Annotated in this window: 55 protein-coding genes, 1 tRNA gene and 2 riboswitches (2 of these 58 cut by a window edge); of the genes, 19 read left to right on the forward strand and 37 right to left on the reverse strand. The window is 64.0% G+C overall.

Annotated features, from left to right (window positions below; genetic code table 11):
• Both NKH17_RS07855 and NKH17_RS07860 read left to right on the forward strand, forming a co-directional pair.
• On the forward strand, positions 1-111 hold the 3' portion of the coding sequence (locus NKH17_RS07855) for a RidA family protein (protein WP_254818141.1). 273 nt of this gene lie to the left of the window's left edge; the window shows 111 of its 384 coding nt (coding positions 274-384); its start codon lies beyond the left edge, outside the window; it ends in the stop codon at positions 109-111.
• Between the two features lie 222 nt (positions 112-333).
• The gene (locus tag NKH17_RS07860) at positions 334-1,137 is read left to right on the forward strand and encodes a creatininase family protein (RefSeq protein WP_352897187.1); all 804 of its coding nucleotides are present in this window, start codon (positions 334-336) and stop codon (positions 1,135-1,137) included.
• 64 nt (positions 1,138-1,201) lie between these two features.
• Here the strand turns inward: NKH17_RS07860 and NKH17_RS07865 are convergent, their stop codons facing one another.
• From NKH17_RS07865 to cobD, 3 genes are read right to left on the reverse strand one after another with little or no spacing between them, the layout of a single operon-like run.
• Positions 1,202-2,416 carry a serine hydrolase domain-containing protein gene (locus NKH17_RS07865; RefSeq protein WP_352970518.1) on the reverse strand — a complete coding sequence of 405 codons (1,215 nt, stop codon included), beginning with the start codon at positions 2,414-2,416 and terminating at the stop codon, positions 1,202-1,204.
• A gap of 59 nt (positions 2,417-2,475) precedes the next feature.
• Positions 2,476-2,979: a tyrosine phosphatase family protein gene (locus tag NKH17_RS07870; RefSeq protein WP_352897183.1), complete on the reverse strand. Its 504-nt coding sequence runs from the start codon at positions 2,977-2,979 to the stop codon at positions 2,476-2,478.
• Positions 2,976-4,034 carry a threonine-phosphate decarboxylase CobD gene (gene cobD / locus NKH17_RS07875; protein ID WP_352897181.1) on the reverse strand — a complete coding sequence of 353 codons (1,059 nt, stop codon included), beginning with the start codon at positions 4,032-4,034 and terminating at the stop codon, positions 2,976-2,978. The genes NKH17_RS07870 and cobD overlap by 4 nt, the downstream gene beginning before the upstream one ends.
• On the opposite strand from cobD, the gene cbiB reads away from it, so the two are divergent.
• Entirely contained in the window at positions 4,033-5,004 is a 972-nt protein-coding gene (cbiB, locus tag NKH17_RS07880; RefSeq protein WP_352897179.1) for an adenosylcobinamide-phosphate synthase CbiB, read from the forward strand. The two genes, cobD and cbiB, sit on opposite strands and share 2 nt — an antisense overlap.
• 298 nt (positions 5,005-5,302) lie before the next feature.
• Here cbiB and cobO read toward each other — a convergent pair whose 3' ends face one another.
• From cobO to NKH17_RS07905, 5 genes are all read right to left on the reverse strand, one after another.
• On the reverse strand, positions 5,303-5,935 hold the full coding sequence (gene cobO, locus NKH17_RS07885; RefSeq protein WP_352897177.1) for a cob(I)yrinic acid a,c-diamide adenosyltransferase: 633 nt from the start codon (positions 5,933-5,935) through the stop codon (positions 5,303-5,305).
• A 1-nt stretch (position 5,936) separates the two neighbouring features.
• Positions 5,937-6,458, reverse strand: a complete 522-nt coding sequence (gene cobU / locus NKH17_RS07890) for a bifunctional adenosylcobinamide kinase/adenosylcobinamide-phosphate guanylyltransferase (protein ID WP_352897175.1) — start codon at positions 6,456-6,458, stop codon at positions 5,937-5,939.
• On the reverse strand, positions 6,451-7,233 hold the full coding sequence (locus NKH17_RS07895) for a CbtA family protein (RefSeq protein WP_352897173.1): 783 nt from the start codon (positions 7,231-7,233) through the stop codon (positions 6,451-6,453). Before NKH17_RS07895 ends, cobU begins: the two co-directional genes overlap by 8 nt.
• Positions 7,234-7,248: 15 nt before the next feature.
• Positions 7,249-7,428, reverse strand: a complete 180-nt coding sequence (locus tag NKH17_RS07900; RefSeq protein WP_352821478.1) for a CbtB domain-containing protein — start codon at positions 7,426-7,428, stop codon at positions 7,249-7,251.
• 36 nt (positions 7,429-7,464) lie between these two features.
• Positions 7,465-7,663, reverse strand: a riboswitch (cobalamin riboswitch).
• A 188-nt stretch (positions 7,664-7,851) separates the two neighbouring features.
• A complete protein-coding gene (locus NKH17_RS07905; RefSeq protein WP_352897171.1) occupies positions 7,852-9,051 on the reverse strand; it encodes an MFS transporter in 1,200 nt (399 codons plus the stop codon).
• Between the two features lie 246 nt (positions 9,052-9,297).
• On the opposite strand from NKH17_RS07905, the gene NKH17_RS07910 reads away from it, so the two are divergent.
• Both NKH17_RS07910 and NKH17_RS07915 read left to right on the forward strand, forming a co-directional pair.
• On the forward strand, positions 9,298-10,296 hold the full coding sequence (locus tag NKH17_RS07910) for a heparan-alpha-glucosaminide N-acetyltransferase (RefSeq protein ID WP_352897169.1): 999 nt from the start codon (positions 9,298-9,300) through the stop codon (positions 10,294-10,296).
• A 16-nt stretch (positions 10,297-10,312) separates the two neighbouring features.
• A complete protein-coding gene (locus tag NKH17_RS07915; RefSeq protein WP_352897167.1) occupies positions 10,313-10,819 on the forward strand; it encodes a methyltransferase family protein in 507 nt (168 codons plus the stop codon).
• Between the two features lie 17 nt (positions 10,820-10,836).
• On the opposite strand, the gene NKH17_RS07920 is transcribed toward NKH17_RS07915, so the two are convergent.
• The 4 genes from NKH17_RS07920 to NKH17_RS07935 all read right to left on the reverse strand — a co-directional run bounded on the left by NKH17_RS07920 (position 10,837) and on the right by NKH17_RS07935 (position 13,905).
• Positions 10,837-11,223 (reverse strand): MerR family transcriptional regulator, encoded by a 387-nt coding sequence (locus NKH17_RS07920; RefSeq protein ID WP_254818129.1) that lies wholly within the window; start codon positions 11,221-11,223, stop codon positions 10,837-10,839.
• A gap of 138 nt (positions 11,224-11,361) precedes the next feature.
• A complete protein-coding gene (gene mgtE / locus NKH17_RS07925; protein WP_302895619.1) occupies positions 11,362-12,759 on the reverse strand; it encodes a magnesium transporter in 1,398 nt (465 codons plus the stop codon).
• A 349-nt stretch (positions 12,760-13,108) separates the two neighbouring features.
• Complete coding sequence (locus NKH17_RS07930; protein ID WP_352646991.1) at positions 13,109-13,591, reverse strand: SRPBCC family protein; 483 nt, start codon at positions 13,589-13,591, stop codon at positions 13,109-13,111.
• A complete protein-coding gene (locus NKH17_RS07935; RefSeq protein WP_352477563.1) occupies positions 13,588-13,905 on the reverse strand; it encodes an ArsR/SmtB family transcription factor in 318 nt (105 codons plus the stop codon). The genes NKH17_RS07930 and NKH17_RS07935 overlap by 4 nt, the downstream gene beginning before the upstream one ends.
• 272 nt (positions 13,906-14,177) lie before the next feature.
• On the opposite strand from NKH17_RS07935, the gene NKH17_RS07940 reads away from it, so the two are divergent.
• Positions 14,178-15,158 (forward strand): phosphatase PAP2 family protein, encoded by a 981-nt coding sequence (locus NKH17_RS07940; RefSeq protein ID WP_352970527.1) that lies wholly within the window; start codon positions 14,178-14,180, stop codon positions 15,156-15,158.
• A gap of 345 nt (positions 15,159-15,503) precedes the next feature.
• Here the strand turns inward: NKH17_RS07940 and NKH17_RS07945 are convergent, their stop codons facing one another.
• Both NKH17_RS07945 and NKH17_RS07950 read right to left on the reverse strand, forming a co-directional pair.
• On the reverse strand, positions 15,504-16,571 hold the full coding sequence (locus NKH17_RS07945) for a cyclic nucleotide-gated potassium channel (protein WP_352897164.1): 1,068 nt from the start codon (positions 16,569-16,571) through the stop codon (positions 15,504-15,506).
• 238 nt (positions 16,572-16,809) lie between these two features.
• Positions 16,810-16,894: transfer RNA gene (locus NKH17_RS07950), tRNA-Leu, on the reverse strand.
• Between the two features lie 176 nt (positions 16,895-17,070).
• Here NKH17_RS07950 and lipB point away from each other — a divergent pair.
• Entirely contained in the window at positions 17,071-17,814 is a 744-nt protein-coding gene (gene lipB, locus NKH17_RS07955) for a lipoyl(octanoyl) transferase LipB (RefSeq protein WP_352897162.1), read from the forward strand.
• 388 nt (positions 17,815-18,202) lie between these two features.
• Here lipB and NKH17_RS07960 read toward each other — a convergent pair whose 3' ends face one another.
• The 22 genes from NKH17_RS07960 to NKH17_RS08065 all read right to left on the reverse strand — a co-directional run bounded on the left by NKH17_RS07960 (position 18,203) and on the right by NKH17_RS08065 (position 41,170).
• Positions 18,203-18,886, reverse strand: coding sequence for an ABC transporter ATP-binding protein (locus tag NKH17_RS07960; RefSeq protein WP_254818120.1), 684 nt, complete (start codon positions 18,884-18,886; stop codon positions 18,203-18,205).
• The gene (locus NKH17_RS07965) at positions 18,883-20,169 is read right to left on the reverse strand and encodes a lipoprotein-releasing ABC transporter permease subunit (protein ID WP_352897160.1); all 1,287 of its coding nucleotides are present in this window, start codon (positions 20,167-20,169) and stop codon (positions 18,883-18,885) included. Before NKH17_RS07965 ends, NKH17_RS07960 begins: the two co-directional genes overlap by 4 nt.
• Entirely contained in the window at positions 20,166-21,494 is a 1,329-nt protein-coding gene (gene proS / locus NKH17_RS07970; protein ID WP_352897158.1) for a proline--tRNA ligase, read from the reverse strand. The genes NKH17_RS07965 and proS overlap by 4 nt, the downstream gene beginning before the upstream one ends.
• Positions 21,495-22,053: 559 nt before the next feature.
• Positions 22,054-22,338 carry a DUF1467 family protein gene (locus NKH17_RS07975; protein ID WP_254818117.1) on the reverse strand — a complete coding sequence of 95 codons (285 nt, stop codon included), beginning with the start codon at positions 22,336-22,338 and terminating at the stop codon, positions 22,054-22,056.
• The gene (mce, locus tag NKH17_RS07980) at positions 22,335-22,739 is read right to left on the reverse strand and encodes a methylmalonyl-CoA epimerase (protein ID WP_352477558.1); all 405 of its coding nucleotides are present in this window, start codon (positions 22,737-22,739) and stop codon (positions 22,335-22,337) included. The genes NKH17_RS07975 and mce overlap by 4 nt, the downstream gene beginning before the upstream one ends.
• Positions 22,740-22,859: 120 nt before the next feature.
• On the reverse strand, positions 22,860-24,530 hold the full coding sequence (locus NKH17_RS07985) for a ribonuclease J (protein WP_352647009.1): 1,671 nt from the start codon (positions 24,528-24,530) through the stop codon (positions 22,860-22,862).
• Between the two features lie 118 nt (positions 24,531-24,648).
• On the reverse strand, positions 24,649-25,470 hold the full coding sequence (locus NKH17_RS07990; RefSeq protein ID WP_352477556.1) for a biotin--[acetyl-CoA-carboxylase] ligase: 822 nt from the start codon (positions 25,468-25,470) through the stop codon (positions 24,649-24,651).
• A gap of 4 nt (positions 25,471-25,474) precedes the next feature.
• Entirely contained in the window at positions 25,475-26,911 is a 1,437-nt protein-coding gene (gene nuoN, locus NKH17_RS07995; protein ID WP_352897155.1) for an NADH-quinone oxidoreductase subunit NuoN, read from the reverse strand.
• Between the two features lie 17 nt (positions 26,912-26,928).
• Positions 26,929-28,434 carry an NADH-quinone oxidoreductase subunit M gene (locus tag NKH17_RS08000; RefSeq protein WP_352450009.1) on the reverse strand — a complete coding sequence of 502 codons (1,506 nt, stop codon included), beginning with the start codon at positions 28,432-28,434 and terminating at the stop codon, positions 26,929-26,931.
• Entirely contained in the window at positions 28,434-30,407 is a 1,974-nt protein-coding gene (nuoL, locus tag NKH17_RS08005; RefSeq protein ID WP_352897153.1) for an NADH-quinone oxidoreductase subunit L, read from the reverse strand. Before nuoL ends, NKH17_RS08000 begins: the two co-directional genes overlap by 1 nt.
• A gap of 10 nt (positions 30,408-30,417) precedes the next feature.
• Positions 30,418-30,726 (reverse strand): NADH-quinone oxidoreductase subunit NuoK, encoded by a 309-nt coding sequence (nuoK, locus tag NKH17_RS08010; RefSeq protein WP_023676620.1) that lies wholly within the window; start codon positions 30,724-30,726, stop codon positions 30,418-30,420.
• 1 nt (position 30,727) lies between these two features.
• Positions 30,728-31,348: an NADH-quinone oxidoreductase subunit J gene (locus tag NKH17_RS08015; RefSeq protein WP_254818110.1), complete on the reverse strand. Its 621-nt coding sequence runs from the start codon at positions 31,346-31,348 to the stop codon at positions 30,728-30,730.
• A 230-nt stretch (positions 31,349-31,578) separates the two neighbouring features.
• The gene (gene nuoI / locus NKH17_RS08020; protein WP_352897150.1) at positions 31,579-32,070 is read right to left on the reverse strand and encodes an NADH-quinone oxidoreductase subunit NuoI; all 492 of its coding nucleotides are present in this window, start codon (positions 32,068-32,070) and stop codon (positions 31,579-31,581) included.
• A complete protein-coding gene (gene nuoH, locus NKH17_RS08025; RefSeq protein ID WP_292663045.1) occupies positions 32,070-33,113 on the reverse strand; it encodes an NADH-quinone oxidoreductase subunit NuoH in 1,044 nt (347 codons plus the stop codon). The genes nuoI and nuoH overlap by 1 nt, the downstream gene beginning before the upstream one ends.
• A 2-nt stretch (positions 33,114-33,115) precedes the next feature.
• The gene (gene nuoG / locus NKH17_RS08030) at positions 33,116-35,197 is read right to left on the reverse strand and encodes an NADH-quinone oxidoreductase subunit NuoG (protein WP_352897148.1); all 2,082 of its coding nucleotides are present in this window, start codon (positions 35,195-35,197) and stop codon (positions 33,116-33,118) included.
• A gap of 74 nt (positions 35,198-35,271) precedes the next feature.
• Complete coding sequence (locus NKH17_RS08035) at positions 35,272-35,967, reverse strand: helix-hairpin-helix domain-containing protein (RefSeq protein ID WP_352897146.1); 696 nt, start codon at positions 35,965-35,967, stop codon at positions 35,272-35,274.
• Positions 35,968-36,046: 79 nt separating this feature from the next.
• Positions 36,047-37,351, reverse strand: coding sequence for an NADH-quinone oxidoreductase subunit NuoF (nuoF, locus tag NKH17_RS08040; RefSeq protein WP_254818105.1), 1,305 nt, complete (start codon positions 37,349-37,351; stop codon positions 36,047-36,049).
• An 11-nt stretch (positions 37,352-37,362) separates the two neighbouring features.
• Entirely contained in the window at positions 37,363-38,433 is a 1,071-nt protein-coding gene (nuoE, locus tag NKH17_RS08045) for an NADH-quinone oxidoreductase subunit NuoE (RefSeq protein WP_352897144.1), read from the reverse strand.
• The gene (locus NKH17_RS08050) at positions 38,434-39,624 is read right to left on the reverse strand and encodes an NADH-quinone oxidoreductase subunit D (protein WP_254818103.1); all 1,191 of its coding nucleotides are present in this window, start codon (positions 39,622-39,624) and stop codon (positions 38,434-38,436) included.
• The gene (locus NKH17_RS08055) at positions 39,625-40,227 is read right to left on the reverse strand and encodes an NADH-quinone oxidoreductase subunit C (protein WP_254818102.1); all 603 of its coding nucleotides are present in this window, start codon (positions 40,225-40,227) and stop codon (positions 39,625-39,627) included.
• Positions 40,228-40,232: 5 nt separating this feature from the next.
• Positions 40,233-40,814 (reverse strand): NuoB/complex I 20 kDa subunit family protein, encoded by a 582-nt coding sequence (locus NKH17_RS08060; RefSeq protein WP_023720749.1) that lies wholly within the window; start codon positions 40,812-40,814, stop codon positions 40,233-40,235.
• Positions 40,805-41,170, reverse strand: coding sequence for an NADH-quinone oxidoreductase subunit A (locus tag NKH17_RS08065; RefSeq protein ID WP_023720750.1), 366 nt, complete (start codon positions 41,168-41,170; stop codon positions 40,805-40,807). Before NKH17_RS08065 ends, NKH17_RS08060 begins: the two co-directional genes overlap by 10 nt.
• Positions 41,171-41,506: 336 nt before the next feature.
• Between NKH17_RS08065 and NKH17_RS08070 the strand changes: the two genes are divergently transcribed.
• From NKH17_RS08070 to NKH17_RS08105, 8 genes are all read left to right on the forward strand, one after another.
• Positions 41,507-42,706: a winged helix-turn-helix domain-containing protein gene (locus tag NKH17_RS08070; protein WP_352897141.1), complete on the forward strand. Its 1,200-nt coding sequence runs from the start codon at positions 41,507-41,509 to the stop codon at positions 42,704-42,706.
• 29 nt (positions 42,707-42,735) lie between these two features.
• Positions 42,736-42,939: riboswitch (cobalamin riboswitch) on the forward strand.
• A gap of 38 nt (positions 42,940-42,977) precedes the next feature.
• Positions 42,978-43,412, forward strand: coding sequence for a DUF1636 family protein (locus tag NKH17_RS08075; RefSeq protein ID WP_352477548.1), 435 nt, complete (start codon positions 42,978-42,980; stop codon positions 43,410-43,412).
• Complete coding sequence (gene cobW / locus NKH17_RS08080) at positions 43,409-44,449, forward strand: cobalamin biosynthesis protein CobW (RefSeq protein WP_352477547.1); 1,041 nt, start codon at positions 43,409-43,411, stop codon at positions 44,447-44,449. Before NKH17_RS08075 ends, cobW begins: the two co-directional genes overlap by 4 nt.
• Positions 44,450-44,467: 18 nt before the next feature.
• Positions 44,468-48,136 carry a cobaltochelatase subunit CobN gene (cobN, locus tag NKH17_RS08085; RefSeq protein WP_352970537.1) on the forward strand — a complete coding sequence of 1,223 codons (3,669 nt, stop codon included), beginning with the start codon at positions 44,468-44,470 and terminating at the stop codon, positions 48,134-48,136.
• Positions 48,133-49,623 carry a precorrin-3B synthase gene (cobG, locus tag NKH17_RS08090; RefSeq protein WP_502895571.1) on the forward strand — a complete coding sequence of 497 codons (1,491 nt, stop codon included), beginning with the start codon at positions 48,133-48,135 and terminating at the stop codon, positions 49,621-49,623. The genes cobN and cobG overlap by 4 nt, the downstream gene beginning before the upstream one ends.
• A 2-nt stretch (positions 49,624-49,625) precedes the next feature.
• Positions 49,626-50,258, forward strand: a complete 633-nt coding sequence (locus NKH17_RS08095; RefSeq protein ID WP_352477543.1) for a precorrin-8X methylmutase — start codon at positions 49,626-49,628, stop codon at positions 50,256-50,258.
• Entirely contained in the window at positions 50,255-51,013 is a 759-nt protein-coding gene (locus tag NKH17_RS08100; RefSeq protein WP_352477542.1) for a precorrin-2 C(20)-methyltransferase, read from the forward strand. The genes NKH17_RS08095 and NKH17_RS08100 overlap by 4 nt, the downstream gene beginning before the upstream one ends.
• Complete coding sequence (locus NKH17_RS08105) at positions 51,010-51,774, forward strand: precorrin-3B C(17)-methyltransferase (protein WP_352477541.1); 765 nt, start codon at positions 51,010-51,012, stop codon at positions 51,772-51,774. Before NKH17_RS08100 ends, NKH17_RS08105 begins: the two co-directional genes overlap by 4 nt.
• On the opposite strand, the gene NKH17_RS08110 is transcribed toward NKH17_RS08105, so the two are convergent.
• Complete coding sequence (locus NKH17_RS08110) at positions 51,738-52,520, reverse strand: cobalt-precorrin-6A reductase (protein ID WP_352477734.1); 783 nt, start codon at positions 52,518-52,520, stop codon at positions 51,738-51,740. The genes NKH17_RS08105 and NKH17_RS08110 overlap by 37 nt on opposite strands.
• A 1-nt stretch (position 52,521) precedes the next feature.
• On the opposite strand from NKH17_RS08110, the gene cbiE reads away from it, so the two are divergent.
• The 4 genes in view from cbiE to cobA are tightly spaced (each overlapping or abutting the next) and all read left to right on the forward strand, a layout consistent with a single transcriptional unit that may run on beyond the window.
• Entirely contained in the window at positions 52,522-53,763 is a 1,242-nt protein-coding gene (gene cbiE / locus NKH17_RS08115; protein ID WP_352477540.1) for a precorrin-6y C5,15-methyltransferase (decarboxylating) subunit CbiE, read from the forward strand.
• Complete coding sequence (locus NKH17_RS08120; protein ID WP_254818091.1) at positions 53,760-54,140, forward strand: cobalamin biosynthesis protein; 381 nt, start codon at positions 53,760-53,762, stop codon at positions 54,138-54,140. Before cbiE ends, NKH17_RS08120 begins: the two co-directional genes overlap by 4 nt.
• Positions 54,137-54,901 (forward strand): precorrin-4 C(11)-methyltransferase, encoded by a 765-nt coding sequence (cobM, locus tag NKH17_RS08125; protein WP_352477539.1) that lies wholly within the window; start codon positions 54,137-54,139, stop codon positions 54,899-54,901. Before NKH17_RS08120 ends, cobM begins: the two co-directional genes overlap by 4 nt.
• A protein-coding gene (gene cobA, locus NKH17_RS08130; protein WP_352477538.1) for a uroporphyrinogen-III C-methyltransferase crosses the window boundary here: on the forward strand, positions 54,898-55,646 show its 5' portion. It continues 58 nt past the right edge of the window; only the first 749 of its 807 coding nucleotides appear in the window; the start codon lies at positions 54,898-54,900; the stop codon falls past the right edge of the window. The genes cobM and cobA overlap by 4 nt, the downstream gene beginning before the upstream one ends.

Raw genomic sequence — 55,646 nt, forward strand, 5'->3', positions numbered from 1 at the left:
GTTCGCGACCGGCTGTTCGCCAGCCCTGCGCCGGCCTCGACGCTGATGATCGTTTCAGGTTTTGCCCGGCCGGAATTCAAGGTCGAGATCGAGGTCATCGCGGCGGGTTGAGCAGCGCTGGCCAGCGGCTGGAATCGACAGGCCGATGATCTCAAGTTACACGACAAAGGTTGGCGCTGCCCCTCATCCGCCAGCCGGCACCTTCTCCCCGTGTAGTGACGGGGAGAAGAGCGAGCCGGAACGCTGGCGATCCCCCTCTCCCCCGTCCTTCACGGGGAGAGGCTAAGGGTGAGGGGCAGCGCAAACGCCCATTCAGTCTCTTCGAGGTTCAAAATGGCCGGAACAAAAAAGCGCGTATGGTGGGGTGACTACCGGACCACCGAATACGCGACCATCGATCCTGAGGCGACCATTGCCGTTCTGCCGCTGGCAGCGATCGAGCAGCACGGGCCGCATCTGCCGGTTTCGACCGACACCTCGATCATGAACGGTATGCTGGAAACGGTGATCGCCCGCCTGCCCGGCGATCTCGACATCCGCATCCTGCCGGTGCAGGCGGTAGGCAAGTCGAACGAGCACCTGCATGCGCCCGGCACCCTCACCCTGCCGGCGACGACCTTGGTCGAGGCATGGACCGAACTCGGCCTGTCGGTCGCGCGCGCCGGCGTCCGAAAACTGATTGTCGTCAACTCGCATGGCGGCAATGAAGAGATCATGGGCATCGTCACCCGCGAATTGCGTGTGCGGGCAAAGATGCTCGCGGTAAAGACCAGCTGGCAGCGCTTTGGCCGGCCGGCCGGTATGTACACCGATCTCGAAGACCGCCACGGCATTCATGGCGGCGACGTCGAGACCTCGCTGATGCTGCATTTCCGGTCCGACCTCGTCGATATGGCCAAGGCCGACAATTTCGTGTCCAAGGTTGCCCGCGCCGAAAAGGAATTTTCGCTGCTGCGCCACACCGGAACGCACGCCTTCGCCTGGATCGCCAGCGATCTCAACCCGAATGGCGTGGTCGGCGACGCCAGCATTGCCACCGCCGAAAAAGGCCAGCTCACCGCCGAACATCAGGCCGACGGCTTCATCGGCTTGGTTAGGGACATGCGCAAGGCCAAGCTGGCGGATTGGCTGGCGTAGGTGTTTGATCCCACCAGCTTAGGCCTCGCTCACGAGGGGCGATTCCATTCGCGCGCGAGGATCCTCACTTCCCCTCTTGAAGCGGCGACACCGTGTAGATTTCGTCCAGTATCTTCACCATCAAGGTGTTGGCGGTCGCCTGGCCGTCGAGCGCGAGAGTCAGGTTGGTCCATATGACCAGGGTGACGTCATTGGCCGGATCGTAGCCCATGAAGGACTGGTAACCGGGCATCTCGCCTTCGTGATAGTAGATTTCGTTAGGCCCGAAGGTCAGCGTTAGGATGCCATAGCCGTATTTTTGCATGGCGTGTTCGCCCGGCTCCGGCGCCACAGGGCTTGCAAGCCACTGCCGCTGGAAGTCGGCATTGAAGAGCTTGCCCCCGACCAGTGCGCGCATCCAGGTCGCGAGGTCATCGGCGGTGGAGATGACTCCGCCAGCCGCAAAGTAGGCGGACGGGTTCTGCCATGTGTCGTCGTTGGGCTTGAGCGTTCCGGCCCTGGCCGCAGCCTGGAGGTCGTCCGGATAGGGCGCATCAGCCAGGGCGTACGAAGTACTGCCGTAGAGGTAACCGTTTGAGTATGGCTCGGGGATGGCGTTCGACGTGCTCGGCGGCAACGCCGTGTTCTTCATGCCGAGCGGCCCGAACAGGCGGTCCCGGAAGATGGTCGAGAGCGGCTTGCCGTCGATCTTCTCGGCAACAAGGCCGAGCAGATAGTAGTTGGTGTTGTTGTACTCGAATTCGGCACCCGGCGCGAAGTCCGGCGGCCGTTTGAACGCCATGCCGAGTACTTCATCGGCGGTCCATACCCTGTAAGGATACTTGTCCAGGCTTTCGGCAAGTTCCGGCGCATTTGTGAAGTTAGGGAGGCCGCTCCGCATTGTTATGAGCTGCCGAATGGTTATCTCGTCGCCGTTGGGAACGCGCTGGACGTATTTCGAGATCAGATCGGCAAAGCTCAGTTTCCCTTCCTGCACCAGTTGCACGATAACAGCGGCGGTCATCGTCTTGGTGTTCGAGGCCGCACGGAAGTGGGTATCGGCGCGCGGCGGGTTCGTGGCACCCAGTTCAGTCGTACCGTAGCCGAAGACGAGGTTGCCCCGCGGAGTCTTGAGCAAAACCATAGCACCGGGCAGCATAAGTTCCTTGGCCAAACCCTCGACAGTGGCTTGGAGCGCTGCCAGGTCGATCGACTTGAGAGCCGGCATGGAGGCGGCCATGGCGCTGCCTGTCGCGCAGACCACGCCGACAACGATTGCCAAAATTCTCCCGAACATCATTCGCCCCTTGGCCGTGTCCTAGAACTCCTGCGCACTTTCCCTGGAACTTGTTTTAAGGCTCAGATTTTCAATTCGAACGGTGTGCCTTCGAAAGCATCCGCGCCGCGCCCGATCGCCTGGATCGCTTCGATCATCCGGCCCCTGCGATCGAGCAGCGTGTCGGCGATCGCGATCAGCCGCGGATTGGGTGTCGCCGTCGGCGACAGCCTGCGCAGAGTCTCGGCCAACTCGGCCTCGTCGCGCTTCGGCGCCAGCGCTGCCGCGATGATATAGGCCGAGGCGGTCGAGCGGCTGATGCCGGCATAGCAATGCACCACCAGCGGCCGCGAGCGGTCCCATTGGCGGGCGAAATCGAGCAGGGTCAGAACGTGCTCCTCGCCCGGCATGGTCATGCCCTCCTGCGCCACCGCAATGTCGTGCATGACCAGATGCAGATGGTTTTCCCTGGTGATCGAGGCCGGTCGCACCACCTCCGTTCCGGCGGCGAGCAGCGAAAGCAGCCGCCCGGCGCCGGTCTTCGTCACCGTTTCCTCGACTTTGGACAGCGAGCAGACATGGATCATTGGGTCGTTTCTCCCTTGGCATCATCGTCGCGCCGCGAGGCCCAGCCGGCAAGCGCCGATTCGAGCCGCCGCCATTCTTCGTCGGCTCCCGGCAGGCCGGCGCGCAGCACATCCGGCCGGCCGGCGAAATGCCGAAGCAGGATGCCGCGCTGGCCAAGTGCCGAAAACAGGCCGGCAGCGTTCGCCAGCCTGAGATAGCGGAACAGCGTGGTGCCACCGGCGACAGGCACGCCGAAGCGGCCGAACAGCGTGTCGAGCCGTGCGGTATCCTCGGCCAGACGGCGCCGCATCCCGGCCTGCCAGCTGGTGTCGGCAAGCGCCCTTATGCCATATTCGAGCGCCGGCCCGGCAACCGCCCACGGCCCGAATTGCGCCTCCAGCCGCTCGACCATCAGCGCGTCGGCCAATGCAAACCCAAGCCGCAGGCCGGCCAGGCCGAAGAACTTGCCGAACGAGCGCAGCACGACGATGCCGCCCTGGTCGACGTCGCCGGCCAGGCTCTCGCTGCGCGGGCCGACATCCATGAAGGCCTCGTCGACGACCAGCAGCCCGCCTCTGGCGCGTAATGTCCCGGCAAGTCGAAGCAATCTTTCGCGCTCGACGACGCGCCCGTCCGGGTTGTTTGGATTGACGACGATCGCAAGGTTGGCCGCAGCCAGGGCTTCGAGATCATCGACTTCAGCCGCCGCGTGGCCGGCGATCGCTGCTGCCCGCCGATGCTCGGCATAAGTCGGCCCGAGCACCAGCGCCTTGCCCGGGCTGACCAGCGAAGCGACGCGCGGCAACAGGATCTGCGTGCCGGGCGCCGCCGCGACGTTCGCCGCCGACGGCGCGCCATAGGCGCTTGCCGCGAGTTCAGCCAAGTCGCGGCTGCGCGCCGTTTCCGGCAATCGCGACAGGGCGGTGGCGGGCAAATCGAAAAGCGGGTAGGAGTGCGGATTGATCCCGGTCGAGAGGTCGACGAAAGGCAGCGGCGCGTGAGGGAAAAGCGCCCTCGCCCGGCCAAGGCTTCCGCCGTGGTCCACTGCCGCCGTCACCCCATCAAGAGACTTCATGTCGATCCTGATCACTTTCCTGTCGCTGGCCATCGAACTTGTACTCGGCTACCCGGCCCGGCTCTTCGATGCCATTGGCCATCCCGTCACCTGGTTCGGCAGGCTGATATCCTTTCTCGACCGCAGGCTCAACCGCGCCACTGATTCCGACGCCGACCGTCGCCGCTGGGGCGTCGTCGCGCTGCTGGTGATCGTGCTGGTGCCGGCCGCCCTCGCCTTCTGGATCGAAGCCATGCTTTGGAGCATTCCCTTCGGCTTGTTGGTCACCGCAATCCTGGCGACGTCGCTGCTGTCGCAGAAGAGCCTAGCCGAGCATGTCGAAGCGGTGGCCGACGCACTCGACAGCGGCGGACTGGACATGGGCCGCATCGCCGTCTCCAGGATCGTCGGCCGCGATCCGGAAAAGCTCGACAGGGCCGCTGTCTGCCGCGCAGCGATCGAAAGTCTTGCCGAGAATTTCTCCGACGGCGTCGTCGCGCCGGCCTTCTGGATCGGTATTGGCGGGCTCGCCGGCGGCGTCGCCTACAAGGCCGCAAACACCGCCGATTCGATGATCGGCCACCGCACTCCGCGCCACGAAGCCTTCGGCTGGGCGGCTGCGCGCTTCGACGACTGGATCAACCTGCCGGCGTCGCGGCTGACGGCGCTGCTGATCGTGCTTGCGGCTTTCCTGGTAAAGGGCGCCGACGCCAAAGCCGCCTGGCACGCCGTGCGGCGCGATGCGAAAAAGCACCGCTCGCCCAATGCCGGCTGGCCGGAAGCAGCGATGGCCGGCGCGCTCGGCCTGGCGCTCGCCGGTCCCCGTTCCTATGACGGCGTGATGGTCGAAGACGCGTTGATGGGCGAAGGCGGCCGCCGCGACGATGTCGAGAGCACCGACATCCGACGGGCGCTGAAACTCTACCGGGTCGCCGACTTACTGCTGATCGGGCTGTTCGGGGTGGTCGCGGTGGTTGCTATCTTGGCGTGACCTGCGCTCGAGATCGAGCGCAAACAAAAAACCCGCCAAGCGGCGGGTCGTTGGAGCCAATTAGCACCATAGCGAAATTAGTAGCATAGCTGCCGGCACAAAGCAAGAACAAAATAGGGCAACGCCTCAAATAATCGGTTCAGGTCGGCGCTGCCCCTCAGCCTTACCTCCCCGTGAAAAGACAGGGAGACGGAGATCGCCAGCGTTGCGGCTAGCTCCTTCTCCCCGTCCTTCACGGGGAGAAGTCGCCGGCAGGCGATGAGGGGCAGCGCTGACCTCGACAAACCAGCAACACCCCTCAGAACTCAATCCCCTGCTGCGCCTTCACGCCGGCGGAGAAGTGGTGCTTGGTCACGCCCATCTCGGTGACCAGGTCGGCCGCCTCGACCAGTGCCGGCTTGGCGTTGCGGCCGGTGACGACGATATGCAGGCCTTGGCGGCGTGCCTTCAGCGCCGCGACCACCTTTTCGAGGTCGAGATAGTCGTAACGCAACGCGATATTCAACTCGTCGAGCACCACGAGGCTGATCGACGGCTCGGCCATCAGTTCGAGCGCTTTCGCCCAGGCGGCCTCGGCCGCCGCGATGTCGCGTTTCAGGTCCTGCGTCTCCCACGTAAAGCCCTCGCCCATGGCGTGCCAGACGACGCGATCGCCAAAACTGGAAAACGCGTCCTTCTCGCCGGTGTGCCATTTGCCCTTGATGAACTGGACGACGCCGACACGCTTGCCGTAGCCGAGCATCCTGAGCGCCAGACCGAGGGCGGCCGTGGTCTTGCCCTTGCCCGGCCCGGTGTTGACGATCAACAGCCCCTTCTCGACCGTCTTGGCTGCAACCTCGGCGTCCTGCACCGCCTTGCGCTTGGCCATCTTGGCGCGGTGGCGTTCCTCGTCCCCCTGTTCAATGGTCTTGGGATCGATAGTATCAGCCATGTCATTTCACCTTGAGCGGCAGCCCCGCCACCATCAAAAGCACGGTGCCGGCGACCGCCGCGACGTCCTGGTTCAGCCGGCCGGCGGCATCGCGAAACCGTCTTGCCAGCGCATTGTCCGGCACGATGCCCTGGCCGACCTCGTTGGACACCGCGAACCATGGGCCGCGCGGCCGCGACAGCACATCGGCCAGCCTTCGGCATTCGGCCTCGACATCATGGTCGGCCAGCATATGGTTGGTCAGCCACAGCGTCAGGCAGTCGATCAGCACCGGCTGGCCGTTGGGCAGTGCCTCGATCGCGCCGGCAAGGTCGAGCGGCGCCTCGATGGTCGTCCAGCCATCGCCTCGCCGCGAGCGGTGCAGCGCGATGCGCTGACGCATCTCCTCGTCATAGGCTTGCGCCGTGGCGATGTAGCTCCACGGCGCCGGACAGGCGCTCACCAGCCTCTCGGCAAGCGCGCTCTTGCCGGAGCGCGCACCGCCGATGACCAGGGTCAGCGCCCCGGCAGCGCGGTCAGGCAAAGCTGTCGCGCAGGCTGGTTGCCGCGCCGGTGAAGCGTCCGCGCACCAGCCCGACGACCGTACCGAGCACCAGCCAGAACACCAGATTGGTCAGCGTCACCGCCACCACGAACTGATGATGCAGGCCTTCCGGGATCGCCGTCTCGAAACTGTCGGGCTGCGGCGCGCCGACAATATGCGGCGCAACGATCAACGCCACGGCAAGGATCGCCAGCGGCAGCGATCTGCGGAAGGCGATAAGGCCGAGACCGGCCGCTGTCGCCACCACTGTTGCCCACCACCAGATCTGGCGTTGGACAAGGTCGGCCGCTGGCATCGCCGGCAGTTCCGGCGGCAGGCCGAGGCCGGGCGCCAGCGTGAACACGGCAAAGCCGGCAAGCCCCCAGAACAGGCCCTGGCGCCAATTGCCGATGCCGCCGGCGAATTCCGAAACCGCGACCAGGACCAGTGCGAAGCCAATGCCGGTGACAATATTGGCAACGACGCTGAAGCCAAAGCGCTCGAAGCCGTCGGCCGGCGCCCAGCCTTCGTCTTCAGCCGGAGCCATTGCTTCAGCCGGTGCCGGCGCGGCGCTGCTCATAGCCATCGTGCCGGCTGCGTTTTCGGCCGGTGCCGCAGGTGCCGCGGCATGGTCATGGCCGCCGCCGGCCTGTTCGTAGACTTCCGCCTTCAGGATGAGCGGCACGGTGGCGTAGGCCTGCATGCAGGCGAGAACGACGCCGGCCACAAGCCCTGCGATCGCCGCGATGAACACGACGTTGCGAAACAGTGTCATGATGTCAGCCCCTTGTCAGTGGCAGGGAAAGCCCATCGAGTGGCGATAGTCGTGCGCGGCATTGTGGACCGCATCGATATGCGAGAAGCCGACAAAGCCCATGACGAAAATGCCGAGGAATGCAGCAAGCGCCAGCTGCATGAAACGCGACTGCGAGGAGACGGAAGTGCCGAGCGAGACGGAAGCGGTATTCATGTCTTGTCCTTTCGCCCTCCACCCGAGGGCATAGAAGTCAGTTTCCTGTCGCCGGCAGGTCTCCTGGCTCGCGGATCAGCGCCCTTCCCCACCTTCCCGAAGGCGAACCTTCAGTGGCATATGGAGAGGACTACCGCACACAGTTGCGGGGGCAGCCACGGCATTGGGCAAACAATTTCGCCCGCACCGCATTCCCTCTTGGTTCCAAAACGGAACCGACGACATCAGCGACTATAGGCAGAATCGCCGCGCCCGGCAAACCAAATTCCGCCGGATCGTGTGGCGAATGCGCCGCCTCGCCAAACCGGAGAACTGGCGCCGCAGACGTCGCGATCTACGCGGTCGAACAGAACGGCCTGCGTTCGATGCGGCACTGCACCGCTTCCACAATTGGGTGCGCGAGCGCCATGCGGCGCTCGAACATCAAAGCGATTTGGGCAGATAGCGCCAGGTGACGAAGCCGCAGATCGCCGCCAGCAGGCCGAGTGTCGCGAAAACCGCGCCCAGGCCGAAGAACGCCAGCACCACGGAATAGACCAGCGGCGGCGTCAGCTCGGAAAAGTCGAGATAGGTGCGGTAGACCGCCGCCATCTGTGCCCGCTCATACGAGCGCACCGAGCGCATGAAGGCGGTCGAGCCCAGCGCATCGAGCGCGATGGTGAAGAAAGCACCGCAAAGCAGCAAGGCGCCGGTGATGAGCGGTGCGGCCTCGCCGACGGCGCCGGCCGCCAGCAGCGTTGCCGACATCGCGAAATAGGCGAACGTCATGGTGCGCCGGCCGCCGAAACGCTTTCCTGCCCTGCCCCAGAAGATGGCCATGAACAAAAGCGCATTGCCGGCCGAAACCAAGAGGCCGCCGGCGAGCTTGCCTTCGCCGGTGATCACCATGAACAGCGGCCCATAGACGAAGAACGTCGTCCAGAAGCAGGAGCGGCCGAAGGCGATCAGCCAGGCCAGCCTCAGCCTTGGCTGCGCGACGAAGCGGCCGATATTGGCCAGCGGATTGACCGGCCGCGTCTTGCCGGGGCGGATCGACGGGTTATCGCCAAGCCGGTAAGTCCAGAACAGCGCCAGCAAAGCCATGGCGAAGACGGCCACCGCGCCATGCGCGGCATAGATGCCGAAACGCGTGTAGAGGTAAATGCCGAGGGTCGGCCCGGCGGTCCAGGCAAGCATCGACCACGCCATGCGCAGCGACTCGGCCTGCATGAAATCGGTCTTGCGGATATGGTCCATGATGTAGAGGTTGAGCGTGATCGCCAGCGCGCCGGCGCCGACGACGCGGCAGAGCATGCCGACCACCTGGCCGGCCAGCGTTTGGGTGACGAAGAACAGCGAGCCGGCGGCCAGCAGGCAGGCGCCGGCGGTATAGACCCAGCGCCGGGCAAAGCGGGCGATCAGCATCGGCATGAACAGCGTCGCCGACAGGCCAAGCATCGCCACGATCGTGTAGAGGATCGAAACAATCTGCTCGTTGTGCAGTATCTCATAGGCCTGGATCGGGATGACGCTGGACACGGTGGCGCGCGCGAAGGATTCGACCGCATAGAGCGAGGCGAAGGTGCGGGCATCCGCCGGCCGCAAGGCCGCAAGCCAGATCGGATGGCGCACATGGGTAGCCATTGTGTTCCCCGAAGCCGAATCGCCCGAAGCAGGGTTGGAGCACAAATCTGCCGCGGCGATTCCTGGCCGGGTAACAGGAAACCGACGCCTTCACGGCAAAAAGCGAAGCCGGCCAAAGGCTTTCCGGCTCTGGCCTAAAGCAGCCCTGATGCCGACCGTCACCAACGCAACGCAAGGCCCTGCTTCTTTTGACGGTGGCAACCGTGATAGTCGTCTTGCCGGGGCTGAACCAAGACAGCGAGACCAATGAGCATCGACACGCCGAGCGCAGCCGTTCAGGATCAACCGAAGTCGAAGCGCATCGCCGCTATCGACATTGCACGCGGCATCGCATTGCTTGCCATGGCGAGCTATCATTTCACCTGGGACCTCGAATTCTTCGGCTACACCGATCCCGGCCTCACCGCCTTCGGCTGGTGGAAAATCTACGCGCGCTGCATCGCCTCGGGCTTCCTGTTCCTGGTCGGCATCAGCCTCTATCTCGCCCATGGCAAAAAAATCCGCTGGACCGGCTTCTGGAAGCGCTTCGCCATGGTTGCCGGGGCAGCGCTCGCAATATCGCTGGTCACCCGCATCGCCACGCCCGACGGCTTCATCTTCTTCGGCATATTGCACGAGATCGCGCTCGCCAGCTTGCTCGGCCTGGCGTTCCTGCGGCTGCCGGCGCTGCTGACGCTTTCCGTGGCGGCCCTCGTTATCGCCGCGCCTTTCTACTTGCGATCCGAGCTTTTCGATCCTCCGGCTTTGTGGTGGGTCGGCCTGTCGGCGACCAACCCGCGCTCCAATGACTACGTTCCGCTGCTGCCCTGGTTCGGCGCCGTACTTGCCGGCATCGCGGTTACCAAGCTCGCCGCCACCTCCGGCGCACTGACGCGGCTGTCGGCCTTGGCGCCGGGCCGCTGGGCAAACCCGCTGGTCTTCATCGGCCGGCACAGCCTTGCCTTCTATTTGATCCATCAGCCGGTGCTGATCGGCTCGGTCTGGCTGTTTTCGCAATTCATGCCGGCGCAGGCCGAAACCAGGGAGGTGAGTTTTCTGAAATCCTGCCAGATATCCTGCGAGCAGGCACGCGACACCGAGTTCTGCTCCAGCTATTGTGCCTGCATGCTGGACACTCTCCAGGGCGAAGCCTCGCTTGACCGGCTCTACAGCAACGACCAGTCCCTGGAGTGGAAGGCGCATATTGGCGAGCTCGCCGGCACCTGCACCGCCCAAACCGAGGCGGCGGAACCGGGAACGCGCTAGTCGAGGGAGGACAATAATGAGCGACAGTCACCCGAAACCCGTGCAGCAAAATCCTGGGCAGCCGAAGCTGGGGCACATCCCATGGCCGCCGCTGATCTATATCGCCGCCATCATCGTCAGCGTCGCGCTAGGGCTGTTCTATCCGCTGCCGTGGATCGACGATCTTCTCGGCGACATCCTGTTCGCCGCCGGCCTTGTGGGGTTGGTGGCGGTTGCCGCGCTCTGGTTCACGGCAATCCGCACCATGATCCGCGCCAAGACGACGCTCAACCCGAACGGCGTGCCTGACCATCTGGTGACCACCGGACCCTTCGCCGTCAGCCGCAACCCGATCTACCTCGCCAACACATTGCTGCTGGTCAGCCTCGCCTTTGCCACGGGGATCGCCTGGTTCCTGCCGCTGGCGGTCATCGCGGCGTTCCTGACGCAGAAGCTGACGATCGAGAGCGAGGAGAAGGTGCTGACGGCCAAATTCGGCAAGAAGTACCGGGACTACGCCAAAAGGGTGCGGCGCTGGATTTGAGCCGAGGCTGACAGCGCCTATGTGGTGACGCCGAGTTCCACCAGCCGCTCGACGCAGGATTCCTCGGCCTGGTCGAGTTCGGCCAGGGTCTCTTCGAGGTCGCGGCGTTTCTGGCGCAAATGCTCGCGCTTTTCCTCGATTCGCTTGATCATCAATTTGAGTTGGCCGACCTCGCCGGGCGGCTCCCTGTACATCTGGATGATTTCGCGGATCTCGTTGATCGAGAAGCCGAGCCTTTTTCCCCGCATGATCTGGCGGATCAGATGCCGGTCCGACGGACGGAACAGCCGGGTGCGGCCGCGCCGTACCGGCTGCACCAGCCCTTCATCCTCGTAGAAGCGCAACGTCCGCGTCGACACGTCGAATTCGCGGGTCAGTTCCGTGATCGAATAATATTCCCGCATCGTCACTCCAATGCCCCGACCACGCCGCGAGTTCCAACTGGCCGGCGCCGCCGGCGCCCAGGCGTTTACAGAATCGGCGGACAAGGCACCTTCCAAAGCCTCGCACGGCATTTACGTAAAAGTCAATTGAGGTGCCGTTCAGCGCACGCCGAACCACCATGTGGCGAGCCCGAGAAAGGCAAAGAAACCGACGACATCGGTGACCGTGGTGACGAAAACCGCCGAAGCCACAGCCGGGTCGATCTTGAAGCGGTCGAGCAGCAGCGGGATAAGGATGCCCGCCAGAGCCGCCACGAACATGTTGATGATCATCGCAGCCGCGATGATGCCGCCGAGATTGCGATCGTGGAACCAGGCAGCAGCCACGAGGCCGATCAGGATGGCGAAGATGATGCCGTTGATGAAACCCACCCCGATCTCGCGGCGGATGATGCGGCCGGCATTGTAGATGTCGAGGTCCCTGGTCGCCAGCGCCCGCACCGTGACGGTCATGGTCTGCGAGCCGGCATTGCCGCCCATGCCGGCGACGATCGGCATCAGCACCGCCAGCGCCACGATATGCTCGATGGTGCGGTCGAACAGGCCGATCACCGAAGCCGCCAGGAAAGCCGTCAAAAGATTGACCAGCAGCCAGGGCACGCGCGAGCGCGAGGTCGAAAAGATGCTGTCCGAGAGTTCTTCGTCGCCGACGCCGCCCATGCGCAGCAGATCTTCCTCGGCCTCCTGCTGGATGACGTCGACGACGTCGTCGATGGTCAGCACGCCGACCAGCCGCTCGTTCTCGTCGACGACGGCGGCGGACAGAAGATCGTATTGTTCGAATTCGCGCGCCGCCTCCTCCTGGTCCATGGTGGCCGGGATGGCATGCCTGGTCTCATGCATGACCTCTTCGACCTTGACCGAGCGTTTGGTGCGCAGGATCTGGTCGAGGTCGATGGCGCCAAGCAGTTTGAAGCTCGGATCGATGACGAAGATCTGGCTGAAACGGTCGGGAAGATTGTTGTCCTCGCGCATGTAGTCGATGGTCTGGCCGATCGTCCAGAAGGGCGGCACCGCGACGAACTCCGTCTGCATGCGGCGGCCGGCGGTCTCTTCGGGATAATCGAGCGAGCGCCGCAGCCTGATCCGCTCGGTGAACGGCAGCTGCGACAGGATCTCGTCCTGGTCCTCCTGGTCGAGGTCTTCGAGAATGTAGACGGCATCGTCGGAATCGAGATCCTGCACCGCCTGGGCGATCTGCGCATTGGGCAGACTGTCGACGATGTCGCGGCGGATCGCCTCGTCGACCTCGGTCAGCGCGGAAAAATCGAAATCCTTGCCCAGCAATTCGACCAGCGCGCGGCGCTGTTCGGGGTGCAGCGCCTCGAGCAGGTGGCCGAGTTCCGACTGGTGCAGATCGTCGACTTCACGCTTCAGCGTCAGCGTATCGCGATCGGCGATCGCGGCACCGATCTGGGCGAGGAACGACGACAGGATGACGCCGTCCTCGTCATAGATATCGGCGCGGCGCTCCTCGACGGCCCTGGCGCCGGTCATCTGTTCGTCCTGGCCTTCCACCAGCGCCTCCCGCCATCGGATTTCCGGATAAGGTGCCTGTCAGGTCTAACGCATGACCCTGACAATCGGAATCGATTTTGCGAAAGGACCATGCGCAACGGCAAATTGCTACAGCGCCGTTCGCGCGTCCAAACGACGCAACGCATACCGGATGGTAGGAGGAGAGGACGTTCTACAAACCTGCGGCGCTGCAAAACCTTCGCGGCGGCAGGTAAAGGGCAGCGTATCTCCCCGCCCCGGTCAACCAGATGGGCAGATCGACACTGATTCAAAACGGCGAGGCCGACAGTGCGAGGGCCTCGCTGTATTGGAATGGAAGGCTTCCCGATCAGGCGGCGTGGCGCTTCGCCTCAGCCGCATAGCGGTCCAGGAGACCGCTCCAGCCACCCTCGGATTCGAAGGCCTCGCGCATCGCCTCTGCGGTTTCGCCCATGTTCTCCAGAAGCCTGTGCTCGAGTTCCACACGCGTCGCGTTCTCACCGAGCGCGACAAAGCGGATCTCGACTTCGGTCAGCAGTGCCGGATCGTAGCGCCAGCCGGCTCCAATGCGCCAGGCGAGCGTCAGCCTGGACGGCGGATCCCAGGCGAGAACGTCGCCCCAATCGCATTGTGACCCATCCTCGCCAATCTCGTACCAGCGGCCGCCGGCTTTCGGTTCGATCACCGCGGTCGTCAGGGCGGATTTGCCGATCGAGTGCGAAGCCGGCCACCAGCGCCCGAATCCTGTGGTGAACACATCGAATGCCTTGTCGAGCGGCACTTCCACGGTCACCGACTTCCTGACCGGCGCGGGCTTGATCATGGTCGTCATTTCCTCTTCTCCTTGCTGTTGTCGACTTCCCGTTTGAAGGCGTCGAGCGCATCGCCCCACATGCGGTCGAGCCAGGCGCGCATCTCGCCAAGTCCATGCGGGTCGAGATGATAGATGTTGCTGGCACCTTTCGGCTCTGCGCGGACCAGCCGGGCTTCCTTCAAAACCTTGAGGTGCTGCGATACCGCCGGCTGCGAGACCGGAAGCACTCGCGTCAGATCGATGACCGAGCGTGGCCGATCGGCGATGAGCTCGAACACCTTGCGGCGCGTCGGATCGGCCAAGGCCATCATGCCTGCATAATCATAAACCATGACTTATGATAAGCTAAAACTTATGATACGTCAACGGGAGGCGGCAGGCTCGTTAAGCACCGGCCAGCCAGTTCGGTTTCCAGCCCCCGGGCAATCCCTTCACGCAGGGGCTTGGACAGCAAATGCGGATGCAAGATTACAGGGAAACAATCCGTCGCATGCGAGCCGGCGGCAAATGTCGACCACCGGGGAAAAGTAAACCTGGCGGCAAGGTTTTTACCTTATCGGTATATGTGTCTCTCCGGCGAAACGTTAAGAACGGGTAAATTGGTTTGGCCCTAACCACGGAAGCCTCTCGCTACCGGCCCTCCGCCATATGGCAATTGCGCCTCTCCTTGTTCATGGCGACATATGTTTTAGGCGCATCCGCACTATACCCAGAAGTATTCTATACGTCGGCCTTAATCTATTCTCACAAGTTTCTTGTTGGCATCCCGGTATTGTTTATCGGTGGCGTCTGCTGTGCCGCGCTAATCCATGGCCGGCGGCAACCGGTTCGCTACGCGCTGGATTTGGCTCAAGGGCGCTGGCGTGGTTGTCTGCTGGTGCTGCTGTTCTTCTTTGCCAGCTTGACCGCGTTCTCTACCTACAAGATCGCCATCCCGTCCGTCGTCCCATACTATGCCGACAACTGGTTGGCCGACGTTGATGAATGGCTGCACGGGATGCCGCCATGGGAGATCGTCCATAAGCTCGACAGCAACAATTGGTCGTCCGTCGTCTTCAACAGCTATGAAGTCATTTGGTTTTACCAGTGGTTCGGCACCATCCTTTTCGTGTCGCTCTGGTCGGACGAGATTGCCCGCATCCGCTATCTCTGCGCAGCAGCGCTGACGTTGTCCGTCCTCGGAACGGTCTTGGCCCTGGCGCTGGCATCGGTCGGACCGGTTTACTACCACCACTTCGTCGGCGTGGATCGCTTCCACGGATTGAATGCGGCCCTGGACAGGCTGGACCATAGTTACATGGTGAGGGAACCCGCGGCATATCTCCTGAAGGCTTACCAGAGCGGCCGGCCAAGTCTTGGCGGCGGCATCTCGGCCATGCCAAGCATGCATGTCGCCTTTGCCGTATTGAACGCCTATTTGCTGTCATCGATCAATCGCTGGCTTGGCGTTCTGGGTTGGACCTTTGCAGCCTTGATCCTGTACGGATCGGTGTTCACTGGCTGGCACTATGCCGTGGACGGCTACGCATCGATCGTTGTTGTATCGGTGATCTGGTGGACAACCGGACGCCTGGTGCGCGAATAGTTATGTGCGCTTGTCGATAGATGGCCAGTGCCCGCCGATGGCCACTTCGCATAAGCCAAACTCGCGACCGCAGTCAGGCAAAAAGCACGTGCCCCGACAAGGACGCTCCCTGCCGTGCTCGAATTCGACGAGCAAGAGATTCCGCTTTCGAATTTAATGGTGCGGTCGAGATGCAGCGCCGCAACGCCTGCCGCGTTGATTTTAAAGCATTTCTCTACGATTCCGCGGCGATTTGTATTGAGGGCGGTTCGGCAGCGGCAGAGCATGTAGTTCCAGCCAGCCACCGTCGGCGGGCAATTGGCCGCCCTGGCAGCGCATCCTCCTCCTGACGAACACCTAGTGCGGTCAACCCTTAGGCGCCGCGCCGCGCCGCTCGAGCGCGGTTTTGCGAATGATTTCTGCGATCTCCGGGCTGCTGCTGCACAGCATCTGGAAATCCGCCGAGTGTAGCGACAGGAGTGAGACCACCGTTGTGGCGCTGACGGTCGCCGAGCGCGGTTCGCCGGTGATCAGCGCCATCTCGCCGAAGAAGGCGCCAGGGCCCAGCTCCACCGGGTTCGGCGTCGCGACGCTGACGCGCCCCTCCACGACGAAGAACATCTGATCACCGGTCTCGCCCTTGCGGCAGATCACAGCGCCTGCCGGCACGCTGCGAGGTCGTAATGCGCGCACGATCTCGACCAGTGTGGCCGGGCCGAGCTTCTGAAACAACGGCACGGCGGCGACCAATTGCCAATTGCGGACGAAATCCTCGCGACGGACTTCTTGATAAAAGCCGGTGGCAAGAATGCCAGCCCAGAGCGCGAAGATGCCGATGCCACTCATCATGACCGCCCCGGCAAGGACGCGGCCGGCGAAGCTTTCCGGAATAGCGTCGCCATAGCCGGTGGTGGACAGCGTGACCACCGCCCACCACATTGCCTGGGGGATGCTGCCGAACTTTTGCGGTTGGACGTCGCGCTCGATCACATAGGCTGCGAGCGCAACACCGAACAGAACGATGCCGAAGACCGTGGCGACGCCGATCAGGTTGCGCGCTTCGTTGGTCAGGATTCTGCCCAGCAGCGGGAAGAAAGTTGAATCGCGCAGCGGTTTCAGCAGCCAGACAGCACAGTAGAGGCTCCGATCGGGCGTGCCGACGAGCAGAAATGCGGCGAGTGGAACCAAAACCGCGACCACATCAATGGCGATTGCCGGCGTCCTGTCCCGAACGTCTCCCGCCCGGCGCTTGAGCAGTTTCTCGGCCAGTTCCAGGAGATAGATGCCCCAAATGACCGCGAGCACGGCAGCCAAAGCCAGTCTGCTTCGCCCGGACATGTCCGGTGTCGTGAGCGCAGCCACCGCCACAAGCCCAGTCGCAGCCAGCACCGCGTTGAGCGGCGCGTAAATTCTTAAGAACGGCAGTACCGACATTCTATGCCCACGAGCGGATGCTATCCTCCAGAATAGGATGCCTTCAAGGCAAGCGCAAAGGTGCTTGCTTTCGCTGCGATGCCCGTCACCAACCGTGAACTCAGATGTCCGGGAAAGTGAACAGACGGCATAGGACGCGAATTAACAAATTACGGTGACAGTGCGCTTTTTGCCGTATTTGCACGGCTGTGCGACAAGCCTGAAAAATCGCAATAACTTCCACAGCCAAAAGACTGATTGGTGCGGTCGAGAAGACTCGAACTTCCACGGGTTGCCCCACAGCGACCTCAACGCTGCGCGTCTACCAATTCCGCCACGACCGCACGTGGTAGGAGCCGGAACCAACCGGCCCGCGGCGTGTAGCAAATCGTTTCCGGTGAAACAAGTGCGCGGCTAGCAATAATCGGCCGGACATCGGCACAACTCTTCAAGGGGCCGAACGTGCCGGAACTGGACGTTTGTACCGATTGCCGCCATATGAGTGGCGAGACGAGATATCATGACAGAACGCAGCCAGATCGCCACGTCGTTCCTGCCCTTGCCCGGCTCGGCGCCGGTCGAATGGCGCATCGAGCCTGGGCTCACCGACTATCCCGATGCGCTCGCCCTGATGGAGGCGCGCGCCGAGGCAGTCCGCAGCGGCGCCGCCGGCGAGATGGTCTGGCTGGTCGAGCACCCGCCGCTCTACACCGCCGGCACCAGCGCCCGCGTCGAGGACCTGATCGAGCCGGACCGCTTCCCGGTCTTTGCCGCCGGGCGTGGCGGCGAATACACCTATCATGGGCCGGGCCAGCGGGTCGCCTACGTCATGCTCGACCTGAAGCGGCGGCGCGAGGATGTCCGCGCCTTCGTCGCCGCTCTCGAACAATGGATCATCGGCTCGCTGGCCGCCTTCAACGTACGCGGCGAACGCCGCGAGGACCGCGTCGGCGTCTGGGTGGTTCGGCCGGACCGCCCCGCTTTGCCCGATGGCTCGGCGGCCGAGGACAAGATCGCCGCCATCGGCATAAGGCTGAGGCGCTGGGTGAGCTTTCACGGCATCGCCATCAATGTCGAGCCGGACCTTAGCCATTTCAGCGGCATCGTGCCGTGCGGCGTCCAGGATCACGGCGTCACCAGCCTTGTCGACCTCGGCCTTCCCGTGACCATGGCCGACCTCGACCTGGCGCTGAAATCCGCTTTCGAGGACGTGTTCGGGCCCGCCGCGGTATCGCCTGTCGAAGTGTCCCGCAAGGCCGGCTGAAACACTCGCCCAATGCCTGCGCCAATATGCGAAGGCGGCCTTCGCTCATCAGCATCGAGCCCGCCCTTGAGCTCAATCTCACATCGCGCCGATCCAGATTGCCATGGAAATGAGGAACGTGCTCATGCACACCAGCGAAACGACATCCTGAACAAGATCGGTCATAACTCTCTCCTGTTGTTAGTGTGTTCGTATTTTGTTCTAATTTTGTTCGAATGTCAACGATCGCAGCCCAGGTGTCACCGGAATTGCGCTCGGTCATTTCGACAGGGTTAAGAAAGGGTTGAAAAGGGAGATGCCGGGCGTTTCGGGGCCGACAGGCGCGCGAAAGTGGCGGGACGGCGCACGGCAGCTCGCAGGCCGGCATCGCCTCAATAGCAGCGCACCCCTAAAGCGGCACAACCTTGCCGTCGGCCAGCGTCACGCGGCGGTCCATGCGCGAGGCGAGCTCGTGATTGTGGGTGGCGATCAGCGCCGCCAGGCCCGATTGCCGGACCAGTGCTGCCAGCGCCTCAAACACATAGGAAGCGGTCACCGGGTCGAGATTGCCGGTCGGCTCGTCGGCCAAAAGCACCAGCGGCGCGTTGGCGACGGCACGCGCAATGGCAACCCGCTGCTGCTCGCCGCCGGAGAGCTCGGAGGGGCGATGCTGTGCCCGCTTGCCGATCTGCATATAGTCGAGCAATTGCGCCGCCCGCTCGGCCGCCTCCTTGCGCGGCAGCCCTTTTATCAGCTGCGGCATCATGATGTTTTCCAGCGCCGAGAATTCAGGCAGCAAATGATGGAACTGATAGACGAAGCCGACGTCGTTGCGGCGGATCGCCGTGCGCTCGTCGTCGGAAAGCCGGCCGCAGGCGCGCCCCGCCAGGATCACGTCGCCGGCGTCCGGTCGCTCCAGCAGCCCGGCGGTGTGTAGCAGCGTCGACTTGCCGGTGCCCGACGGCGCCACAAGCGCCACCATCTCGCCACGCTTCAGCGAAAAATCGGCGCCGTTCAGGATGGTCAGCTTGCGCGGTCCCTGCACATAGTGCCGTTCGACGCTCTTCAGCTCGATAATGGCCTCGGCCATCACTCGTACCTCAGCGCTTCGACCGGATCGAGCCTGGCCGCGCGCCACGCCGGAAACAGCGTGGCCAGGAACGACAGCGCCAGCGCCATGAGAACGACGGAGATCGTCTCGCCGGCATCCATGCGGGCCGGCAATTGGCTCAGGAAATAAAGCTCGGGATTGAACAGCCGCTCGTTGGCCAGCCAGGAGAAGAACTGGCGAATGCGCTCGACGTTGAGGCAGATCACGATGCCGAGCAGCACGCCGGCGATGGTGCCGACAACGCCGATCGCCGCCCCGGTCATCAGGAAGATGCGCAGGATCGCGCTGCGCGTCGCGCCCATGGTGCGCAGGATGGCGATGTCGTGGCCCTTGTCCTTCACCAGCATGATCAGGCCCGAAATGATGTTTAGCGCCGCCACCAGCACGATCAGGGTCAGGATCATGAACATGACGTTGCGTTCGACCTGCAGCGCGTCGAAGAACGTCTTGTTGCGTTGCCGCCAATCGACAAGGCTGATCGGCCGCTGCGCCGCCTCTTCGACCTTCGGCTTCAGCGCGTCGATATTGTCGGGATTGTCGGCATAGATCTCGATCGTCTGCGCCCGGCCGTCCATGTTGAAATAAAGCTGCGCTTCCGAGAACGGCATGTAGACGATGGAACTGTCATATTCCGACATGCCGACCTCGAAGATCGCGGTGACCGGATAGCCTTTCATGCGCGGCGTCGTGCCAAGCGGCGTGATGTCGCCCTCGGGCGAAATCAGCGTGATCGTATCGCCAAGCACTAGGCCGAGATTCTCGGCCATGCGGCTGCCGATGGCGACGCCTTCGCCGGTGTCGAAGCCGACGATCGAGCCCTCCTTGATATTGTTGGCGACGATGGTGATCTTGCCGAGATCCTCGCCGCGTATGCCGCGCACCAGCGCGCCGGTGCCGCCGCCGACATTGCCTTGCGCCAGCACCTGCCCGTCGATCAACGGGATGGCGTATTTGACGCCGGGCACGCCGTTGATGCGGCCGGCGACCTGGGCATAGTCCTCCAGCGGCATGTCGAGCGGCTGCACGATCAGGTGCCCGTTGACGCCTAGGATGCGCGTCAGCAGTTCGGCGCGAAAGCCGTTCATCACCGCCATGACGACGATCAGCGTGGCGACGCCCAGCATGATGCCGAGGAAGGAGATCGAGGCGATGACCGAGATCACCGTCTCCTTGCGACGCGAGCGCAGATAGCGCCACGCCACCATGCGCTCGAAGCCGGAAAAAGGCCCGGCGCCCAATGGTCTTGCTGCCGCCGCTTTGTTCATGCGGCGGCACCGAAACGCTGCTTCGCGTCCGCGATCGGCAGCGTCTCGCGCTCGCCGGTCCTCCGGTTCTTGATTTCGACCTCGCCGGCGGCGACACCACGCGGCCCGACGATCACCTGCCACGGAAGCCCGATCAGGTCGGCGGTGGCGAACTTGCCGCCCGGCCGCTGGTCGGTGTCGTCGTAGAGCACCTCCTTGCCCGCGGCGGCAAAGGCGGCATTCAGCTCGCCGCAGACGCGGTCGCATTCGGCATCGCCGGCCTTCATGTTGATTAGGCCGACATCGAACGGCGCCACCGCCTCCGGCCAGATGATGCCGTTATCGTCATGGCTGGCTTCGATGATCGCGGCGACCAGCCTGGACGGGCCGATGCCATAGGAACCGCCAGAAACGAAATGATCCTTGCCGTCCGGGCCGGTCACCTTGGCGCCCATCGGCTTGGAATATTTGTCGCCGAAATGGAAGATATGCCCAACCTCGATGCCGCGCGCCGAGACCCGGTCGCTCGCTGGCACCTTCTCCCATGCCGCCTCGTCATGCATCTCGTCGGTGGCGGCATAGGGCGTCGTCCATGTCTTGACGATGGCGCCGATCTCGGCGTCGTTCGAAAAATCCGTGTCTGCGCCGGGCACTGCCAGCGAAAGATAATCGCGGTGGCAAAACACCTGGCTCTCGCCGGTGTCGGCCAGGATGATGAACTCATGGCTGAGGTCGCCGCCGATCGGCCCGGTGTCGGCGCGCATCGGGATAGCCTGAAGCCCCATGCGCGTAAACGTCCTGAGATAGGACACGAACATGCGGTTATAGGCGGCCTTGGCGCCTTCATAATCGAGGTCGAAGGAATATGCGTCCTTCATCAGGAACTCGCGCGAACGCATGACACCGAAGCGCGGGCGCACCTCGTCGCGAAACTTCCACTGGATGTGATAGAGGTTGAGCGGCAGGTCCTTGTAGGACTTGACGTAGGAGCGGAAGATCTCGGTGACCATCTCCTCGTTGGTCGGCCCGTAGAGCATATCGCGGTCTTGCCGGTCCTTGATGCGCAGCATCTCCTTGCCGTAATCTTCATAGCGGCCACTTTCGCGCCACAGCTCGGCCGATTGGATGGTCGGCATCAGGATTTCGAGCGCGCCGGCGCGATTCTGCTCCTCGCGGATAATCCGGCAGACCTTGTCCAGCACCCGCTTGCCGAGCGGCAGCCAGGAAAAGCTGCCCTGCCCCTGCTGGCGGATCATGCCGGCACGCAGCATCAGCCGATGCGAGACGATCTCGGCCTCGCGCGGGTTTTCTTTGAGGATGGGCAGGAAATAGCGCGACAAACGCATGAACTGGTCCGTGAGAGAGGATGGCGGCGCCGGAATCGGCGCGGCACAGGCTTGCTTGCCCCGGCTTCATAGCCATTTCATGGCGGAATGGAAACCCGGCCCAGGCGCTGCACAGGCGCCGCAATTGCCGCACACGGCTTGCTGGCCGTTTCGCAAGCAACGCCTGCCGTACTATTGTGCACTGCAGCACGAGATTGCCTGTTTCCGGGCAAAATTCTTCGTGACATTTTCACCCGCCTTAGGCTAGTGTGCCCACATAACCGAGAGGGTAGAGAAAAATCTGCCCTCCTACGCGGTCAAAGTCTTGGGAGGATGCGATCTAGGCGCGGTAACTCGCTGCCGCCGGACACCGGAAACAGATCGGACGCGTTTAAATTGCAAGGCCTCGCGCCTTGCATTTTTTTTGTGCAATCATTTGGTTAGCACGACAGATTACCAAACTACATGACGTTGCGTCAGCCCAAGCCCGCCCGGGGCTTTACTTGGGTTGACCTTGCTGGCTCAGCTTGATTTCAGGGCGTCGGCTAGGCTGGGATAGCCGGACACGGTAGGTAGCCGGCTAATGCGCTGGGCTCTGGTTGAAATCCGGCACGATATGCGGGATGTCATCGATGCCGAGGCCAAGCCCTCTCGTGATGCCGTAGAAGATACCCATGAGGACCAGCGTGGCGATTGTCGTGCGCAGCGCCGCGCGCAGCATATGCGGTCCGCGCGGTGCACTCGGAACCGTGCCAAGCGTCACGTCCCGGTCCTCGTCCTGTGTTCGCATGCTGAACGGCAGGACGGCGAACAACACCACCCACCATGTGGCGAAGAACAGGGCGACAAACGAAACCCAACTCATGCTTGCTCCAGTTCGACCAGCGTGCCGAAGAAATCCTTGGGGTGCAGAAACAATACCGGTTTGCCATGCGCGCCGGTCTTCGGCTTGCCGTCGCCCAGCACGCGCGCGCCGCTGGCCTTGAGACGGTCGCGCGCCGCAACAATGTCGTCCACCTCGTAGCAGAGATGGTGCATGCCGCCGGACGGATTCTTCTCGAGGAATGCGGCGATCGGCGAGGCTTCGCCGAGCGGCTCGAGCAACTCGATCCTGGTGTTGCCGACGTCGACGAACACCACCGTAACGCCATGCTCCGGCAGCGCCTGCGGCGCGGTTACGCGGGCGCCAAGCGTATCACGATAGACCGCCGCAGCCGCGGCCAGATCCGGCACCGCAAGCGCGACATGGTTGAGACGTCCGAGCATAGGGTGCTCCGAAAGTTAGGGGGATAGGGGAGTAGGGCAGTAAGGGAATAGGGAAAAAGGCGTTGCAGCCATCTACTTTCCCTACTCCCTTACTGCCCTACTCCCCTATTCCCTTGTTCGTCACCGCGTGACGAACACTGTCACCAGCGGCTTCTTGCCCCAGGCTTCGTTGGCCGCGCCGCGCACCGCGCGCCGCACCGCCTCCTGGACCAGGTCGAGGTCTTTTCGGCGCTGGCGGGGGATGGAGTCCACGGCGCCGATTGCCGCATCGATCATCAGGTCTTCCAGGCTCTCGCCGCTGCCGTCGGCCTCGGCGACGCCGATGGCGACGAGATCGGGATCGCCGGCAAGCTCGTATTTGTCGTCGAGCACGACGTTGACGGCGACATGGCCGGCAAAGGACAGCTTGCGGCGGTCGCGAATGCCCATCGCCTGATCGCTGCCGATCAGCCTTCCGTCCTTGTAGATGCGGCCGAACGGAACCTGGTCGATAATGGCGGCGGCACCCGGATATAGCCTGAGCATGTCGCCGTCGCGCACCTGCGCCACCTGGCCGATGCCGGACGTCGACATCAGCGAGCCCTGCGCCACCAGATGCGCCGCCTCGCCATGAACGGGAACGCCGATCTGCGGCCGGACCCATTCATACATCTTGCGCAATTCGCTGCGGCGTGGATGGCCGGAGACATGCACCAGCGCATCGCCGTCCTCGATGATCTTGATGCCGAGATCGATAAGGCGGTTCTTGATTTCGAGGATCGCCTTCTCGTTGCCGGGAATGGTGCGCGAGGAAAACACCACCGTGTCGCCGGCCGTCAGCGCCACCGACTTCATCTCGTCGCGCGACAGCTTGGCAAGTGCGGCAAGCGGCTCGCCTTGGCTTCCGGTGCAGATGATGACGAGGTTTTCGCGCGGGATGAAGCCGTAATCCTCCTCAGCGATGAATTCCGGCAACCCGTCCATATAGCCGAGTTCATCAGCCACATCGATGACGCGCTTCATCGAGCGGCCAAGCACCAGGCATTGGCGGCCGGCATCCCGCGCTGCCTTGGCGATCGAGACGATGCGGCCGACATTGGAGGAGAAACTGCTGACGGCGACACGGCCCTTGGCATTCTGGATGACACCCTTGAGACCCTCGCCCACCGCCACTTCCGACGGTGATTCCCCTTCCCGCAGCGCGTTGGTGGAATCGCAAATCAACGCCAGCACGCCCTTGTCGCCATAGGCGCGGAAGCGTGCCTCGTCGGTCATCGGCCCCACCGTCGGCGCCGGATCGATCTTCCAGTCGCCGGTATGGATGACGACGCCGGCCGGCGTGGTGATCGCCAGCGACATCGGTTCGGGAATGGAGTGCGCGACGGGGATGGCCTCGATCTCGAACGGACCGACGGTGAATTTCTCGCCGGCCTGGTAGATCGTCACCGGGATCTTCGGCGCCCCTTGCTCGCCCTGCCGCTTGGCTTCCAGCAGGCCGGCGCCGAACGGCGTCATCCAGACCGGCGCCTTGAGCTTCGGCCAGATGTCGTGCAGCGCGCCGTAGTGGTCCTCATGTGCATGGGTAATGACGATGCCGCGCAGATTGGCGACATTCTCCTCGATGAAGCGGGTGTCGGGCAGTACCAGGTCGACGCCGGGCAGGGTTGCATCGGGAAAAGTAACGCCGACGTCGACGACGATCCATTCGCGCGCATTGGCCGGCCCATAGCCGTAGAGGGCGAAGTTCATGCCGATCTCGCCGACACCGCCGAGCGGCACGAAGACAAGTTCGGCATTTTCCGCTGTCGCCATGGTCTTTCCTTCCTTGCCGGTCAAATTGTGGGCCGGTCAAAATTGTCGGCCAATCAAAATTGTCGGCCGGTCAAATTCAAGCTGGTCAAATACCTGGCCAGTCAAACGTATTGGCCAGTCAACCGACGGCCGATGCGACCGCGCCGAAATGCACGTCGCCGGCGGCGATCGTCAGAACCGAGCCTTCATCGTCGCGGATCACGAAACGGCAGTCTTCGTCAATGGTCTCGAAGGTGCCGCGCACCACATTACCGTCAATTCTGACAGCAACCTGCCCGCCAAGCCCCGCCGCGCGCGCCAGCCAGCGCCGCCTGACGGCGGCAAGCCCACGCCCTTCGTTCCACAGCCGGGCATTCTCGCTCCACGCATCCGACAGCGCCAGAAACAGCGTCTCGGCATCGCAAGCCGACCCCAGCGCGTTGAGCGACGTCGCTGGATAGGGCAAATCATTGGGATAAGCCACCACATTGACGCCGATGCCGACAGCCACCGCCGAACGGTCGCCATCCAGCATCGCCGATTCCAGCAAGATGCCGGCGAGCTTGGCGCCCGACGCGAGCACGTCGTTCGGCCATTTCAACTCGAAGCGGTTCTTGCCCTGGCTCGCGCCGTCCAGGCCAATTGCGATCCTGCCTTTCGGCACGACGGCGTCGAGCGCGTCGGCCAGCGCCAGTCCGGCAACGAAGCCGAGCGTCGCGGCAAGTCGAAGCTCGGTGTTGGTGATCACCAGCAGCGTCGCTGCCAGATTGCCCTCGGGCGTCGCCCAGGCGCGGCCACGGCGGCCACGCCCCGCCTCCTGCTTTTTTGAGACGACCCAGAGTTTGCCCGGATCGCCGGCCCGCGCGTGCTCCAGCGCCAGCGCATTGGTGGAGCCGACCGTATCGTGCGCCTCGAGCCGGAACCCTTCCGAAGCCGCGGTTGGAGCCAGCCTGAACGTCATTCCGTTAGAAGAAGGTCTTGGCCGCGGCGGCTGCGTAGGTTCCGATCGGGCCGCCGATCAGCACGTAGAACAGCACGAAAGCGCCGCAGGCGCCGAGCACGACGCGCAGTTCGGTCGCCATCGGCACGAAGCCGCCGACCGGTTCGTCGAACCACATGATCTTGATGATGCGCAGATAATAATAGGCGCCCACCACAGAGGCCAGCACGCCGATGATCGCGAGCGCGTAGAGGTTGGCATTGATGGCGGCGAGGAACACGTACCATTTCCCCCAGAAGCCGGCGAGCGGCGGGATACCGGCCAGCGAGAACATCATGATGGTGAGGATCGTCGCCATGATTGGGTTGGTCGCCGACAGGCCGGCGAGATCGCTGATCTGCTCGACATTGCCCTCCTTGCGCCGCATGGCCAGGATGAAGGCGAAGGTGCCGAGCGTCATCACCAGATAGATCAGCATGTAGATGGCGACGCCGCGCACGCCGTCCTGGCTGTTGGCGGCAAGGCCGACCAGAGCATAACCCATATGGCCGATGGAGGAATAGGCCATCAGCCGCTTGATGTTGGTCTGGCCGATGGCAGCGAAGGCGCCGAGCGCCATCGAGGCGATCGAGATGAAGACGATGATCTGCTGCCAGTCGGCGGCGATCGGCTTGAAGGCGCCCATGGTGACGCGCACCATCAGCGCCATCGCCGCCATTTTGGGTGCCGCCGCCAGAAAGGCCGTCACCGGCGTCGGCGCGCCCTCATAGACGTCGGGCGTCCACATATGGAACGGCACCGCCGAGATCTTGAAGGCAAGGCCGGCCAGCACAAAGACCAAGCCGAAGACGAGGCCGAGCTGGCGCTCGCCGCCGCTGAGCGCCGCGGCGATCTCCTGGAAGCCCGTGTTGCCCGTGTAGCCGTAGACCAGCGAGATGCCGTAAAGCAGCATGCCCGACGACAGCGCGCCAAGGACGAAGTACTTCAGCCCGGCCTCGGTCGAGCGCAGATTATCGCGGTTGATCGCCGCCAGCACGTAGATCGCCAGCGACTGCAGCTCGAGGCCGAGATAGAGCCCGATCATGCCGTTGGCCGAGATCATCAGCATCATGCCGAGCGTGCAGAGCAGGATCAGCACCGGATATTCGAACTTGTCGAAACGCTCCGCCTGGGCAAAGCGAACCGACATGACCAGCGTCACCGCCGAGCCGATCAGCGCCAACATCTTCATGAAGCGGGCGAATGGGTCCTGGATGAAGGCTTCGCCATAGGCGTTGCCCTGCCCCGGGGAAAAGATCAGCCAGGCGCCGGCGATCACCAGCACGGCAACAGCAAGGCCGCTCACCGTGACGGCGGTGTTGGCGCGAGAATAGGCGCCGAGCATCAACAGCGCCAAGGCGCCGATGGCGAGGATCAGCTCTGGCGTCGAGAGCGACAGGCTGGAGAGAAGGTCCGGCGTCATGGTTCGCAAACCCCCAGTCAGTTCGCCGCCGCGGTCTGCGCGGCGCCGATGGATGCGGTGACATTGGTAACGAGCGCCTTGACCGATTCGGCCGTCGCGTCGAAGATCGGCGCCGGATAGACGCCGAAGAAGATGACCAGCGCGACCAGTGGATAGATGATCACCTTTTCGCGCGTCGACAGGTCGAGCAAACCTTTCAGGCTTTCCTTGGTCAGTGCGCCGAAGATCACCTTGCGGTAGAGCCAGAGCGCATAGGCCGCCGACAGTATGACGCCGGTGGCGGCGAAGAACGCCACCCAGGTGTTGACCCGGAACACGCCGAGCATGGTCAGGAACTCGCCGACGAAGCCGCTGGTGCCGGGCAGGCCGACATTGGCCATGGTGAAGATCATGAACACGGTTGCATATTTCGGCATGTTGTTGACCAACCCGCCATAGGCGTCAATGTCGCGCGTGTGCATGCGGTCGTAAACGACGCCGACGCAGAGGAACAGCGCGCCGGAGACCAGCCCGTGCGACAGCATCTGGAAGATCGAGCCCTGGACGCCTTCCTGGTTCATCGCGAAGATGCCCATGGTAACGAAGCCCATGTGAGCGACCGACGAATAGGCGATCAGCTTCTTCATGTCCTCCTGCATCAGCGCCACCAGCGAGGTGTAGATGATGGCGACAACGGAAAGCGTGAAGATCAGCGGCGCGAACATTTCGGATGCGATCGGAAACATCGGCAGCGAAAAACGCAGGAAGCCGTACCCGCCCATCTTGAGCAGGATGGCGGCCAGAATCACCGAGCCGGCCGTCGGCGCTTCGACATGCGCGTCCGGCAGCCAGGTATGCACCGGCCACATTGGCATCTTCACCGCAAAGGACGCGAAGAAGGCAAGCCATAGCCAGGTCTGCATATTGGCCGGGAAATTATGCGTCAGAAGCGTCGGGATATCGGTGGTGCCGGACTGGAAGAACATCGCCATGATGGCGAGCAGCATCAGCACCGAGCCGGCCAGGGTGTAGAGGAAGAACTTGAACGAGGCATAGACGCGCCGCTTGCCGCCCCACACGCCGATGATGATGAACATCGGGATAAGGCCGGCTTCGAAGAAGACGTAGAACAAGACGATGTCCAGCGCACAGAACACGCCGATCATCAGCGTCTCGAGCAGCAGGAAGGCGATCATATAGGCTTTGACGCGCTTCTCGATCGATTCCCACGAGGCGAGAATGCAAAGCGGCATCAGGAAGGTGGTCAGGATGACGAACAGCATGGAGATGCCGTCTACGCCCATATGGTAGGAGATGCCGGAATCCAGCCAGGCAAACTTCTCGACGAACTGGAAGCCAGGTTGCGAATTGTCGAAGCCGGTCCAGATAAACAGCGAAATCACAAACGTGAACGCAGTCGTGAAAAGCGCGATGGCGCGGATGTTGCGGCGCGCGTTCTCGCTGTCATCACGCACGAAAAGGATGAGCAGCACACCAACCAGCGGCAGGAAGGTGACCAGCGATAGGATCGGCCAGGCGGTCATCAGAGCATCATCCAGGTGACGAGTGCGGCAACGCCGATCAGCATGGCGAAGGCATAGTGATAGAGATAGCCGGTCTGCAACTTGACGACCCGGTTGGTGACGTCGACGACGCGCGCCGAAATGCCGTCCGGCCCGAGCCCGTCGATGACGGTGCCGTCGCCGGTCTTCCACAGGAAGCTGCCGAGGCGCTTTGCCGGCCGCACGAACAGGAAGTCGTAGAGCTCGTCAAAATACCATTTGTTGAGCAGGAAGGCGTAGAGCAGGCGATGGTTGGCGGCGACGCTCCGAGGCATTTCCGGCGCGCGAATATAGAACTGCCAGGCTATCGCAAAGCCGATCAGCATGGCGATGAACGGCGACAGCTCGACCCATAATGGCACTTCGTGGATTTCGTGCAGGATCTGGTTGTCCGGCAGCGTGAACAGCGACGCCTTCCAGAATTCGGCATAACCCTCGCCGATGAAGGCGCCGTGAAACATTAGGCCGGCGAACAGCGCGCCCGCCGCCAGGATGAACAGCGGCACCAGCATGACCGGCGGCGATTCATGGACATGGTGCATGACCTCGTGGCTGGCCCGCGGCTCGCCGTGGAAGGTCATGAAGATCAGCCGCCAGGAGTAGAAGGAGGTAAAGCAGGCAGCAATGACCAGCAATATGAAGGCAAACGCGGCGACCGCATTGTGGCCGGCGAAGGCCGCTTCGATGATGGCGTCCTTGGAAAAGAAGCCGGCCGTGCCGATGATCGTTACCGGAATGCCGACACCGGTCAGCGCCAGCGTGCCGATCACCATCATCCAGTAAGTCGTCGGGATCAGCGTCCTTAGGCCACCCATTTTGCGCATGTCCTGCTCGTCGGAGACGGCGTGGATGACCGAGCCCGAGCCGAGGAACAGCAGCGCCTTGAAGAAGGCGTGGGTGAACAGATGGAAAATCGCCGCGCCATAGGCGCCGACGCCGAGCGCCACGAACATGTAGCCGAGCTGCGAACAGGTCGAATAGGCGATGACGCGCTTGATGTCGTTCTGGACAAGACCGACTGTCGCCGCGAAGAAGGCGGTGAAGGCGCCGATGAAGGTGACCACCGTCAGTGCCGAATGCGACAGCTCGAACAGCGGCGACAGCCGCGCCAGCATGAACACGCCTGCCGTCACCATGGTGGCGGCATGGATCAGTGCCGAGACCGGCGTCGGGCCTTCCATGGCATCCGGCAGCCAGGTGTGCAGCGGCACCTGCGCCGACTTGCCCATCGCGCCCATGAACAGGAGCAGGCAGACGACCGTCATCGCGGCCTGCTTATCAAGCGCATAGCCGAGGAAGGTCAGTACGGCCGCGCCTTGCGGCGCGCCTTCGGCTGGAATGAACGTCGCCGCATTGGCGAAAATGGTGCCGAGATTGACCGAGCCGAACAGCACGAACACGCCGAATATGCCGAGCGCAAAGCCGAAATCGCCGACGCGGTTGACGACGAAGGCCTTGATCGCAGCTGCATTGGCCGACGGCTTCTTGTACCAGAAGCCGATCAGCAGATAGGAGGCAAGGCCGACGCCTTCCCAGCCGAAGAACATCTGCACGAGGTTGTCGGCCGTCACCAGCATCAGCATGGCGAAGGTAAACAGCGACAGATAGGCGAAGAAGCGCGGCCGGTCCGGGTCGTGATGCATGTAGCCGATCGAGTAGATATGGACCAGCGCCGACACCGTATTGACGACGACCAACATCACCACGGTCAGCGTATCGATCCGCAGCGCCCACGACGCTTCGAGGCCGCCTGACTGGATCCAGCGCAGCACCGGCACGGTGAACACCTCGCCGCCGCCGAAGCCGACCGAGAAGAAGGCAACCCACGACAGCACAGCCGCGATCACCAGGAAGCCGGAGGTGACGTATTCGGAAGCCTTGGCGCCGAGCGAAGTGCCGAACAGGCCGACGATCAGGAAGCCGAGCAGCGGAAGGAAGACGATGGCCTGATACATGGTGGTTCCGTCAACCCTTCATCATGTTCACGTCTTCGACCGCGATCGAGCCGCGGTTGCGGAAGAAGACGACGAGAATGGCAAGGCCGATCGCCGCTTCGGCCGCCGCGACCGTCAGCACGAACAGTGCGAACACCTGGCCGACCAAATCGCCGAGCGCCGCCGAAAAGGCGACGAAATTGATGTTGACCGCAAGCAGGATCAGCTCGATCGACATCAGGATGACGATGACGTTCCTGCGGTTCAGGAAGATGCCGAACACGCCGAGCGTGAACAGGATCGCCGATACGGTCAGGTAGTGCGCGATGCCGACGACCATCTCAGACTCCTTCGCCCGTCTTGACCTTGCGGATTTCCACTCCGGTTGCCGCCGTGCGGCCGACCTGGGCGGCGATCGACTGCCGCTTGACGCCCGGCTTGTGGCGCAGCGTCAGCACGATGGCGCCGATCATGGCGACCAGCAGCACCAGCCCGGCGATCTGGAAGTAATAGAGGTAATCCGTATAGAGGATGTCGCCGAGCGCTGCCGTATTGGAGCGCGCGGCCAGGTCCGGAATGGGCTTGGCGACCGTCGCCGCCAGTTTCGGCGCGAATGTATAGCCGCCGAGCACCACGATCAGCTCCGCCGCCAGGATCAGCCCGACCAGCGCGCCGATCGGTGCATATTGCAGGGCGCCTTCCTTCATTTCGGCGAAGTCGACGTCGAGCATCATGACGACGAACAGGAACAGCACCAGCACGGCACCGACATAGACGACGAGCAGGATCATCGCCAGGAACTCGGCGCCGGTCAGCATGAACAGGCCGGCGGCGTTGAAGAAGGTCAGGATCAGGAACAGCACCGAATGCACGGGATTGCGCGCCGAAATGACCATGAACGCCGATGCCACCGCGACAAAGGCGAAGAGGTAGAAAAAGGCCGCCTCTAGTCCACTCAGCATGGGTTCCCCCGGGTTTCCTGTCAGAACAGGACGTTCGTCCTGTTTTTTGCCACCGCCTCCGGTCGGCAAGTTGCGTGTTCCTATCGCATGTTCCGATCGGGTTGAAAGACCCGATCGAAAAGAAAACATGCGACACTCTTTCATTCCGGAGGATGATCTTGTCCGAAAAGTATGCAACTTTTCGGGATCATCCTCTGAACGAGGCCCTCGCCCCGTTCATGCATCAAATATCAGCGGTAAGGCGCATCCAGCGAGATGTTGCGCGCCAGCTCACGCTCCCAGCGGTCGCCATTGGCCAGAAGCCTGTCCTTGTCGTAATAAAGTTCCTCGCGCGTCTCCGTCGCGAACTCGAAATTCGGCCCCTCGACGATGGCGTCGACCGGGCAGGCTTCCTGGCAGAAGCCGCAATAGATGCATTTCACCATATCGATGTCGTAGCGCACGGTGCGCCGCGTGCCGTCGTTGCGGCGCGGGCCGGCTTCGATGGTGATGGCCTGTGCCGGGCAGATCGCCTCGCACAATTTGCAGGCGATGCAGCGTTCCTCGCCGTTCGGGTAGCGGCGCAGCGCATGCTCGCCGCGGAAGCGCGGGCTGACCGGTCCCTTCTCATGCGGATAGTTGATCGTCTCCTTCGGCGCGAAGAACTGACGCGTCGACAGGAAGAAAGCGCCGACGAAATCCTGCAAAAGCAGTGACTTGGCGGCCTGGGATAATGCAGACATCAGGCAAACCCCGTGATCTTTAGGAAAGCGGCGGTGGCGACCACCATGAATAGCGAGATCGGCAGGAACACCTTCCAGCCGAGCCGCATCAGTTGGTCGTAGCGATAGCGCGGCACGAACGCCTTCACCATGGAGAACATGAAGAACACCAGGCAGACCTTGAGCACGAACCAGATCAGCCCCGGCACCCAGGTGAACGGCGCGAAGTTGAAGGGCGGCAGCCAGCCGCCAAGGAACAGGATGGTTGCCAACGCGCACATCAGGACGACGGCGACATATTCGCCGAGGAAGAACAACAGGAACGGCGTCGAGGAATATTCGACCATATGGCCGGCGACGAGTTCCGATTCGGCTTCCACAAGGTCGAAGGGCGGCCGGTTGGTCTCGGCCAACGCCGAGATGAAGAAGACGATGAACATCGGGAACAGCGACAGCCAATGCCAGTCGAGGAAGGTGTTGGGCAGGCCGAGCCGCGTGCCCAGCCCGTCCTGCTGCGACAAGACGATGTCGGACAGGTTGAGCGAGCCGACGCAAAGCAGCACGGTGACGATGACGAAGCCGATCGAGACTTCGTAGGACACCATCTGCGCCGCCGAGCGCAGTGCGCCAAGGAACGGGTATTTCGAATTGGACGCCCAGCCGCCCATGATCACGCCATAGACCTCGAGCGAGGAGATGGCGAAGACATAGAGGATGCCGACATTGACGTTGGCGATCGCCCAGCCTTCATTGACCGGTATCACCGCCCATGCAGAGATCGCCAGCACCGCCGACACCAAGGGCGCCAGCAGGAAAACGCCCTTGTTGGCGCCGGACGGGATCACCGGCTCCTTGAACACGAATTTCAGCAGATCGGCGAAAGCCTGCAGCGTACCCCACGGGCCGACGACGTTCGGTCCGCGGCGCAATTGCACCGCCGCCCAGATCTTGCGGTCGGCATAAAGCACATAGGCGACGAAGATCAACAGAACGACGATCAGCACGACCGACTTCAAAAGGATCAGCAGTGCCGGCAGCACGTAGAAGGAGAAGAAGGTGTCCATGTCTACTCCGCCGCCTGCCTGAAGCCGTTTTTCGCCAAAGCCGAGCATTCGGCCATCACCGCGGAAGCCCGCGCGATCGGATTGGTCAGGTAGAAATCCTTGACCGGCGAGGTGAAGGTGCCCTTGTTCAGCCGCCCGCCGAGCTTGGCCACCCTGGCGATGTCGGCCGGGTCGCCGGCCGCGACATGGTCGATGCGGGCAAGATGCGGGTGTTCCGCATAGAGCTTTGCGCGCAATTGCGGCAGCGAATCGAACGGCAGCTTCTTGCCGAGCACATCCGACAGAGCCCTGAGAATCGCCCAGTCCTCGCGCGCTTCGCCGGGCGCGAAGCCGGCCCGGTTGGTCTGCTGCACGCGGCCTTCGGTGTTGACGAAGGTGCCCGACTTCTCGGTATAGGCGGCGCCCGGCAGGATGACGTTGGCGCGATGCGCGCCCTTGTCGCCATGCGTGCCGACATAGACGACGAAAGCGCCGCCGGTCTTGGCCATGTCGATTTCGTCGGCGCCGAGCAGGAACAGCACGTCGGTCTCGCCCAGCATGCCGGCGACATTCCTGCCGCCCTCGCCCGGTACGAAGCCGACATCGAGGCCGCCGACGCGTGCCGCGGCGGTGTGCAGCACGGCAAAGCCGTTCCAGTCGGCCCTTGCGGCATTGACGGCGACGGCGAGCTTCGCCGCCTGGCCAAGCACGGCCGCGCCGTCCGGACGCGCCAGCGCACCCTGTCCGACGATGATCAGCGGATGCGTCGCCTTCTTCAGCAGCTGGAAGAACTTGCCGTTGCCGTCGGCCAGATCCTTCAGCGATTCCGGCCCGGCGCCGAGCTGCTCGTAATCATAGCGGGTATCGCCGACATCGCCGATGACGCCGACCGGCAGATTGCCGGCCCGCCAGCGCTTGCGGATGCGGGCGTTGAGCAAGGATGCCTCGAAGCGCGGATTGGCGCCGATGATCAGCACCGCATCGGCCTGTTCGATGCCTTCGATGGTCGGGTTGAAGACATAGCTCGCCCGGCCGAGCGACGGATCGAGTGCGGCACCGTCCTGGCGGCAGTCGGTGTTCCTCGAGCCGAGCGAAGCCATCAACAACTTCAGCGCGTAGATCTCCTCGACGGCTGCGAGATCGCCGGCAATGGCGCCGATCTTTTCGGGTGCGGCATTCGACACCGCTTCCTTGATCGCGGCAAAAGCCTCCGCCCAGCTTGCGGGGGCCAGTCTGCCGTCCTTGCGCACATAGGGCCGGTCGAGGCGCTGCGTGCGCAGGCCGTCCCAGATGAAGCGGGTCTTGTCGGAAATCCACTCCTCGTTCACCGCCTCGTTGGTACGCGGCAGGATGCGCATCACTTCGCGGCCCCGGCTATCGACGCGGATCGCGGAGCCGACGGCGTCCATCACGTCGATGGATTCTGTCTTGGTCAGTTCCCACGGCCGTGCCTGGAAGGCGTAGGGTTTGGAGGTCAGCGCGCCGACCGGGCAAAGGTCGATGACATTGCCCTGCAGTTCCGAAGTCATCGCGCTTTCGAGATAGGTGGTGATCTCGGCATCCTCGCCGCGGCCGATCAGGCCGAGCTCGGATATGCCCGCAATCTCGGTGGTAAAGCGGACGCAGCGCGTGCAATGGATGCAGCGGTTCATGATCGTCTTGACCAGCGGCCCGATATACTTGTCTTCGACCGCCCGCTTGTTCTCGTGGTAGCGCGAGGAATCGACTCCGAACGCCATCGCCTGGTCCTGCAGGTCGCACTCGCCGCCCTGATCGCAGATCGGGCAGTCCAGCGGATGGTTGATCAGCAGGAATTCCATCACGCCTTCGCGGGCCTTCTTGACCATCGGCGTGTTGGTGAAAATTTCCGGCGGCTCGCCATTTGGACCGGGGCGCAGGTCGCGCACGCCCATGGCGCAGGACGCCTGCGGCTTGGGCGGGCCGCCCTTCACCTCGATCAGGCACATGCGGCAATTGCCGGCGATCGACAGCCGCTCGTGGAAGCAGAAGCGCGGCACTTCCGCACCGGCGTCCTCGGCCGCCTGCAGCAGCGTGTAATGGTCGGGTACAGTGATCTCTTTCCCGTCGACCTTGAGCTTTGCCATTTCGCCTCAAACCTCTGCGGACGTTCCGCAATCTTTCCTTCCGGGCGCAGCAGACACCGCGCACGGTATTGAATTCAATTTTTGGCCCCGGCCAATGCGGCCGCCTGACCGATCCAGCCGTCACGGCCGATACGGCCCTTCAACGACAGGTAATCTTCGACCCAGGCGATCTCTTGCGGCGTCCACGCGGCAATCTGGGCGTATGTCCAGATGCCAAGGCCGTTCAGCACCTTTTCCAGTTTCGGCCCGATACCCGATATTGCCTTGAGGTCGGCGGGCACGGCTGGCCGGTCCATCGGCTTGGGCTGCTTGAAATCCTCCGGCATCAGTCCGGCCGACGCGTCCGCTGCAACGGCGCTCGCATTCGCCACGCTCCGCGCCGCAGTGCTTGTCGCAATGTCGGTCACGTCATTGGCGAAGGACTGCGCCTCGGCAATCAGGGTTTTGGTGGCTGCGCGCGCCTTGGTCGAGGAGCTTTTGCCGGTCGCGGAAACGCGTTCGGTCCGGGCCTCGAAATCCTCGGTGACCGGCTGCCAAAGCCGCTGCGAGGTCTCGGCCACGCCTGAAAGCACGCCCATCCAGACGCCAAAGGCGTGGTTGGCAAGCCCGATGCCGAGTGCCGTCATCGTCGCCGCGCCGGCGACAGGATGCGCCAGGAGATTGACGGCGCTGGCCATCTCCTTCGGCATTGTCCTGGTCAGGTCCTGGTTCATCTTCAAGAACGGGTCCCCATTGGGCGTCAAATCGTCGGGTATCGAAAACAGCGACATAGGTGGTCTCCTGGTCGTTTCCGTCTGCCCCGCGCTCGTTTCCTCGTTTCGGGCATTCGCCCGCATTTTTTGAATTCTTCTATTCCGCCGCCGCCAGCACCGGTTCGGCGCGGTGTGCGTTGCGCGAGAACTCGTCGATGCGCCGCTCCACCTCGCCGCGGAAATGCCGCATCAGGCCCTGGATCGGCCATGCCGCCGCATCGCCCAGAGCGCAGATCGTGTGGCCCTCGACCTGCTTGGTCACGTCGAGCAGCATGTCGATCTCGCGCTTCTGCGCCTCGCCGCGCACCAGCCGTTCCATCACCCGCCACATCCAGCCCGTGCCCTCACGGCAGGGCGTGCACTGGCCGCAGCTCTCGTGCTTGTAGAAATAGGACAGCCGCGCGATCGCCTTCACGACATCGGTCGATTTGTCCATGACGATGACAGCCGCGGTGCCTAGGCCCGATTTCAGGTCGCGCAGCGCATCGAAATCCATCGGCGCGTCGATGATCTGCTCGGCCGGCACCAACGGCACCGAGGCGCCGCCCGGAATGACCGCCAGCAGATTGTCCCAGCCGCCGCGGATGCCGCCGCAATGCGTCTCGATCAGTTCGCGGAACGGGATCGACATCGCCTCTTCGACGGTGCACGGATTGTTGACGTGGCCGGAGATGCAGAACAGCTTGGTGCCGGCATTGTTGGGCCGGCCGAAGGACGAGAACCAGGCCGCACCGCGGCGCAGAATGGTTGGCGCCACGGCGATGGACTCGACATTGTTCACCGTCGTCGGGCAGCCATAGAGGCCGACATTGGCCGGAAACGGCGGCTTCAGCCGCGGCTGGCCTTTCTTGCCTTCGAGGCTTTCGAGCAGCGCCGTTTCCTCGCCACAGATATAGGCGCCGGCGCCATGGTGCATGTAAATGTCGAAATCGTAGCCGGAGGTATTGTTCTTGCCGATCAGCTTGGCCGCATAGGCCTCGTCGATGGCGCGTTGCAGCGCCTCGCGCTCGCGGATGAACTCGCCGCGCACATAGATGTAGGCGGCGACCGCGCCCATGGCGAAGCCGGCGATCAGGCAGCCCTCGACCAGCGTATGCGGATCGTGGCGCAATATATCGCGGTCCTTGCAGGTGCCGGGTTCGGACTCGTCCGCATTGACGACGAGATAACTCGGCCGGCCGTCGCTTTGCTTGGGCATGAACGACCATTTCAGCCCGGTCGGGAAGCCGGCGCCGCCGCGGCCGCGCAGGCCCGATGCTTTCATCTCGTTGACGATCCACTCGCGCCCCTTGGCGATGATGCCGGGCGTGTTGTCCCAGGCGCCGCGCGCCATGGCGCCGGCCAGCGACTTGTCGAAGCGGCCGTAGATGTTGTTGAAGATGCGGTCTCGGTCCTGAAGCATTGCTCGTTCCTTCAGACCGGCTTCTTGCCGGTCGGCCGGCTCTTGTTTCCGGGCGACGGCTTGGTGGCCTTGGCGGCAGCCTTCGCCGGTTTGACCTTGGCCTCCGGCGCTTTGAAAGCAGACGCCGGCTCGGCCTTGTTCTTGGGGCCCTTGCGCTGTTTCGAGACGTCCTCGACCTGCGGCTCGGCCTTGTTGGCATTGGCGGCCGAATGCAGCGGCGCTGCAACGCTCGCCGCCTTTTCCGCCGCGGGCGCGACTTTTGTCGCCGATGGCGATTTCAGCGCCGGGCTGGTCTCCACCGCATCGGTCTTCGGCTTGCTGGCATTCGAGGGCGCAACCGGCGCCGGTGCGGCAGGAGCGGCTGGCGGGGCCGGTACCGCGGGTGCTGCGGCGACAGCCGCCGGCGCCGTTTCCTTGGTGGCCTTGGTTGCCGCCCTGGCTTCCCGGTCGCGGGTCGCCTTGAGGAGCGCCTTTTCACTCTTAAGGGTCGTCAGGCCACTGGCCGGCTCGGAGGTGATGCGGCCGTTTTGCGGTCCCGGTTTCACCGTAGCGCCCTTGCCGGCGTCATAAAGGTCGATGATCTCGGCAAGCCGCTCCGGCGTCAAATCCTCGTAGGTGTCCTTGAATATCATCACCATCGGTGCGTTGACGCAGGCTCCGAGGCACTCGACCTCCTCCCACGATAGCGTGCCCTTGTCGTTGGTGTGGAACTGGTCGTGATGGATCTTCGAGCGGCACACATCCATCAGCGCTTCCGAGCCGCGCAGCATGCAGGGCGTGGTGCCGCAGACCTGGATATGGGCGCGGCTGCCGACCGGATTGAGTTGGTATTGCGTATAGAAGGTGGCGACTTCCAGCCCTCTGATATAGGGCATGCCGAGCATGTCGGAGATCGCCTCGATCGCCGCCTTGGTCACCCAGCCTTCCTGCTCCTGCGCCAGCATCAGCAAGGGGATGATCGCGGATTGCTCGCGCCCCTTCGGATATTTCTTGATCCACTGCTTCGCCGCTGCCGCATTCGCCCGGTTGAAGGCGAAGGAGGCTGGCTGGAGGCTGGCTTCTGCGAGACGGCGGACTGACATTTAGCGATCGACCTCACCAAACACGATGTCGAGGGAGCCGAGAACGGCGGTGACGTCGGCCAGCATGTGGCCGCGGCACAAAAAGTCCATGGCTTGCAGATGCGCAAAGCCCGGCGCGCGCAGCTTGCAGCGGTAGGGCTTGTTGGTGCCGTCGGAGACGAGATAGACGCCGAACTCGCCCTTCGGAGCCTCGACCGCGGCATAGACCTCGCCGGCCGGCACGCGGTAGCCTTCGGTGTAGAGCTTGAAGTGATGGATCAGCGCTTCCATCGAGCGCTTCATCGCCGCGCGCTTCGGCGGCACCACCTTGCCGTCGAGGTTCGACACCGGCCCGCCGCCTTCCTTGCCGAGCAACAGGTCGACGCACTGGCGCATGATTTTCGCCGACTGCCGCATCTCTTCCATGCGCACCAGATAACGGTCGAAACAGTCGCCGTTCTTGCCGACCGGAATGTCGAAGTCCAGCTCGGCATAGCATTCGTAGGGTTGCGATTTGCGCAGGTCCCACGGCGCACCCGAGCCGCGCACCATGACGCCGGAAAACCCCCAGGCCCAGGCGTCCGCCAGGGAGACAGTGGCAATGTCGACATTGCGCTGCTTGAAAATACGGTTACCGGTCAAGAGCGCGTCGAGGTCGTCGATCGACTTCAGGAACGGGTCAATCCACTTGCCGATGTCCTCGATCAGCTTCTGCGGCAGGTCCTGATGCACGCCGCCCGGCCGGAAATAGGCTGCATGCATGCGCGAGCCGCTGGCACGCTCATAGAACACCATCAGCTTTTCGCGCTCGACGAAGCCCCACAGCGGCGGCGTCAGCGCGCCGACATCCATCGCCTGCGTCGTCACATTGAGGATGTGCGACATGATGCGGCCGATCTCAGAGTAGAGAACTCGAATAAGCTGCCCGCGCTTCGGCACCTCGATGCCGAGCAGCCGCTCGGCTGCAAGCGCAAAGGCATGCTCCTGGTTCATCGGCGCGCAATAGTCGAGCCGGTCGAGATAAGGCACCGCCTGCAGATAAGTCTTGTGCTCGATCAGCTTTTCCGTGCCGCGATGCAACAGTCCGATATGCGGATCGACGCGGTCGACGACCTCGCCGTCGAGCTCCAGCACGAGGCGCAAAACGCCGTGCGCAGCCGGATGCTGCGGGCCGAAATTGATGTTGAAGTTGCGGACGGAGGTTTCAGCCATTCACTGTTTTGCCTTCTCGTCCCCCGGCAGAACATAATCCGTGCCTTCCCATGGGGACAGAAAATCGAAATTGCGGAATTCCTGCTTGAGCTCCACCGGCTCGTAGATGACGCGCTTGGCTTCGTCGTCGTAGCGCACCTCGACGAAGCCGGTCAGCGGAAAGTCCTTGCGCAGCGGATGGCCTTCGAAGCCGTAGTCGGTCAGAATCCGCCGCAGATCGGGATGACCCGAAAACAGCACGCCATAGAGATCGTAGGTTTCGCGTTCGAACCAGTCGGCGCCGGGATATATGCCGGTGATTGACGGCACCAGCGTCTCTTCGTCGGCCTGGACCTTGATGCGGATGCGGATATTCTGCCTCGGCGACAGCAAATGATAGACGACGTCGAAGCGCTTTGCCCGCGACGGATAATCCGCGCCGCAGACATCGATGATCGAGATGAACTGGCATTTCGGGTCGTCGCGCAGGAAGGTCACTACCTCGATCAGGTCGCGCGGTTCGACCGAGATGGTGAGTTCGCCATAGGCAAACACCACCTCGCCGATCCGGCCGGTCAGCTTCTCGCCGAGATAGGTCGAGAGGTCATTCAACGCCTGGGTCATGCCGCTCACCGCTCGATCGTGCCGGTGCGGCGGATCTTCTTCTGCAGGAGAAGGATGCCGTAGAGCAGCGCTTCGGCGCTCGGCGGGCAGCCGGGCACGTAGATGTCGACCGGCACGATGCGGTCGCAGCCGCGCACCACCGAATAGGAATAATGATAATAGCCGCCGCCATTGGCGCAGGAGCCCATCGAGATGACGTAGCGCGGCTCCGGCATCTGATCGTAGACCTTGCGCAGCGCCGGCGCCATCTTGTTGGTCAGCGTGCCGGCAACGATCATGATGTCGGACTGACGCGGAGACGCGCGCGGCGCAACACCGAACCTTTCCGAGTCATAGCGCGGCATCGAGGTATGGATCATCTCGACCGCGCAGCAGGCGAGACCGAAGGTCATGAACATCAGCGAGCCGCTGCGCGCCCAGGTGATCAGCGCCTCGGTCGAGGTGACGAGAAAGCCCTTGTCGGCGAGCTCGTTGTTGATCTCCAGGAAGAACGGATCATCCTCCCCCACCGGCCTGCCGGTGTTGGGGTCGATGAGGCCCTTGGGCTTCGGCGCGACGAGCGTGCCGGAACTGTCGTTCAATCCCATTCCAGCGCTCCTTTTTTCCATTCATAGGCAAAGCCGATGGTCAGCACCGCCAAAAACACCATCATCGACCAAAAACCGAGCATGCCGATCTGGCTGAACGACACCGCCCAAGGAAACAGGAAGGCCACCTCCAGATCGAAGATGATGAACAGGATCGACACCAGGTAGAAGCGGATGTCGAACTTCATGCGCGCATCGTCGAACGAGTTGAAGCCGCATTCATAGGCCGAAAGCTTTTCCGGATCGGGGTTGCGGTAGGCCACCAGGAAGGGTGCGGCAAGCAGCGCCAGCCCGACCACCAGCGCCACGCCGATGAACAGGACGATGGGCAGGTACGAACCTAAAAGTGCGTTCATGCTGCAGTTTCCGTTGGCGGCCAATCCACTCTGATTACAGCACCGGACCCACTTGCGGAAGCGTGACAGTTTAACCACTGAACCGTTTTAAGGGGGCTCTATGCTGCAACGCGGCGAGGGTTAGCGCAGCGCTTTCGGCGAAGCAAGTCAAACCTTGTTCAAATCGCGGTACTGGGCGGCATATCCGGGAAAACTGGTCAGATCCGCTCCTGTTTGATTTCTTTCACTTTTCACTCCACTTTTCTCTCCTGACATGGATACCGACAAAACCCTGCTAGCATGGCGCGGAATCGCAGATTCTCTGCTCTGTCCGGCATCATCAGGATACCCGCATTGATGAAGGAAAAAATCTCGCTTCGCATGGCCCGCCGCATCGCGCTGGCGGCACAGGGATTCAATGACCCCCGACCCGCCGGTACACCCGACCGCCGACATCTGGCCCGCGTGCTTGCCCGTACCGGCCTGCTGCAGATCGATTCCGTCAGCGCCGTGGTGCGCGCCCACTACATGCCGCTCTATTCGCGGCTTGGCCCCTACAAGCCGGCGCTGCTCGACGACGCCGCCATAACGCGCAAGCGGATGGTCTTTGAATATTGGGCGCACGAAGCCTCCTTCCTGCCGGTCGAGACCTATCCGCTGATGCGCTGGCGCATGCAGCGGGCCGAGCGCGGCGAGGAAATGTACAGCGGACTGGCCAAATGGGGCCGCGAGCACGCCGCCTATATCGAGGAGATCTATCGCCAGGTCGTCGATCACGGCCCGATCGCCGCTTCAGCCCTCGAAGGCCAAAAGGGCAATGGTGGCTGGTGGGGCTGGAGCCATGCCAAGCACGCCTTCGAATGGCTGTTCTGGGCCGGCCGCATCACCACAGCGCATCGCCGCGGCTTCGAGCGGTTCTACGATCTGCCGGAGCGCGTACTGCCGCCGGCGGTACTCGCTCTGCCGGTTCCTTGCCCCGAGGATGCGCACCGCGAATTGCTGCGTATCTCCGCCCGCGCCCATGGCGTCGCCACGGCAGGCGACCTGCGCGACTATTTCCGCCTCTCGCCCGCCGATATCAAGGGCCGCATCGAGGAGCTGGTCGAGGCTGGCGAGCTGTTGCCGGTGAGCGTCGACGGCTGGAGCAAAACAGCCTATCTCCACAAGAACGCCCGTTTGCCGCGCCGGACCGAGGCGCGCGCCCTGCTTGCGCCGTTCGATCCCGTCGTCTTCGAGCGGTCGCGCACCGAGCGGCTGTTCGACTTCCACTACCGCATCGAGATCTACACGCCGGCCGAAAAGCGCCGGTATGGCTATTACGTGCTGCCGTTCCTGCTCGGCGACAGCATCGTCGGGCGGGTCGACCTCAGGGCCGACCGTCCGGCCGGCGTATTGCGCGTCCATGCCGCCTATGCGGAGCCCGGCGCCCCGCCACAAACCGCTGCCGAACTCTTCGAGGAATTGAAGCAGATGCAGGGCTGGCTCGGGCTTGAGCGCATCGAGGTGACAGCTGCCGGTGATCTTGGGCCGGCGCTGGCCGACATTGCCGCGTCGTAGACGTGCGTTGACACGACTGCCTCCACAAGCCTAAATCTGTTCCAGACGGTCCCCTGCCCGCAACGGCAGGGGCCAAGAGGGAATGCGGTGCGAAATCTCGATTTCAAATCCGCGGCTGTCCCCGCAACTGTAAGCGACGAGCCAAGGCCGAAAACCACTGGGATATTCCCGGGAAGGCGGCACCAAGGCGATGACCCGCGAGCCAGGAGACCTGCCGTCTAGGACATAAGAATCCGATCGCCTGGCGGGTTTTCCGGGCAAGGAGCCTGATTTGGAACGCGACAGCAGTTTTTCGGCTGAGACAGCGGATTTATTGTCCGGCCCTGACGATTCCCTGGCCGGCGTTACCGTCATCGTCTGCTCTTCCTGCCGTGACGAGACCGGTTCGGACGCTCATCCCCGCGCCGGCGAACTGCTCGCCGAGGACACGCGCCGCGCCGCTTCCGGCGAAAACATCAAAATCCGCACCGTCGAATGCCTCGGCAATTGCAAGCGCCGGCTCAGCGCCGCCATGCTGCGCGACGGCTGCTGGAGTTACGTCTTCGGCGACCTGACCACGACCAGCGGCGCCGATCTCGTGACCGGTGCAAAGCTGTTCGCCACCTCGACGGATGGGCTCATTCCGTGGCGCGGCCGTCCCGATTGTCTGAAGCGCGGTCTGGTTGCCCGCATCCCTCCCCTCGACCTTTTGAAGGACTTGATATGACCGCTGCCTCCCTTTCGCGCGTCCCCTGCACCGTCGTTACCGGATTTCTCGGCGCCGGCAAGACGACATTGATCCGCCATTTGCTCGAAAACGCCAAAGGCAAGCGGCTGGCCATCATCGTCAACGAGTTCGGCGACATCGGCATCGACGGCGAGATCCTGAAGGGCTGCGGCATCGACACCTGCCCCGAGGAAAACATCGTCGAGCTGGCCAATGGCTGCATCTGCTGCACTGTCGCCGACGATTTCGTCCCGGCGCTCGACCAAATCCTGTCGCTGATGCCGAGGGTCGACCATATCCTGATCGAGACATCCGGGCTGGCCCTGCCCAAGCCGCTGGTCCAGGCCTTCCAGTGGCCGTCGGTCAAGAGCCGGGTGACCGTCGACGGCGTCATCGCCGTCGTCGACGGACCGGCGCTGGCGGATGGCCGCGTCGCCAACGACATGGACGCCCTGCAGGCGCAGCGCGCGCAGGACGAGACGCTCGAACACGACGATCCGGTCGAGGAAGTATTCGAAGACCAGCTCGCTTGCGCCGACCTGATCATCCTGTCGAAGAGCGACCTGATGGACGCAGCCGGCTCGGCCCGTGCCAATGCCGTCATCGGCAAGCATGTTGCGCGGGCGGTGAAGATCGTGCCGACTTCGCAAGGCAAGGTCGATCCGTCGGTGCTGCTCGGCCTCGGCCTCGCCGTCGAGGACGACATCGAGAACCGCAAGACCCATCACGACGACGAGCTCGACCACGAGCATGACGATTTTGACTCGTTCGTCATCGACATCGCGTCCGTCTCCAACCCGGACGAGCTCGCACAACGCGTCGCCACGGCGGCGGCGGAAGAAAACGTGTTGCGCGTCAAGGGCTTCGTCGAGGTTGGCGGCAAGCCGATGCGGCTCCTGCTGCAGGCTGTCGGTCCCCGCGTCAACCATTATTACGATCGCGCCTGGACGGCTGACGACGACCGCCGTTCGCGCCTCGTCGTCATCGGTCTGAAAGGGCTGAACCGCCCGGCGATAGAGCGTATCCTCGCCGGCTGACCCCAGGTACGAGCCGCGATGCACATCCTCACCACCACATCCGCCTCGCTCGACGATCTCGCCGAGCCTGTCGATCTCAGGCAAACGCCTGCGGATGTCGTGGCCCTGTCCTTCACCGACAGCGACCTGGCCGGGCTGGCGGCGGCGTGGAAGGCGGATGCGGACCGCCTGCCCTCGATGCGGCTCGCCGCCTTGCGCGACCTGCGCCATCCGATGTCCGTCGACCTCTGGACCGAGAGCGTCGCCCGCCACGCCAAGGTCATTCTGGTCCGCATTCTCGGCGGCTACGAGTGGTGGCGCTATGGCTGCGACCAGCTCGCCGTTATCGCGCGAAATCGCGGTATCAAGCTGGCGCTCCTACCGGGCGAGAGCCACGACGAGGATTTGCGACTGATCGAAGGCTCGACGCTGCCGCGCGAGGAGTTGGACGCCCTGCTGGGCTATTTCCGCGAGGGCGGGCCGGCAAATATGACGGCGCTGGTGCAGAGGCTGGCAAGTCTCGCTGGATCGGGTGCGGCGATAGCCGAACCTGTTAGCGTGCCAAAGGCGGGATTTTACGAGCCGGGGCTGGGGGTCGTAGAACGCGGCGTCCCCCTCCCCCTCGAGGGGAGGGTCCGGCCGCAGGCCGGGGGTGGGGTCCTCTCCGAAGCGCGCCAACACTTTGAAGCGCGCCGACAGAAAAAAATGTCGAGCACTGCCGCAACGACCCCACCCGGCCCTTCGGGCCACCCTCCCCTCGAGGGGGAGGGAGAAGTCGTGCCGATCCTCTTCTACCGCTCGATGCTGCTCGCCGCCGACGTCGCGCCCATCGACGCGCTTTTCGAAGCGCTGAGCGCGCGCGGCATGGCTCCCGTGCCTATCTTCGTCTCCAGCCTCAAGGACCCGGCCTCACTCGCCTTTGTTGAAACCGCGCTTGCAACGCTGAAGCCTGCCGCCATCATCACCGCCACAGCTTTCGCCTCCGGGGCCGAGCCGGGCGTTGAAACCCTGTTCGACCGCGCCGGCGTGCCGGTGTTCCAGGTCATCGTCGCAACCACCCGCCGCGACATCTGGCAAACCAATCAGCGCGGCCTGGCGCCCGCCGACCTTGCCATGCATGTCGTCCTGCCCGAGCTCGACGGCCGCATCCTGGCCGGCGCCATTTCCTTCAAGGGCGAAAGCGAAACCGATCCCGCATTGGCCTTCCGCGCCTTCGCCAACCGGCCAGAGCCCGACCGCGTCGCGCAAGTGGCGAACCGTATCGAGGCATTCGTGCGCCTGCGGCGGACGCCGCGCGCGGAACGCAAGCTCGCCATCCTGATCCCCGACTATCCGAGCGCCCCCGGTCGCACCGGCTACGCCGTCGGCCTCGACGTGCCGTCCAGCGTGCTGGCAATGCTGCACGACCTGAGCGAACAGGGCTACGCCGTTGAAAGGATTCCGCAAACGCCAAGGGAGTTGTTGGATTTGCTGGAACGGGGCAATGGTGGGCTGAGACTGGACGATTATCTCGCTCTTTCTGCAGAGTTACCGACTGCGGCACTCGCTGCCGTGGAGGCGGCATGGGGTAAGGCGGAAGATGAGACAGGTTCGCGCGAGGCGCCCCCCTCTGTCCTGCCGGACATCTCCCCCTCAAGGGAGGAGATTGGCCGTTTCGCCGACGGCTCTACCTTAATACCGTCGGTAGTTGGCGAAAGCAGAAGTCACGGAGCAATCTCTCCCCTTGAGGGGGAGATGTCCGGCAGGACAGAGAGGGGTGTTCAAGCGCCTGCCGTCGCCAAATTCCCCTTCCGCACGGCCACGTTCGGCAACATCACCGTGGCGCTCGCCCCCGATCGCGGGCGCTCAGTCGACCGCCGCGCCGACTATCACGACCCGACATTGCCGCCTCGCCATGCGCTGGTCGCCTTTGGCCTCTGGCTGCGCCAGTCGCTCGGCATCCATGCAATTGTCCATGTCGGCGCCCACGGCACGCTGGAATGGCTGCCCGGCAAGACCGTTGCGCTCAGCGAAAACTGCTTTCCCGAAATCGTCGCCGGCGCCCTGCCCGTCATTTATCCGTTCATCGTCTCCAACCCCGGCGAGGCAGCCCAGGCCAAGCGGCGCGTTGCCGCCGTCACGCTTGGCCATCTGCCGCCGCCACTGACCGGCGCCGGGCTGGACGAAAACCAGCACAGGCTTGAACGACTGGTCGACGAATATGCCCAGGCCGACGGGCTCGACCGCCGCCGCCGCGACCGCCTGGCGAAGCTGATCGTCGAAACGGCGGAAAAGACCGGCCTCGCCTCAGAGGCTGGTGTCGCCGGGACCGACGCAGCCGACGAGGCTTTGCGCCGCATCGACGCCTGGCTCTGCGATCTCAAGGATTTCGCCATCAAGGACGGCCTGCACATTTACGGCCGCTCGCCGGAAGGCGAAGCTGATCCGGTACGGCGGCAAAGTGCGGCAGCTGAAAAAACCGCGCTGCTTGCCGCCCTCGACGGCCGCCACGTCGCTGCCGGTCCGGCCGGCGCGCCGGCGCGTGGCCGGAGCGATGTGCTGCCGACCGGGCGCAATTTGTTTACCGCCGACCCGCGCACCATGCCGACGCCGACATCGTTCGATCTCGGCAGGGCGGCCGCCGACGAGGTCTTGCGCAGCTACATGCAATCGCATGGCGACTGGCCGCGCTCGCTGGTCATCGACCTCTGGGGGTCGGCCTCGCTGCGCACCGGCGGCGAGGAGATCGCGCAAGGCCTGGCGCTGATGGGCTGCCGGCCGCAATGGGATTCAGCCACCGGCCGCATCACCGGCATCGAGGTGCTGCCGCCGGCAACGCTCGGCCGCCCGCGCGTCGATGTCACCTGGCGCATATCGGGCCTGTTCCGCGACATGTTCCCGACCCAGATCGCGCTGATCGATGCCGCCGCCAACGCCGTCGCCGCCCGCGACGAGGACGATTCGGAAAACCCGCTGGCGGCCAGCACCCGCGCGGATGGAAAGATCAGCCCGCGCATTTTCGGCACCTCGCCGGGCACTTACGGCGCCGGCGTCGAGGACTTGTTGTCGAGCGGCGACTGGGCTGCGCGCGAAGAGATCGGCCGCACTTACCTCGACGCCACTTCGCATGCCTATGGCGGCGCCGAGGGCGAAGGCATTTCGGCGCCCGGCGCGTTCGAGGGCCGCATCGCTGAGGCCGACCTTCTGGTTCATACCGGCGACGACCCCGGCCGCGACATCCTCGAAGGCTCGGCCGACGTCGCCTTTATCGGCGGCTTTTCGGCAGCGCTTGCCGCGCTCGGCAGCAGCGCCGACGTCATCGTCCTCGACATCACGGACCCGCAAAGGCCCAAGCCGCGCTCGGTTGGTGAGGCCGTATCCCGGGTAGTTCGCGCCCGCGCGGTGAACCCGCGCTTCATCGCCGGCCAGATGCGGCACGGGCCGCGCGGCGCCTCGGAATTCGCCGAGACGGTCGACCGGCTGGTCGGCTTTGCCGAGACTACCCATGCCATATCAGGCACGCTGATCGACGCCGTGCACGATGCCTATCTTGGCGACCCCGTGGTGCGCGCCTTCATCCTGCGCGAGAACCCGGCGGCGGCGAAGGTGATTGCCGAGCGTTTGCTGTCAGCACGGCGGCGCGGGCTCTGGCATCCGCTGCGCAACTCGATCGATGACGATCTCGCCGCACTGATTGCCGAAGCGCAAGCTCTGGGAGTGGCGGCATGAACGCTTTCTCGCGCCGTGGCGCCTGCCCTGCCTTGTCCGCGCCGATGCAAACCGGCGACGGGCTACTGGTGCGGCTCAATCCGGTCGCTGGAGGACTGTTGCCGAAGTCGTTGATCGGACTCTGCGAATCCGCCTTGCGCCATGGCAACGGCATCATGGAAGTGACCGCCCGCGGCGGCCTGCAGATACGCGGCCTGACGCCGGCAAGCGCGCCGCTACTGGCGATGGAGGTCGATGCGCTCGGCATCGCCGTGCGCACCGGCGTGCCGGTCGAGACCGGCCCGCTGGCCGGGCTCGACCCGGAGGAGATAGCCGACCCGCGCCCGATGGCGGAGCGGATTCGGGTGGCGATTGAAGAGGCTGGTCTGACGGCAAGGCGCGGTCCGAAGGTTTCAGTCGTCATCGACGGCGGCGGGCAACTGACGATGGATGCGGTGACGGCCGACATACGACTGGCTGCGATCAGAACCGACGCGGGCGTCCGCTGGCTGATAGCCGTTGCTGGCGACGGGCAGAATGCCAAGCCTCTCGCCATGGCCGAGGAGGAAGCAGCCCGTGATATCGCCGTCGCGATTCTAAGGATGGTCGCCGAAAAAGGCCGCGACGCTCACGCAAGGGATTTGACGGAACGGCAGCGCAGATCTCTCGCAAGCTGGCATTCCTTCGCGCCCCCCTCTGTCCTGCCGGACATCTCCCCCTTTAGGGGGGAGATCGGCAGTTCCGCCGACGGCCGTACTTCTGCTGCCTTGGTATTTGGCGCGACTTCGGCGATTAGCGGAGGCGGAGACCAAGGCGCAATCTCCCCCCTAGAGGGGGAGATGTCCGGCAGGACAGAGGGGGGCGCCGCCGAGCGCCTTCGCCCGCCCATTGGTATCTTCAACCTGAGCAACGGCCGTGCCCTCGGCATCGGCCTGCCCTTCGGCAGCATGCCCGCGCAAAAACTCATCGGCCTCACGCAAGAAGCCATCGCCCTGGGCGTCACCGAAATCCGCCTCGCTCCAAGCCGCGCGCTGCTTTTCATCGGCCTTTCGCCAACCGCCTACCACTCGCTTCAGCAGACAGCCGCCGCCCTCGGCTTCGTCACAGACCCCGCCGACCCGCGCACCCGGATCGCCGCCTGCCCCGGCGCACCCGCCTGTGCCTCCGGCCGCATCTCCACCCGCGACATCGCCGAGATCATCGCTACAGAAAGCCGCGACATCCTCGATTCTTCGCTGACGCTGCACATCTCCGGCTGCGCCAAGGGCTGCGCCCATCCCGGTCCAGCGGAGCTGACCCTGGTCGGTGGCGAAAACGGAGCCGGACTTGTCGTGGACGGGACGGCAAAGGCATTGCCCGCCGGATACAGGCCGGGCTACGACGCCGCGCACGGCATCGGCCGCGTTGCAGCGGCGATCCGCAGCGCACGACATCCCGGCGAAACCGTTGCCGCCTGCCTCGCGAGGCTCGGCACGGCGGGCGTCGTCAAAGCTTACCGACAGGAATGAACATGACCGCCTACGACTACATCCATGACGGCACGGCGATCTATGAGCGCTCCTTCGCCATCATCCGCGCCGAGGCCGACCTGTCGCGCTTGTCCGAAGCCGAGGCCGACGTCGCTATCCGCATGATCCATGCATGCGGCCAGGTCGAGGCCGCGCGGCACTTCGTTTTCTCGACCGATTTCGTCGCCGCCGCACGCACAGCGCTGGGCGCCGGCGCGCCGATCTTCTGCGACGCGCAGATGGTCTCGCACGGCGTCACGCGCGCCCGGCTGCCTGCCGGCAACGAGGTAATCTGCACGCTCCGCGATCCGCGGACCGCCGACATCGCGAAAAAGATCGGCAACACCCGCTCGGCCGCGGCGATCGACCTGTGGGGCGAGCGCATAGCCGGTTCGGTCGTCGCCATCGGAAATGCGCCAACCGCCCTGTTTTATCTGCTGGAAAAGCTGCGCGACGGCGCGCCGAAGCCGGCGGCGATTATCGGCATGCCGGTCGGGTTTGTCGGTGCCGCCGAATCGAAGGATGCGCTGGCCGAAAATTCCTACGGCGTGCCTTACGCCGTCGTGCGCGGCCGGCTGGGCGGCAGCGCCATGACCGCCGCCGCCCTCAATGCATTGGCGAGGCCGGGCCTATGAACGTGATCGCAAAAGGTCGACTGGTCGGCGTCGGCACCGGTCCCGGCGACCCCGACCTGCTGACGCTGAAGGCGGTGCGTGCGCTGGCCGAGGCCGATGTCGTTGCGCATTTCGCCAAGCGCGGCAACAACAGCAATGCGCGCGCCATCGTCGGCGCGCATTTTCGCCCCGATTTGATTGAGCTGCCGCTGCTCTATCCGGTGACGACCGAGATCGACAAGGATCACAGCGATTACCGCTCGCAGATCACCGATTTCTATGAGCAATCGGCCGAAAAGGTCGCCGCGCACCTCAGCGCCGGCAGGATGGTCGCGGTGCTTTCGGAAGGCGATCCGCTTTTCTACGGCTCCTACATGCATCTTCATGTCCGGCTGGCGCACCGTTTTCCGACCGAAGTCATCCCGGGCGTCACCGCCATGTCCGGCTGCTGGTCGGCGACCGGCCTGCCGATCGTCCAGGGCGACGACGTGTTGACGGTGCTGCCGGGCACGATGAGCGAATTCGAGCTGACGCGTCGCCTCGCCGACACCGACGCCGCGGTGATCATGAAGGTCGGCCGCAACCTGCCCAAGATCAGGCGCGCGCTGGAGGCAACCGACAAGCTGGCGCGGGCCATCTATGTCGAGCGCGGCACCATGCCGGGCGGCGTCTCGATGCGGCTGGCCGACAAAAAGGACGACCAGGCGCCCTATTTCGCCATCGTGCTGGTGGCCGGCTGGTCGGGCCGGCCAAGTGCATTGAAAGCAGAAGCATGAGCGGCCGCCTCACCGTCATCGGCCTCGGGCCCGGCAACGCCGACCAGGTGACGCCGGAGGCAAGCCGCGCCGTTGCCGAGGCAAAATTCTTCTATGGCTATAAGCCTTATCTCGACCGGCTCGATCTGCGCCCCGACCAGACCCGCGTCGCTTCCGACAATCGCGAGGAACTCGCGCGCGCCAGGGACGCGCTGCTGAAGGCTGCGGAAGGCCACGATGTCGCCGTCGTGTCGGGCGGCGATCCCGGCGTCTTCGCCATGGCGGCGGCCGTCTGCGAGGCGATCGAGGCGGGCCCACCCGAATGGCGCACGGTCGACATCGCTATCGTGCCCGGCATCACCGCCATGCTCGCCGTCGCCGCCCGCATCGGCGCGCCGCTCGGCCATGATTTCTGTGCCATCTCGTTGTCCGACAATCTGAAGCCGTGGGATCTGATCGAGCTGCGCCTGCTTGCCGCGGCGGGCGCCGGCTTCGTGATCGCGCTCTACAATCCGATCAGCAAGGCACGTCCCTGGCAGCTTGGCCGCGCCTTCGAGTGCCTGACGGCGATCCTGCCCGGCACCACGCCGGTGATCTTCGGCCGTGCCGCCGGCCGTCCCGACGAGCGCATCGAGGTTTTTCTGCTGGCCGACGCCGATGCCGCGAAGGCCGACATGGCGACCTGCATCATCATCGGCTCGCCGGAAACCAGGATCATCAAGCGGCGTGACAAGGTCGCGCTGGTCTACACGCCGCGTTCGGCAGCGGGCCCAAGAACATGACCGACCAGAAAATGATCGACCATAGCGGCAAGCGATTCGATGGTTCCCGCCGACGTAACGTCCGGCAACGCCGGCCTGCGGATCATGATCACCTCGACGCCGAGTGCCCGCGCCGCCGCGATCTTGCCGTAGGTCGCCTCGCCGCCGCTGTTTTTGGAAACAACGACTTCGATGCCACGGCTTTCGAGCAGCGTGCGCTCATCGACCTCATGAAACGGCCCGCGCGCCAAGAGATAGGCCGCGTCGGGCACAGCGAGCCTGGGCTCGACCGGGTCGACACTGCGAATGAGATAATGATGCCGGGGAGCTGCCTCGAAGGCAGCGACCTCCTGTCGCCCGAGCGCCAGGAACACACGGCGCGGCACCGATCCCAAAGCCGTCACCGCGCTGGCAACGGTGTCGACCAACGTCCAGCGATCACCTTCGACCGCCTCCCATCCGGGACGCCTGAGCGCAACGGTAGGCACGCCGGTCATGCGCGCTGCTTCCGCCGCATTGGCGGAGATTCGCGCCGCATAGGGATGCGTGGCGTCAATCAGCAGGTCGATCTTGTTCTGGCGGAGATACGCCGCCAGCCCGCCGGCACCGCCGAAGCCGCCGACCCGCACCGGCACCCCCTGCGCGGCCGGGTTTTCGGTGCGACCGGCCAGCGACAGCATGACCGAAATATCCGCGCGCGCGGCAAGCTTGCCGGCCAGTTGCCGTGCTTCGGTGGTTCCGCCGAGGATCAGAATGCGGTGGGTCATCATGCCTGCTGAAGCTCCGCGCGGCGCCAAGCTCGCCTCAAAGTGGCTCACGATCATCGGCATCGGCGAGGACGGTGTAGCGGGTCTCGGCGACGAGGCCAAGCGGTTGATCGCTGAGGCCGAGTTCGTCTTCGGCGGCAAGCGCCACCTCGCCCTTGTCGCATCACTGGTCAAAGGTGAAGCGCGCGCCTGGCCGACGCCTTTCGATGCCGAGATGCGCGACGTGCTGGCGCTCTCCGGCAGACGCGTCTGCGTGCTGGCCTCCGGCGATCCCTTCTACCACGGTGTAGGCGTCATCCTCGCCCGCAAGGTCGCGGCAGAGGATATGCGGGTGATCCCCGCGCCCTCGGCCTTTTCGCTGGCCGCCTCACGCCTGGGCTGGGCGCTGCAGGACGTCGAGACGGTCTCGCTGCATGGCCGCTCGCTCGACCTGATCCGGCCGTTGCTGCATGATTGCACCCGCATTCTCGCGCTGACTTCGGACCGCGATGCACCGGAAGCGATTGCCCGTCTCCTGACCGAGCTCGGCTTCGGCGCGTCGCGGCTGACGGTGCTGGAGGCGCTGGGTGGGCCGAACGAAAGGTTGCGCTCGGCGAGCGCCGGCACCTTCGACCTCGCAAAGATCAATCCGCTCAACGTGCTCGCGATCGAAGTTGAATCGACTCCGCAAGCACCCATCCTGCCGCTGACAGCGGGACGTGCCGATCTTTTGTTCGAGCATGACGGCCAGATCACCAAGCGTGAAGTGCGCGCCGTCACCCTGTCCGCTCTCGCGCCAAGGCGCGGCGAACTGCTGTGGGACATCGGCGCCGGATCGGGCTCCATCGGCATCGAATGGATGCTGGCCCATCCTTCCATGCGTGCCATCGCCGTTGAGGCCGATCCGTCCCGCGCCGCCCGCATCCGACGCAACGCCGCGGCCTGCGGCGTTCCCGGTCTCGCCGTCGTTGAAGATTCGGCACCGCAAGCTCTTGCCGGGCTGGAAACGCCGGCAGCGATCTTCATCGGCGGCGGCGGCAGCGATGCCGGCGTGCTGGAAACAGCCATCGATGCCTTACCTGCCGGCGGCCGCCTAGTCGCCAACGCAGTGACCCTGGAGATGGAGGTACTGCTGCTTTCCCGTCACGCTGCGCTCGGAGGCGAGCTTACCCGGATCGCTATATCCCGTGCTTCGCCGGTTGGTTCGATGCAGGCCTGGCGGCCGGCTATGCCGGTCACGCAATGGAGTTGGGCCAAGCCATGATGGTCGCGGGCATCGGCAGCCGCAAAGGTGTCAGCGCACGCGACGTGCTTGCTGCGGTAGAAACCGCGCTGGAGGCGCACGGGCTTGCCCTGCCCGCGCTTTCAGCCCTCGCGACCGCGTCTCTCAAGCAGGATGAAGCGGCAATCTTCGCCGCCGGACGTGAACTCCGCCTCCCGGTGATCGTTGTCGAGCAGGACGAACTCAAAGCTGCATCTACGACCAGCCACTCCGACCTATCACAGGAGCATGCCGGCACGCCGTCTGTTTCCGAAGCCTCGGCGCTTGCCGCCGCCGGCAAAGGCGCAAAGCTGCTCGGACCGCGCACGGTGCTCGGTGCTGTCACCTGCGCCATCGCCATCAGCGGAGATGCGGCATGACCGTTCACTTCATCGGTGCCGGCCCGGGTGCTGCCGATCTCATCACCTTGCGCGGCAGCCGCCTGCTCGGCAGTTGTCCCGTCTGCCTCTATGCCGGATCGATCGTGGCGCCGGAGCTGTTGCAGCACTGCGCGCCCGGAACGAGGTTGATCGACACCGCGCCGATGTCACTCGACGAGATCGAGGCCGAATATGTGGCCGCCCACGCGGCCGGCCATGATGTCGCCCGCCTGCATTCCGGTGATTTGTCGGTCTGGAGCGCAGTTGCCGAGCAGATCCGCCGGCTGGAGAAGCATGGTATCCCTTATACGCTGACGCCGGGCGTGCCGTCCTTCGCCGCTGCGGCGGCAGCGCTGCGCCGCGAGCTGACCATTCCAGAAGTCGCGCAAAGCCTGGTGCTGACCCGCATCTCCGGCCGCGCCTCGAAAATGCCGCCCGGCGAAACGCTGGCCGGCTTCGGCCGCACCGGCGCCACGCTGGCCATCCACCTTGCCATCCACGCCATCGACCGCGTCGTCGCCGAGCTGACGCCGCATTACGGCGCCGACTGCCCGGTCGCGGTCGTCTTCCGTGCCTCCTGGCCGGACGAGCGCGTGCTGACCGGCACGCTGGCCACCATCGAGGCGCAATTGGCCGCCGATCCGATGGAGCGCACGGCAATCATCTTCGTCGGCCGCTCGCTGGCGGCGGAAGGCTTTGGCGAAAGTTCACTGTATGACGCGCACTACCAGCGGCGCTTTCGCGGACGGGGCGGGTTGTGAGCGGCAGCAATAGAAACACTACGGTCGAGCAGGCGCTCACCCGGCTGGACTTCAAGCCGCGCCAGCTGGAGCCCGGTCATGTCTGGCTGGCCGGTGCCGGCCCTGGCGATCCCGGCTGCCTGACGCTGGAAGTGCTGGCCGCCCTCGGACAGTGCGACGCGCTGGTTTATGACGCGCTGGTCTCGCCCGCGGTCGTCGCCGTCGCCGAGGGCGCGGAACTGTTCTATGCCGGCAAGCGCGGTGGCAAACCATCGATGAAGCAGGACGACATTACCGCTCTGCTGGTTCGGCTGGCGCGCGCGGGCCGGCGCGTCGTCAGGCTGAAGGGGGGCGACCCCTATATTTTCGGGCGTGGCGGCGAAGAGGCGCTTGCGCTGGCCGGGAAAACCATCCCGTTCCGCATCCTGCCTGGCCTGACGTCCGGCCTCAGCGCGCTGGCCGCCACCGGCATTCCCGGCACCATGCGCGGCATCAACAAGGCGCTGATCCTGGCGACCGGTCACGCCGCCGGCACCGATGACGACCTCGACTGGGCGGCCATCGCCCGTACCGGCCAGCCGGTGGTCATCTATATGGGCATGGCCAATCTGCCACTGATCGCCGCCTCGCTGCTCGAGGGCGGGCTGGCGCCTTCGACGCCCACCGCGGTGATTGTCGCTGCGACGACACCGCAGGAACGGATCGTCGTCGCCACGCTCGCCACCATTGCGGAAGAGGCAGCAGCCGCCGGTCTGACCTCGCCGGC

It is taken from the genome of Mesorhizobium sp. M1334 (genome assembly GCF_040317995.1).
Taxonomy (GTDB): Bacteria; Pseudomonadota; Alphaproteobacteria; order Rhizobiales; family Rhizobiaceae; genus Mesorhizobium.

Coding starts and splice junctions, on each gene's coding strand:
- NKH17_RS07935 (WP_352477563.1), bottom strand. CDS start 13,905: ATGGTTTATGATTATGCAGGCATGATGGCCTTGGCCGATCCGACGCGC.
- cobM (WP_352477539.1), top strand. CDS start 54,137: ATGACCGTTCACTTCATCGGTGCCGGCCCGGGTGCTGCCGATCTCATC.
- NKH17_RS08095 (WP_352477543.1), top strand. CDS start 49,626: ATGACCGCCTACGACTACATCCATGACGGCACGGCGATCTATGAGCGC.
- NKH17_RS08110 (WP_352477734.1), bottom strand. CDS start 52,520: ATGACCCACCGCATTCTGATCCTCGGCGGAACCACCGAAGCACGGCAA.
- nuoH (WP_292663045.1), bottom strand. CDS start 33,113: ATGGACACCTTCTTCTCCTTCTACGTGCTGCCGGCACTGCTGATCCTT.
- NKH17_RS07860 (WP_352897187.1), top strand. CDS start 334: ATGGCCGGAACAAAAAAGCGCGTATGGTGGGGTGACTACCGGACCACC.
- NKH17_RS08050 (WP_254818103.1), bottom strand. CDS start 39,624: ATGGCTGAAACCTCCGTCCGCAACTTCAACATCAATTTCGGCCCGCAG.
- cobD (WP_352897181.1), bottom strand. CDS start 4,034: ATGAAGTCTCTTGATGGGGTGACGGCGGCAGTGGACCACGGCGGAAGC.
- nuoE (WP_352897144.1), bottom strand. CDS start 38,433: ATGTCAGTCCGCCGTCTCGCAGAAGCCAGCCTCCAGCCAGCCTCCTTC.
- NKH17_RS07865 (WP_352970518.1), bottom strand. CDS start 2,416: ATGATGTTCGGGAGAATTTTGGCAATCGTTGTCGGCGTGGTCTGCGCG.
- NKH17_RS07945 (WP_352897164.1), bottom strand. CDS start 16,571: ATGTCGGTACTGCCGTTCTTAAGAATTTACGCGCCGCTCAACGCGGTG.
- NKH17_RS08035 (WP_352897146.1), bottom strand. CDS start 35,967: ATGTCGCTGTTTTCGATACCCGACGATTTGACGCCCAATGGGGACCCG.
- NKH17_RS08070 (WP_352897141.1), top strand. CDS start 41,507: ATGAAGGAAAAAATCTCGCTTCGCATGGCCCGCCGCATCGCGCTGGCG.
- NKH17_RS07985 (WP_352647009.1), bottom strand. CDS start 24,530: ATGGCGACAGCGGAAAATGCCGAACTTGTCTTCGTGCCGCTCGGCGGT.
- NKH17_RS08060 (WP_023720749.1), bottom strand. CDS start 40,814: ATGGGATTGAACGACAGTTCCGGCACGCTCGTCGCGCCGAAGCCCAAG.
- mce (WP_352477558.1), bottom strand. CDS start 22,739: ATGCTCGGACGTCTCAACCATGTCGCGCTTGCGGTGCCGGATCTGGCC.
- NKH17_RS07905 (WP_352897171.1), bottom strand. CDS start 9,051: ATGGCTACCCATGTGCGCCATCCGATCTGGCTTGCGGCCTTGCGGCCG.
- cobO (WP_352897177.1), bottom strand. CDS start 5,935: ATGGCTGATACTATCGATCCCAAGACCATTGAACAGGGGGACGAGGAA.
- nuoI (WP_352897150.1), bottom strand. CDS start 32,070: ATGTCTGCATTATCCCAGGCCGCCAAGTCACTGCTTTTGCAGGATTTC.
- NKH17_RS08055 (WP_254818102.1), bottom strand. CDS start 40,227: ATGACCCAGGCGTTGAATGACCTCTCGACCTATCTCGGCGAGAAGCTG.
- nuoL (WP_352897153.1), bottom strand. CDS start 30,407: ATGTATCAGGCCATCGTCTTCCTTCCGCTGCTCGGCTTCCTGATCGTC.
- NKH17_RS07930 (WP_352646991.1), bottom strand. CDS start 13,591: ATGACGACCATGATCAAGCCCGCGCCGGTCAGGAAGTCGGTGACCGTG.
- mgtE (WP_302895619.1), bottom strand. CDS start 12,759: ATGACCGGCGCCAGGGCCGTCGAGGAGCGCCGCGCCGATATCTATGAC.
- NKH17_RS07910 (WP_352897169.1), top strand. CDS start 9,298: ATGAGCATCGACACGCCGAGCGCAGCCGTTCAGGATCAACCGAAGTCG.
- NKH17_RS07895 (WP_352897173.1), bottom strand. CDS start 7,233: ATGACACTGTTTCGCAACGTCGTGTTCATCGCGGCGATCGCAGGGCTT.
- NKH17_RS08100 (WP_352477542.1), top strand. CDS start 50,255: ATGAACGTGATCGCAAAAGGTCGACTGGTCGGCGTCGGCACCGGTCCC.
- NKH17_RS08015 (WP_254818110.1), bottom strand. CDS start 31,348: ATGCTGAGTGGACTAGAGGCGGCCTTTTTCTACCTCTTCGCCTTTGTC.
- nuoF (WP_254818105.1), bottom strand. CDS start 37,351: ATGCTTCAGGACCGAGACCGCATCTTCAACAACATCTACGGCCGCTTC.
- lipB (WP_352897162.1), top strand. CDS start 17,071: ATGACAGAACGCAGCCAGATCGCCACGTCGTTCCTGCCCTTGCCCGGC.
- cbiE (WP_352477540.1), top strand. CDS start 52,522: ATGCCTGCTGAAGCTCCGCGCGGCGCCAAGCTCGCCTCAAAGTGGCTC.
- cobW (WP_352477547.1), top strand. CDS start 43,409: ATGACCGCTGCCTCCCTTTCGCGCGTCCCCTGCACCGTCGTTACCGGA.
- NKH17_RS08105 (WP_352477541.1), top strand. CDS start 51,010: ATGAGCGGCCGCCTCACCGTCATCGGCCTCGGGCCCGGCAACGCCGAC.
- NKH17_RS07870 (WP_352897183.1), bottom strand. CDS start 2,979: ATGATCCATGTCTGCTCGCTGTCCAAAGTCGAGGAAACGGTGACGAAG.
- NKH17_RS07920 (WP_254818129.1), bottom strand. CDS start 11,223: ATGCGGGAATATTATTCGATCACGGAACTGACCCGCGAATTCGACGTG.
- NKH17_RS07975 (WP_254818117.1), bottom strand. CDS start 22,338: ATGAGTTGGGTTTCGTTTGTCGCCCTGTTCTTCGCCACATGGTGGGTG.
- nuoK (WP_023676620.1), bottom strand. CDS start 30,726: ATGGTCGTCGGCATCGCGCACTACCTGACCGTATCGGCGATCCTGTTC.
- nuoG (WP_352897148.1), bottom strand. CDS start 35,197: ATGGCAAAGCTCAAGGTCGACGGGAAAGAGATCACTGTACCCGACCAT.
- NKH17_RS07965 (WP_352897160.1), bottom strand. CDS start 20,169: ATGAACAAAGCGGCGGCAGCAAGACCATTGGGCGCCGGGCCTTTTTCC.
- NKH17_RS07900 (WP_352821478.1), bottom strand. CDS start 7,428: ATGAATACCGCTTCCGTCTCGCTCGGCACTTCCGTCTCCTCGCAGTCG.
- NKH17_RS08065 (WP_023720750.1), bottom strand. CDS start 41,170: ATGAACGCACTTTTAGGTTCGTACCTGCCCATCGTCCTGTTCATCGGC.
- cobG (WP_502895571.1), top strand. CDS start 48,133: ATGAACGCTTTCTCGCGCCGTGGCGCCTGCCCTGCCTTGTCCGCGCCG.
- NKH17_RS07990 (WP_352477556.1), bottom strand. CDS start 25,470: ATGACGTTCAGGCTGGCTCCAACCGCGGCTTCGGAAGGGTTCCGGCTC.
- NKH17_RS08000 (WP_352450009.1), bottom strand. CDS start 28,434: ATGACCGCCTGGCCGATCCTATCGCTGGTCACCTTCCTGCCGCTGGTT.
- NKH17_RS08120 (WP_254818091.1), top strand. CDS start 53,760: ATGATGGTCGCGGGCATCGGCAGCCGCAAAGGTGTCAGCGCACGCGAC.
- NKH17_RS07915 (WP_352897167.1), top strand. CDS start 10,313: ATGAGCGACAGTCACCCGAAACCCGTGCAGCAAAATCCTGGGCAGCCG.
- cbiB (WP_352897179.1), top strand. CDS start 4,033: ATGTCGATCCTGATCACTTTCCTGTCGCTGGCCATCGAACTTGTACTC.
- nuoN (WP_352897155.1), bottom strand. CDS start 26,911: ATGACGCCGGACCTTCTCTCCAGCCTGTCGCTCTCGACGCCAGAGCTG.
- proS (WP_352897158.1), bottom strand. CDS start 21,494: ATGCGTTTGTCGCGCTATTTCCTGCCCATCCTCAAAGAAAACCCGCGC.
- cobN (WP_352970537.1), top strand. CDS start 44,468: ATGCACATCCTCACCACCACATCCGCCTCGCTCGACGATCTCGCCGAG.